The following is a 45,182-nucleotide window of genomic DNA, read 5'->3' on the forward strand; positions in this document are numbered from 1 at the left end:
CCTGAATCGGTTGATTCGCGACGGTTACGTCCACGCCCTATTAGGTGGTAATGCGATCGCCGTCCACGATATCGAGCAGTCTTTAATGGGCACCTCTTTGGGCGTAGATATGCAGCGCGGTACCTCGGTACATGGCGGACACCGCCACCACCTGAAAGCAATTAATACAATTCGTCGCTGCGGGAGCATTGCCAACGCCGTCGAACAAGGCATTTTGACAAGTGGCGTAATGTATGAGTGCGTCAAGCATCAGATTCCCTTTTCCCTCGCCGGATCGATTCGCGACGATGGCCCCTTGCCCGATACTAAAATGGATCTGCTCGAAGCCCAGGCAGATTACGCGCGCTTAATTGAAGGTGCCGACCTAATTTTGATGTTATCGAGTATGCTCCATTCGATCGGGGTCGGTAATATGACCCCCGCTGGTGTAAAAATGGTCTGTGTGGACATTAATCCTGCCGTAGTGACTAAACTCAGCGATCGCGGCTCGATCGAATCGATCGGCGTTGTCACCGATGTCGGATTATTCTTGAGCCTACTAATCCAACAACTCAACAAGCTGACAGGACAGTATGACAAGTTTTAGGTTTTAGGCTTTAGGCTTTAGGCTTTAGGCTTTAGGCTTTAGGCTTTAGGCTTTAGGCTTTAGGAGGTAGAGGGTAAAGGGTAACGGAAAACTTACTCCTTACTCCTTACTTCTTACTCCCACCTCCCACCTCCCCCCTCCCATCTCCCATCTCCCATCACAATTATGCTTGAAGTAAAGCCCATTCTAGTCCAACAATCTATGGTCATTTCTACCCGCTATCCAGTCATGGTAATTGGGGGTGCAGAAGATAAGGTCAATGGCTGTGAGATCTTGAGAGCCTTCTTTGAAAGTGCTGGTGGACAGCAAGCTAGCATTGGGATCGTACCGTGTGCGTCCCAAGAACCCAGCGTTGTTGGCGATCGTTACTACAAAATATTTCAGGGAATGGGCGCGCAACAAGTCCAAGTACTTGACATTCGACAGCCGAGAGAATGTGATGAAGAGAGATGGTTGGATATTTTGGAGCGATGTACGGGTATCTTTATTACAGGGGGAGATCAACAGCGATTGTGCGATCTCATTGGTGGGAGCAAGTTTATTGCATCCATCAAGCAGCGAATCGAACGGGGGGATCTCGTCATGGCGGGAACTAGTGCTGGCGCAGCCATCGTCGGTGAAAAGATGATTGCTGGCGGGAGCAGTGGTGAATCGCCAAATCAATTATTAGTCGATCTGACTGATGGTTTGGGAATTTTCCCCGATTTGTTAGTGGATCAACATTTCCACAACCGCAATCGGATGGCAAGATTAATGAGTGCGATCGCGGCCCATCCTGATAAATTAGGCATTGGCATCGATGAAGATACCTGTGCTGCTTTTGATGGTGAGGGCACCTTTGAAGTTATCGGCAAAGGTACCATTACCATTATCGATCCGCGAGAATTGACTCATACCAATTATCTGGATGTGGTGAAAACCTCGCCATTAAGTCTGCACAATCTGACAGTACATGTCTTGAGTAAAGGCAATCGGTATAACTATCAACATCGGACTGTCTTACCTTCTTAAATCGTAGTTAAGCCAAATTCGGTCGATCGGTAAGTACGATTGCTGCTGAAATTATTTCGCTCTTCAAGTTAAACCCGACTCGTACTTTAAGCCTTTTTGGCGATTACCTTCGGTAGGTGATGCCAACGTTATAGTGTGCAGGGATACTTTTAAATAGCGATAATTAGCAAATGTTTGCGCTAGAATATTTCCAAGTATCAATAGTTAGCAAATTTGTGCGCTGTGATACTTTTAAATATCGATAGTTAGCAAATTTGTGTGCTGTGATACAGAAGTAGATACCCAACTTGAAATTAAGTTAAGAGTAAGATTTTTATATATGTTAAGTGAGATTTGAGTAGCCAAGATGCTTAACCTCAAACTTTAATAACTCTATCTAAAGAGTGATATATTACATTTAATTACACAGTACTAAATAAAGCGCACTACATTTATGAAAATTCTCCAAACCCAAACGCTTCGAGGCCCGAACTACTGGAGCATCCGCCGCTCAAAGCTGATTCTCGTGCGCCTGGATTTGGAGGATCTGGCCGATCGACCTTCTAATACCATTCCGGGGTTTTATGAAGGTTTAGTCGCAACTTTGCCCAGCCTAGAAGAGCATCACTGCTCGCCGGGATGTCGCGGGGGTTTTTTGAGTCGGGTCAAAACATCGACAATGATGGGGCATATTCTAGAGCATGTGGCTCTGGAGCTGCAAACCCTAGCGGGGATGGAAGTTGGCTTTGGGCGCACCCGCGAGACAGCTACAGATGGCATCTATCAAGTCGCGATTGAGTACCAAATTGAAACCGCTGGACGTTATGCCGTCAGAGCCGCACTCCGGCTGTGTGAGAGTATCGTCGATACTGGTAGCTACCCCACCGCCGAACTAGAGCGAGACTTGAACGATTTAATCGAGCTGCGGGATGAAGCCGCATTGGGAGCCAGCACCGAGGCACTAGTCCGCGAAGCTCACCGGATGGGCATCCCCTCGATGACGCTAGATACTTGCGATCTGATTCAATTTGGCTACGGTAAATATCAAAAACGCATTCAGGCGGCTCTAACTTCCCACAGCAACGTGCTGGGGGTAGAGTTAGCTTGCGATAAGGAACGTACCAAAAAAATTCTGGCGAGTATGGGCGTACCCGTGCCCGTGGGGATGACGATTGATTCCTTTGGCGAGTTGGCAGGCGCGGTCGAACGATTGGGCTACCCGATCGTGATTAAGCCTTTAAATGGCAACCACGGGCGCGGTGTGAGTATCGATATCAAAACGTGGGAACAGGCAGAAGTCGCCTACGATCGCGCGCGGGATATCTCTAAAGGCACGATCGTCGAACACTTCTATCAAGGTCGGGATCACCGGATTTTGGTAGTAAATCACAAAGTCGTAGCAGTCGCCGAGCGCGTCCCCGCACACGTTGTCGGTAGCGGCTTGTGGACGATCGCCGCCCTAGTCGAGCAAGAGAATCAAAATCCGCAGCGCGGCAAGGGTCACGATAATATGCTCACCCAGATTGAAATCGACGACTCGACCAAGGAACTACTCGATCGACAAGGCTATACCCTCGATACCATTTTACCAGAGGGCGAAATTTGTTACCTGCGGGCGACAGCAAATCTCAGCACGGGCGGGATCGCGATCGATCGTACCGATGAAATCCATCCCCATACCGTCTGGATCGCCGAGCGCGTCTCACACATTATCGGTTTAGATGTGATCGGGATCGATGTAATTACCACCGATATTACTAAAACCCTCGCCGAGGCAGATGGTACGATCGTCGAAGTCAATGCCGCACCGGGCTTGCGGATGCACATCGCCCCCAGTCAAGGTGTCGGTCGGAATGTGGCTGCGCCGATCCTGCAAATGTTATTTCCCCCCGGAACGCCAACGCGAATTCCGGTCGTGGCAATTACGGGTACTAATGGTAAAACTACAACCACCCGCGCGATCGCCCATATCTTCAGTCAAGTATATGATTCGGTTGGTTTTACCACTACCGACGGCATCTATATCGGCGATCGTCTAGTCGAAAAAGGCGATACTACAGGCCCTCAAAGTGCCCAGATTATTCTCCAAGATCCGACAGTGGATATTGCCGTACTCGAAACCGCACGCGGCGGCATTCTTCGCTCTGGGCTTGCTTTCCAATCCTGCGATGTTGGGGTGGTACTAAATGTCGCAGCCGATCATTTGGGCTTAGGCGATATCGACAATATCGACCAAATGGCCAAAGTCAAAGCCGTCATCGCCGAAGCAGTTCACGCCGATGGTTATGCGGTACTGAATGCCGACGACGATCGCGTCGCGGCAATGGCAAAGCATGTCGTCGGGAAGGTGGCTTATTTCTCGATGGACTCTGATAACCCCCTCGTTCGCGCCCACGTTCAGCGCGGGGGCATTGCTGCCGTGTTAGAAGAGGGCTACATTTCGATCTTGCAGCAAGATTGGGTACACCGGATCGAGAAAGTCGAGCGCGTACCGATTACCCTGGGCGGACGGGCACCATTTATGATCGCCAATGCCCTCGCCGCGAGTCTAGCCACCTTCGTTCAGGGGATGAAAATCGAGCAAATTCGGGCGGGTTTACGCACCTTCCGGGCTTCAGCAGAGCAGACCCCCGGACGGATGAATTTATTCAACCTGGGCAATTATCACGCGCTAGTAGATTATGCCCACAATCCAGCGGGGTATGCAGCAGTTGGCAGTTTTGTCAAGAACTGGCCGGGTAAATCGATCGGAGTCATTGGCGGCCCAGGCGATCGCCGCGATGAAGATTTAATCGAATTGGGTCGGCTCTCTGCTACATTCTTCGATCGGATCGTCATTAAAGAAGATGAGGATCTGCGCGGTCGCGATCGGGGTGAAGTAGCCGCATTAATCGTCCAAGGGATCGCTCAAGCCAAAACCGAGACTCCCGTCCCCCACACGATTCAGCTCAACGAAGGCGAAGCACTCGAATGGGCATTAGATCGGGCGGCTGATAATGCATTGGTGGCGATTTTTGCTGATAATGTCACTCAATCGATCGCGCTGATTATGTCCCGCAATCCGATTGTTGATGATGTACCAGTAACATCGCCACCAGATCTCAAACTAGTCGGTTTGCCAATCGCTGCACCAATCGCGATCGGGAATAGCAACAACGGCGATAGTGCCCATGTATTGTCGGCAAAACCCAAGAGCTAGTCACAGTATCGATCGTCAATTAACATTTCTAATCGGGTAGGGGCAATGTCTTGTCGGTTTTTTTATTCGGAGGGAACCTCCGAATAAAACCGCCGCTTGATGAATTGCCCCTATTTGTTGTGGTAAATAAAGCAAGTATACATATTACTTGACTTAATTGTATTTCTCGCCGTATTATCGATCGAGTTTTAACTAAGGATTTAGCATGACCCAGCGAAATAATACCATTGATATCACCAAAGGGCTGGGAATAGCTTTAGTTGTGCTCGGTCATAACTGGATTGCTCTACATGAAGATAAAGGTATCCTGTTTAGATTAATTTTCTCATTTCACATGCCTTTATTTTTCTTTGTTTCAGGAATATTCCTCAAAGAATCTGAGCCGATAAAGCCATTCATTTTTTCAAAGGTAGATTCTTTATTGAAGCCATATCTAGTTGTCTTAATATGCGTAGGTATTGGCGAAATGTTGTCTCATCACCCACTTTGGATAAAGCACATTTTTGGGATAGTCTATGGAACAGGTAGTACGATCGCGTGGGAAGCACTTTGGTTTTTACCACATCTATTTATTGCTCTATTATTTTCAAGATTATTTTTGAACATAACAGATAAATTCAAGTATAAGTTGGTTTTAAGAATCTCGGCTAATACATTTTTTTTGATAATCGGTGCAACATTTATCGATGTTTTTTGGCGAATCGACGTATCAAATTTAAGTTATGCTAATACGATGTTTGGTCAAATGAAATATTTACCAGGACTCCCATTTAGCATTGACATTATCTGGATTAGCTCTGCTTTTATTATGTTTGGATTTTTGATGAGACAAAATATTCAATCGTTGCGCTTTAATTATTTAGGTTTCTTTGGTGCAATACTCATATTTTCTCTATTGCACTATTGGTTCGATCGAACTCTCGATCTAAATAAGAGAGTATATGGAGATGCGATTATCTCATCATTAAAAGCAATGCTAGGTATATACATTACTATCTCTTTTGCCACATTAATGGATAATTTTGTTGTCATCAAGAAAATCCTGGCATATTTAGGGTCGAGCAGCCTATTTATCTTGATATTTCATGGTATTCTACAGGAAAAATCGTTCGAGTTTCTTTCTCTTCTAAGCAAAGCGGACTACTTCAATTCGCTATTGGCATTTCTTGTGGGTATCATCGCACCAATTATACTTTTAGAAACCATCAAGCGGCAACCGCTGATGTCAGCAATGCTTCTACCCAGAAAATTAAAACCTTTATATAAAAATTGCTAGGATCGAACAGCGACTATTCCCCATCTGTTGCTCTACACAAAACAGATCGTTAACCCTCGCAACCCGGACGAGCTAACAGCCCTGGATATGGGTTATCGGCAAATACCCGATCGGGATGAGTTAATAACTCGCGATCGCACACCCCAAATAATTCCGCTTCAGTCTGCGCCTTCCGCATCTCTTTCAAAAATACACCCGCCGGATCTACCCCCTGTCCGATATAGTTGAGATACATCTTCAGACGGCTGATGCGCGATCTTTCCTGGATTGCTTGTACCGTAGGCATCCGAAACAATCGATCGATATAATCGCGTACCTGAGCTAGCGTCACCACTTCAACTGGTTGTCGCGCCAACGCTTGACGAATTTGCTTAAAAATCCAAGGATTGCGAATCGCAGATCTGCCGATCGAAACTCCCGCCGCTTGGGTAAAGCCAAGAATTTCGAGTGCGGTAGGTGCCGAAGTCACGTTCCCATTTGCCAATACCGGACACCGCAATCGAGATACCGCATGGGCGATCGAGTCATAATGGACGGTACCGTGATACATTTCCTTCACCGTCCGACCGTGTAAACTCAATAAATCGATCTGATGTCGATCGATCGATGCCAAGACGCGATCGAAATTGGCAGTATCTTCAAATCCAATCCGCATCTTCACCGTAAACCGTCCAGCTATAGCCGAGCGTAACTCGCCTAGAATCCGATCGATTTTATCGGGATCGCGCAACAGTCCCCCACCGACATTCTTCCGATAAATTTTGGGTGCGGGACAACCCATATTTAAATCTATTCCCGCGATCGGATAATGACTGAGTAAGTGCGCCGTCCGCACCAGATCGGGGATGCTCTCACCCAGCATCTGAGCGAAAATCGGGCGACCTGTAGTATTTTCGACGATCGCTTTAACGATATGTTTTTCCGGGCGCGAAGTCTCATGCACCCGTAAATATTCAGTAAAAAAGTAGTCCGGACAGCCATAACTAGCGATCGTCGTCATAAAGCAAACATCCGTCACATCCTGCATGGGTGCTAAGGCTGTCACCGTCGCTAAATTAGCAGTCGGAGCATCGAGAGTAGTCACATTGAGCAGCGTCATGTAAATAGCATACCAACTCTGGTTACTATTTTGGAGAGGGGGAGAGGGGGAGTAAGGAGTAAGAAGTAAGGAGTATGGAAAATCCCCTCCTTGGAGGGGTGCCCGTAGGGCGGGGTGGGTAGATCTTCGCTAAAACCTAAAACCTAAAACCTAAAACCTAAAACCTAAAACCTAAAACCTAAATCACATCATGCCCCAGTATTCTGGTTTGACCGAATCTTCGATCGCTAGTAGCCACGCCGCCAGATCGAAACCTACTGCTACTCGCCAGACTTGCACCTGTGCGAACTGTCGATCTGTACCGCGACAGACGAGCCAGCGATAGCTCCAATAGCTCAATGCCACCCATCGGAGATAACGACGTTTCAACCAGCGCAAGGGATTGCGTCGAAAAGAATTGAATTGTCCGCGCATTGGTAAATTTTTAACAGATTTTAATATATCTAAACAATTATGCCAAAGATTTTCCCACTTAGCTCGATCTCTAGTGAAGTTAACAACGACTCGCGATCGCCTGATGTAGTTTAAAATAGGATTAAATCGTCTCAATCCTAGTGTCTGACAGTTAGCGTTTACGGTAAATATGTATCAATCTTCCACCCGCAAAAACTTTTTAGACACTTTAGTCGATCCGACGACGATCGCAATTCTAGCTTCGATCGGTCTACATGCCAGCATTGGAGCTATATTACCCTTTTTCACCCAGCCAGACAAAGAAGCTCAAAAAGCTGGCCCCACTACAGTCAAGGTCGTTCAACTTACTCCCAGCGAGCTACAGCGCATCCCTCAAGCTCCGCAAGTCCCCAAGCCGCAAGTTTTACCCTCAGCTAGACCGATCGTCCCCAGTCGCCCAGCAGCGGCTCCTCCAAGCACCAAATTTTCTACCGCGCCTCAAACTATTCCCTTTTCGCCACAGCGTCCGTCTGACGGCACGATTTTTAAAGCACCCACCCCCAAGCAGAAAAAAGTAGTCCCCCAAAAACAACCCATCGCCCCAGACTTCGACCCCGAAAACGTTTTTAAGCCTACTACCAAACCAACGCCAAAAGTATCCCCACCTGTCAAACCCAAACCAATCGCCAAAAAACCTCAACCCGTCACTCCTACCCCACAGCCAAACACCGAGACAGACGACGATGGCGGCGACAAACCGCTAACAACCGAACCATCGCCCAATCCTAATAATCAGGCACAACAACCAGCCGCAACGCCGAAACCCACACCCACATCTACGCCTACGCCTACCACTACTCCAACACCGCAGCCATCGGGCACTCCCACGGGTAATAATGGTGGCAATGGCTTTTATGGTAAATATACCGATGCAGCTCTCCAGCAACTGAGCTTATTTATGAAAGAGTATGATGTTAAAGAACCTTATCCATCGAAGACCATCACGATTAAATATCCACAAGGAATGCTCTGTGGTAAAGAAAAACAAACTCCCTTTATCGTGTTGATGGCTGTTCTCGGTTCAGTTCCTGAAAATCCAGATGAAGCTATTTTAGGATCTATTAGTGCAGACAGTCTCAAAATCAAAACATTTACAGACCGAGACACGCTAGAGCAACGAAAGTTAGGAGAAATTGCCAGTAGAGCAGCAACAGAAGAATTAAGTGCAGCCGATAAAAATCGCCCACTAAAAGACAAAGGTAAGCGAGTTATTTATCAATATCGCGTCCAATTCGATCCGACGACTTGTAAAAAGTAAGCTAGATTTCGATCGAACATTTAATCGATACTTAATAATAAAGATCGAAATAACTCGTCATCAGGAGCGACCCGAATACACCGACACCAATGGACTAAATCGAGGTTAAATTTACGAGCGAGTTCTTGCAGCCGATCGATCGATGCTTCAGTTGGTGATATATTAGCATCTTGACCGATCGCAATTACTTGAACTTTGCTATTGGGCACAATACCATAGATCCAAAAGTCGTCATTTAATGCAAATGAATAACCATCAGCAATCGGTGACTGCGATCCGTCGTAAGTTATCCCGGCGGATTTAGTAGTAACCTTTAATATATTTGCCAGATGGGTTAAGGCAAGATTACTGACGATCGGAATTTCGGGTTTCGATCGGATATGAATGGCACTCCAGCAAACTCCAACGGCTGCGGTTTCATTAATTATGCTAATTTTAGAAATTTCTTTATCGACTTTATCAGCAAGTTGATGAGAAATAAATTCAAATTGCCGCCAGTCATCTTCAGCAAATGTTAATTCACTACCAGAAAGCGGGCGATTATTTACTGCTGGAATTACGCTACAGATCGATGGTAAACTATACAGAATATCATTAGGATTAACCAGTTCGATCCGCCGAATCCACAAAATGAGGGTCTTAGATTTTGTATATTGAGCGCGAGTTTTTGGTCGAGCATTCAACACACTCCACTCTGCGCCGCTAAGTTCGATCTTGGTATCGCGCTCGAATGAATCTGGTAAATTATTAGCAGGAATATGGGTAAGACCGAGCGATTCACCTGTAAGGTCGTCTATAAATGTGACTTCGATATTTAAGCTGAATGATGCCATAACTTTCTAAATACATCGAAATAAATACCAATTCTCGCTCGATCGCTCGGTTAGTTTCCAGATTGCCTATCGACCTTTCCACTATAGCAATTTAGATGTGAACTTGCTAGTCGATTCCTTGCTTTTTATCGCTATCACAATCGATTGACGATCGATGTATAACTAGTAAGTTATGGTCGGTCTTTACTAGATCGATCGCTAATATCGTATGCTGATGTCTGCTTTTTAATTGCCTTATTATAGTTATCTAAATCTCCTTGCTGATGAAATAAATTAGCGGCTCGATCGAAGTCAGAGATCGCACTTACTCGATCTTTTAACACGATTTTGTTGAGAGCGCGATTGTAGTAAGCTCTAGCATAATTGGGATCGATCGCGATCGCTAAATCATAGTCTGAAATTGCACCTAAATTATCGCCCGTTTCACATTTAATATTACCTCGATTATAAAGAGCTTTGATATATTCTGGGGCGATTGAAATCGCTCGATCGTAGTCAGCAATCGCCGCAACATTATCGCCTAAATCGTGTTGAATATTTCCTCTTTGATAGTATGCTTTGGCATAGTTTGAATCTACAGATATCGCCCGATCGAAGTCTACAATTGCCTCTTTTTTATCATTTAACTCTAGCTTGGCTAAACCCCGATTGTAGTAAGCCTTAGCATAATGGGCATCGTGTTTAATCGCCCAACTATAATCGGCAATTGCTTGTGAAATATTACCAGCTTTGATTCGAGCACGACCGCGATTATAATAAGCCTTAGCATAGTTATTGTCGAGATTAATCGCCCGATTGTAATCGGCAATCGCTCCTGCCAAATCGCCGATTTGTCCTTTTGCTAAACCGCGATTATTATAAGCTTGAAAATAGTTGTTATTTAGCGATATCGCTCGATCGTATTCAGCAATCGCCCCAACTAGATCGCCTAATGCATGTTTGTTTATTCCTTGACGGTTGTATTTTGTAGATCGATCTAAATCGCTCTCTAACGGCTTACTATCTGCATCAGCAGTCGGAACATGATAGTCGGTCATAACGATCTATGTCTCCCCTGAAATTGACTTGTTGTTACGTACTCAATTATTATAAGCATAGGGGCAACCAAGAGCGATCGATAACAAATATTATCATTTGACTGGCGATCGAAAATTTTCATTATTTGTCAATTCGATCGATCCGAGTGGGTACTCTACGATTATGTAGTCACCGAATTGAGTTTTATCGGAATTTTCATCTTCATCATCGCATGAGGCGCGACACTTGGATCGATTGGCGAGCCAGTAGTAGAGCGGCTAGAGATCCGGGCGCGCCCGCGCAAATGCAAAGCCTAAGCGAGGCGGAAGGTGCCCTGACGGGGGCTTTAGGTAGATTATTTGCTGTCAGTGAATCTTATCCAGATCTCCAAGCCGATGGGACGATGATGCAGTTCATAGAGCCTTTCCTGACAAAAGAAATCTTTAGCATCCTATTTTGCACCAATTCTGCGTTTCCCCCTATAAACTCTAGTATAAAAGTTTAGAGGACTACGATAGCGAGAATGTTTGTTTTTTTACTCTCTACTCCCCTTTTTAAACACCCTATAAAGAATAGGAAAATTTGATAAAATAACTATTGCCCTAGTTTATACTTCAAGTTTACTATTGGATGGCTGAGGGTGATTGTTATTTTGCAATCGTGCAGCCAATAATACTCCTAGTAGGATAATTCCTCCAAAGAAATAATGAGAAATTAATACTTTAAAAAAGAGAAATTGAACAACTGCATCTTGAGATTCAAAAATCACAGGAAGTGATATTAGAAAGGCACTTAGCCAGATCGAGGTAGCCCACCTCCATCCTTGGGGAACAGCTAATTTATCAGCTATGTATAATGAATAAGGAAGCAGTAAGAGTAGATAATAGTGAGTCCAAGCAATTGGACTGATGACTAATGCTAAACATAGGACAATTGAGAATTCCAGGTTTTTTTCTTTGACATTATTAGGAGATTTTGAACGCCAAAAAACGAATATAACCACACCTACTAGTAGAAAAAGTAGAAAGGCTCGTGCTACTTTGAAGTCCCAACTTATCTCCAACAATTGCCAACTATTCAGTTGAGCATTAAGCAACAGGCGAGCTAGAAAGCTATTTACTGACTGAACGTTGAAAGCTCCTATTGGTTTGTCAGCAAAGGGAGCAATGCATTCTTGATACCAAGCTAAGTGTAGCTTAGTACCAAATAGTAGTAGAGATGCTCCAACAATGGCTATTAGTGCTGCACCATATCCTGCTACTACCCACCATTTTTTCCGTGCGAGATAGTAAAAGCCTAGAAGCCACAACGGAACTTTTATGAATGCTGTTATCGCCACTAATACTCCATTCCAAATCGCCATTTTCCTGCTATTAAAATAATAAGCTACTACCAATAAAAGCAAGACAAAGTGAGTGCTGTTACCTATTTTAACACTGTAATAAAGAGGGCCGTTTATTATAAACAGCCCAGTTAAGACCACAGCTCTCCAATCAAATGTTTGAGTTATTTTAATAAGCAAATACCAAGTTATAAAAATAGCTAAAATCCCGATAATACGAAATAGTCGCGCAGCATCAGTCTCACTCAGTACATTTAGAGGTGTAAATACATAAGCTAGTAGCGGGATATTGACAAAACCAGAAACACACACGTCGGCACCTTCTCGGTGGTACATGCTAAATGGATTTTGTAAAACTTGCTTACCAGCAGGATAATAAGCTTTTATAAAATCATCACCGTTGCCTACTGTCACCTTCCACATAAATCTTGTCATAATTATAAAAGGAGCTGTGGAGCATAGCCACAAAACCCATTCCCGTTTCAAGATTTTTTTTGCTAAAGCATTTATACTCAGAGTAGAAATAATTATAAAGGTAAAAAATATATAGTTATTCACCATAATTTAACGTGAGTTTAGGATAAGGAAAGAAGAAAAAAAGTAGAATTTCACCAGAACGAGCAGTTGAGATAGACTCAACCAGAAAACCAAGCATATTCCGCTTTTGCAAATGGAGGAAAGATACAACAATGGTAGCTGTTCACAGGGGTATGAAGTCAATGGGTTTGAGACTGCAATAGGCTGAGAAAATGGCTAATCAGTACTCGAACGTGTCAGAAAATAGCCGGAAACCCGCATTCTCTCATCACCCCCTGAACAGTTACCGATAAATTACCCACTCGTCAACGCACAATTCGGTAAAATTCGATCCGATGATGTAATTCTCGATCGAGATTATCGATCGACCGATCGATCGTGGTAATTTGGGATCGGCTACTTACCCGAATAAATCTCCCATCTGGGTGAAATCTATTTGATGAGATCGATCCGAGCTAATTTCACAAAGCACAATCTTTTCATGCCAACGCTTTTACCCAATCTCCAGATCGATCGGAGAAATTGAGCATAAAGATCTGTCTTGTGATTGATTTGTTTGCTTGGCGATCGCCATTAAGCTAGGATAGATAATACTACAGACAACTTCCGATCGTCATGAATGGTTACAGCACCACTGGAGTTGCAACCCTATTTGCATAGTGGAGGTTAACACATCGATCGGCGCGAATACTTACTATTTGTCATTAATATATGAGCCAGAATCTGCTCGGTAGTCTAACAGATGATGAAGAACTTAATGTTTCTGAAGCAGCAGAGGTGTTCGTTTTTCATACTTCCTTTGCCCAACAGCGATTGTGGTTTCTCGACAGGTTAGCACCAGGCAATCCCTTTTACAATGTCTCAACCGCACTGCGCCTCACAGGTGCGCTAAACTTTACCGCTTTAAAGCAGACATTTAACGAACTCGTCCGTCGCCACGAAACCTTACGCACTAGGTTTTTGGTGGTGAATGGGCAACCCCTACAGGCAATCTCGCCGAGCCTGAGCATCCCGCTACCCCTTGTCGATTTACGCAATCTAGATAGCCCAGAGCAGGAAACACAACTGCGGCAAATCGCCACCGCAGCCGCTCAACAGCCATTCGACCTCGCCACTGGGCCGTTGCTGCGAGTAAAGCTGCTACAACTAGATGATGCCGAATATGTGCTACTGCTAAATCTACATCACATTGTCGCCGATGGTTGGTCGATTGGGGTGCTAGTTCGAGAACTGGGGATATTATACAAAGCCTTTGCATCTGGTAAGGAGCCTACCCTACCGGAACTACCAATTCAATATGCGGATTTTGCCCAATGGCAACGGGAGTGGCTGCAAGGAGTAGGGACAGGCGATTCGCCATTACAAACCCAGTTGGCTTACTGGCAACAGCAGTTAGCTGGAATTTCGGTGCTAAATCTCCCCGCAGACCGTCCCAGACCTGCTGTGCCGAGCTATAAAGGTGCAAAACAGGTTTTAGAGTTATCGCCCTCTCTGAGTCAAGCATTAGAGGCACTGAGCTACCACGAAGGCGTGACTTTATTTATGACGATGCTGGCAGCGTTTGAGACATTGCTCTATCGCTATACGCAACAAGAAGATATTGCGATCGGTTCGCCCATTGCCAATCGCAACCGGAGTCAATTAGAAGGATTAGTTGGTTTTTTTGTCAATAGTTTGGTGCTACGGACAGATTGTTCGGGGCAACCGACGTTTCGAGAATTATTGCGTCGAGTGCGAGAGGTAACTTTAGGTGCCTATGCTCATCAGGATTTGCCATTTGAAAAGTTAGTAGAGGAGCTGCACCCAGAGCGAGATTTGAGCTATCATCCGTTGTTTCAGGTGGCATTTAGCTTTCAAAATACACCGATTTCAGCACTAGAGTTACCTGGAGTAACGCTGTCGCTATTGGAGTTCGATACCACCACTGCGAAGCTCGATTTAGAGTTCCATTTGTGGCAGGATGCGGGAAGTGTCAAAGGGCAAATGGTATATAGCACCGATATCTTTGAGAATGCTACTATTACGCGAATGCTCGGACATTTTCAAACTTTGCTAGCAAGTGTTGTTGCTAATCCAGAACAGCGCGTTTCTGATGTGGCGGTGCTGAGTGTGCGAGAACGACAACAGTTATTAATCGATTGGAACGACACGAACAAAGATTACCCTAAAGAGTGTTTTTATCAGTTATTTGAAGAACAGGTGCGAAAAACTCCAGACGCGATCGCGTTAGTATTTAATGAGCAGCAATTAACCTATCAAGAACTAAATATCCGAGCGAATCAACTCGCCCATTATTTGCAAGAAATGGGGACAATTCCCGAAGGAGTAGTCGGCATTTATATCGATCGATCTCCAGAAGCTATCGTCGCCATATTAGCTATTTTCAAAGCTGGTGGAGCATATCTCCCTTTGGATCCTAGTCTACCGCAAGAGCGTCTGAACTTTATGTTAGCAGATGCCCAAGTTTCATTATTAATAATCCGATCGAATTCAAGCGATATATTTAAAAATTTCTTACAGCCAATTATTGACATCGATCGAGAGTGGAAAACCATTAAACAATACAGCCCAGAAAACCCCACCAGTTGCGTCACATTAGATAACCTAGCTTATATTATCTATACATCTGGCTCAACTGGACAACCAAAAGGTGTTGCGATCGAACAGCGAGGATTGTCCAACTTAGCACAAGCTCAGATTGAGATATTTAATATTCAACCGAATTACCGGATTTTACAATTTGCATCGTTAAGTTTCGATGCTTCAATTTTTGAGATTGTGATGGCATTGCGATCGGGTGCAACTCTCTATTTAGCTGACAAAGAATCCTTATTGCCCGGACAAACTTTGCTCGAATTGTTGCACGAAGAAGCGATTACTCACGTCACCTTACCACCCGCAGTATTAAACGTTCTACCTTTAGCATCGCTACCAGCATTGCAAACTATTATTTGTGCGGGTGAATCCTGCCCCGAAGATATTATTAACAGGTGGTGGAAACCTCATCGGCGGTTTTTTAATGCTTATGGATTGACAGAAGCAACGGTGTGGTCTACCGTTGCCGAAATTAAGTCTCCGAGCGAACAAATATCGATCGGGCGACCGATCGTGAATACACAAATTTATATATTAGATAAACATTTAGAGCCAGTACCAATTGGAATTAATGGCGAACTATATATCGGTGGTGATGGATTGGGACGAGGATATCTCAATCGTCCCGAATTAACTGCCAAACATTTTATTGCTCATCCTTTTGAAGATCGACAGGAATCGCGACTTTACAAAACAGGCGATTTAGCTCGATATCGATCGGATGGTAATATTGAATTTTTAGGTCGGAGCGACAATCGCGTCAAAATTCGTGGCTTTCGGATCGAATTATCAGAAATTAAAACTGCGATCGGTCGGCATCCAGATGTGCGAACAGTAGTGGTAATCGATCGAGAGAATAACTATGGAGATAAGTATTTAATTGCTTATATTGTCTCTCGTACAGATACGCCAAATTTCACATCTTCATTATTACGCAAATTTTTAACAGAAAAATTACCAGAATACATGATGCCAAAAGCTTTGGTATTTCTAGATGCGCTCCCACTCACTGCTAGTGGCAAAGTCGATCGAGATGCGCTTATAAAACTCGATCCTGCGCCCAAGATCGATAAGGAATTTATTGCACCGCTTACTCCTACCGAGTCCACCCTGGCTGAAATTTGGGCTGAAGTCCTGAATATCGATCGAGTGGGTATTTACGACAACTTCTTCGATTTGGGTGGAGATTCGCTCTTAACTGTCCGGTTGTTACAACAAATATCCGATCGACTTAATTATGAATTACCACTAGCTAGCTTATTTTTAAATCCGACACTTGAAAGTTTAGCAGCTTGGATATCTTCACCACCCGATACGCTCCCGCGATCGCCTTTAGTTGCAATTCAACCTAATGGCTCAAACTCAGCTTTCTTTTGCATCCATCCCGTGTTTGGTGTTGTTTTTCCTTATTATGAATTAGCCGCACAATTAGGGAAGAACCAGCCATTCTATGGACTTCAACCGATCGGACTCGATGGCAAAACTCCGCCCCTAAAGCGGATTGAAGATATGGCTGCTCATTATATCGAAGCATTGAGATCGGTACAGCCCCACGGCCCTTATTATTTGGGAGGTTGGTCGTTTGGCGGTTGGGTGGCATTTGAAATGGCTCAACAACTCCATCAGGCAGGGGAAGAAGTAGCATTACTAGCGGTGCTGGATACTTTGGCACCAATACCAGGACATGTATCTTTAGGTCATGGTTTAAAGTTTATGCTAACGACAGCGGCGCGATATATTTGGCCGTTCTTTCTCGATTATGTTTATCTAATTATCGCGATTGTCAAGCAGCAAATTATTAGTTTAATCGATCGATTTCCTAATTTTAAAAAAATCGTGCGTTACTCTGGCTGGGAGTGGCTGATGCGATCTCGATCGCATCAGAATGATACCCTCAACCCGTCGAAAGAATCCCAGCTCAGAATTTTAAGCGAGTTAGCTATCGTGCCGATGCTGCGGGTGTTCTATGCCAATAGTCAAGCAGTGCTTGACTACGTGCCGCAAGCCTACTCCAGCCGTATCGATTTGTTTAGAACCACGGCTCAGACAAGTATTGGCGAGGACGAGCCGAGTTTGAGCTGGGATCGGCTAGCTGAAGGTGGAACGGAAATTCATCATCTTCCTGGCAATCATCTGACGATGCTCAGGAAGCCGCATATCCAGGTGCTTGCGGCACAGCTAAAAGCTTGTATCGATCGAGCTACGTAAATGGGCTGAGGATATTGGCTCCGTTCTCACACCGCCCTGAACTATAAGTTCGGGCTAACAACGAAAGTCCACTGAAGTGGACTGGCAGAAATCTTTCAGTCCACTTCAGTGGACTTTCGCCATTAGCCCCAAATTCATTTGAGGGCGGTGCAGAAGCGGAGCCAATACGGTTCGATTAGTCAGCGATTTCAATCGCACGCAACTCTTAATCCAACAAGAAGCGATATGTTTTCCTCAGAAGTCTTCGTCTTTCCCACATCATTTGCCCAACAGCGGCTATGGTTCCTCGATCGATCGATTCCTGGCAATACTATCTACAATGTACCCACAGCAATTCACCTTACAGGTGCGCTAAATTTAACCGCACTAGAACAGACTTTTAATGAAATCGTCCGTCGTCATGAAACCTTACGCACTACTTTTATAGTGGAGGATGGACAACCCCTACAGGCGATCGCACCCAGCGCAACTATCCCTTTGCATGTATTAGATCTCCAGCAATTAGGCGCGGAAGAGCGAGATGTGAGAACAAAGAGAATTATTAACAACGAGCTACAACATGTCTTCAATCTAGCCTCTGGAACATTATTGCGAGTTACCATCCTCGCCCTGTCCGAAACAGAACATATTTTGTTAATCAATATGCACCACATTATCTGTGATGATTGGTCGCTGGGGATACTGATTCGGGAATTGGGCACGCTGTATACGGCTTTTACCCAAGATCGGTCTTCCCCCCTGTTGGAACTGCCTCTCCAGTACGCCGATTTTGCTCAGTGGCAGCGTGAGTGGCTGCAAGGAGAAGTACTCAATACCCAGTTAGCTTACTGGCGGGAGCAATTAAACGGTATTTCGACGCTGCATTTGCCTACCGACAAACCCAGATTGCCGCTCCAAAACTACCGAGGGGCAACCCAATTTTTAGAGTTACCAAAACTGCTAACCGATCGCTTAAAACAGTTGTCGCAGCAAGCAGGAGTTACCCTATTTATGACGCTGCTGGCTGCATTTAAAACGTTAATTTACCGTTATACACACCAATCGGATATCGCGATCGGTTCGCCAATTGCCAATCGTAATCGTAGCGAAATAGAAGGAATAATTGGCTTTTTTGTCAACACTTTAGTCCTGCGTAGCGATCTAGCTGGAAATCCTACTTTTCGTGAATTATTAGACAGAGTACGAGAGGTAACAGTCGGCGCATATACTCATCAAGATTTACCGTTTGAGAAATTAGTTGAAGAATTACATCCAGAGCGAAGCTTGAGCCATCATCCGCTATTTCAAGTGGTATTTGGTTTCCAGAATGCACCTATGTCCCCACTAGAATTGCCTGGATTAGTACCAAGCTTAATTAATATTGACTATAAAACAACTCGCTTCGATCTGGAACTGCATCTCTGGAAGTGTGGCGAAGATTTTCGTAGCTCAGATGGCGGTAACTGGCAAGATACTGAAGGTCTGCGAGGGATAGTCGTATACAACACAGATTTATTCGAGCCAGCCACGATCGATCGAATGCTAAACCATTTCAAAAATTTATTATTAGGCATTGTCGCAAATCCCGATCGACAAATTGCTAACTTACCATTATTAAGTGAAGTAGAGCTAAGTCGGGTAATGGTGGAATGGAATCATACCCAAGTAGATAAATCTCAATATAAGTGTATCCATCAAATCTTTGAAGCAAGAGTAAGACAATATCCCGATGCGATCGCGCTGAATTTTGCGAGCGATCGCATCACTTATCAAGAATTAAATAGTCGTAGTAATCAACTCGCCCGACATTTACAAAAATTAGGAGTAGGTGCGGAAGTTTTAGTCGGTATTTGTATTCCTCAATCGATCGACACGATCGTGGGATTATTAGCTATTCTCAAAGCGGGCGGAGCTTACGTGCCATTAGACCCCAGCTATCCTCAAGAGCGTCTCAATTTTATGCTTGAAGATGCGCGAGTTGCCGTATTACTGACACAATCGAACTCAATCGATCGGTTTCAAGATTTTGCAAATCCGATTGTTTCGATCGATAATGATTGGGAAATTATCGATCGAGAACAAGCCGATAATCTCCACTGCGATCCAAATAGCGATAATTTAGCCTATGTTATTTATACATCTGGCTCGACAGGTCAGCCTAAGGGAGTAGCCGTAACTCACAAAGCAATAAATCGGCTGGTATGCAATCCAAATTATATCAAATTGGAGCCATGCGATAAAGTCGCCCAAGCTGCAAACATCTCCTTCGATGCAGCGACATTCGAGATATGGGGCGCGTTACTAAATGGTGCCGAACTAGTGGCGATCGATCGAGAGGTAACGCTTTCGCCTAGAGAATTGGCACTACAAATCCGCGATCGACAGATCGATGTTCTATTTTTAACTACCGCCTTATTTCAACAGATTGCTAGAGATGTGCCTCAAGCTTTTGCGACAGTCAAGTATTTACTATTTGGTGGCGAGACTGTCGATGTACGCTGGGTTAATAAGATTATCGAACATGGTGCGTCACAGCATTTAATTCATGTATATGGGCCGACTGAAAATACAACATTTTCTACTTATTACGATCTAAATCTGTCACGATCGATCGCATCTTTACCGATCGGTCGTCCGATTACCAACACCCAAATTTATATATTAGATCCTCATCTACACCCGCTACCGATTGGCGTTACTGGCGAAATCTATCTTGGTGGAGACGGACTGGCACGAGAATACCTCAATCGCCTTGAGTTAACTGCTCAATATTTTATCACCGATCCTTTCAATTGCGATGCAAATACACGTCTTTATAAAACGGGAGATTTCGCTCGTTATTTACCAGATGGTAATATCGAATTTTTAGGTCGCACTGATAATTTAGTAAAAATTCGTGGTTTTCGGATTGAGTTATCAGAAATTGAAGCGGTATTAAATAGACATCCAGCAGTCAGTGAAAATATTGTCATTGTTGCAGAGAATGTGCCCGACGATAAACACTTAGTCGCTTATATCGTACTCGATCGACAACAAATGCCAACGCCAGAAATACACAGCTTTCGGCAATTTCTCAAATCGAAGTTACCAGCATATATGGTGCCAACAGTTTATATGTTTCCAGAATCTTTACCACTCACACCGAATGGAAAAGTCGATCGAGCGGTATTACCAACTCCCGATTTAATGAATTATCACGATCGAGATTATGTGGCACCGCGATCGCAAATTGAAGAGTTACTTACCGAGATTTGGGCGAAAGTATTGGGCAAAGAGCGAATAGGTATCCACGACAATTTTTTTGAATCTGGCGGTCATTCGCTGCTAGCGACTCAATTAATGTCCCGAATTCGCGACACTTTCCAAATAGATTTACCCGTTCGCAATTTGTTTGAATCACCCACGATCGCCCAACTTGCCAGACATATCGATACAATGTGTTGGGCAGCAAGTGTGGATGAAACTGAAACTATAGGACTCGATCGAGAAGAAGTAGAATTTTAATCGATTACTAATTATTGCAGTTGTTATAATCGATCGTATTAGCCATTCGATCTCAATTGCTGAAGTTGCTCTAACGTCAGTCCAGTTGCTTCGGCGATTGTTTCTAGGGGAATATTCTTACGCAGCAAGTTGAGTGCGATCGACTGTTTTTGACGCTCCTCACCTTTGGCTTCACCCTGAAGCTCGCCTTCAAGTTTAGCCTTATTAATTTTAGCTTCGTACAAAGCATCGATTTGTGCCATCGTGTTCATAAAATCTTGCTCCTCTAGAGTTAAAAGTTGTGTAGGGATATCTTTGATGTAAACACAATATTTAATACATGCCAAAATTATGACCGCCTGAGTGTTATCAAACCTTCAGCCCAAGGAATGATTTTTGCACTCTTATAAATATGTTACACTTTCAATCTAGTTGCTAAATTTAGGTAGGATTCACCCGATCGGGCAATCTTGCGAAATCATACCCATCGATAGATTAATAACTGTTGCGAAGGAGTGTAGTGATGCAGACGATCGAATTCTTAGCTTATCTTCGTAGTTTAGATATTCAAGTTTTTATCGAAGGTGAAAAGTTTCGCTGTAACGCTCCTGAAGGGATTCTGACAGCAGAACTCAGAGCAGAAATCCAAGCGCGTAAATCAGAAATTATTGGATGTTTAGCAGCAACTAATCATCCTCATCATCACAACTTTAAACCGTTGGTACCGATTTCGCGATCGAGAAATATGCCGCTATCTTTTGCACAACAACGGTTATGGTTTCTCGATCGATTAATGCCGAATCATCCTTTTTATAATATTCCCCTCGCCCTAAATTTGACAGGCTCGATCGATCTTCGCGCGCTAGAGCAAACTTTCAACGAAATAGTGCGCCGACATGAGGCTTTACGCACCAAGATTGTCATGGAGTCAGGGCAACCAGTTCAGCTAATCCATCCGACTCTAACCATCCCCTTGCCTGTCATCGATTTACAGCAATTACCACCAGCCGAACGCGAAAGCCGAGCCAAACAGCTCACTCTTGAAGCAACTCAACATCCATTCAATCTATCAGCCGAGCCGTTGCTCCGAGTCAAACTGCTGCGATTGGAACAGACGCAATCCATCCTACTGCTGACATTGCACCACATTGTTGCCGATGGGTGGTCGATAGGGGTGCTGATGAACGAAATCGCCTCACTTTACCCAGCATTTGCCAACAATCACCCTTCACCATTGCCGGAATTGCCAATCCAATATGCTGACTTTGCAGACTGGCAACGCCGATCGTTGCAAGGTGATGTTTTAGCAACACAACTCGGCTACTGGCAACAACAATTAGACGGGATTTCGATCCTAAATTTGCCCACTGACAGACCGCGATTAGCTGCTCAAACCTATCAAGGTGCAAGACAACCGTTGCAATTATCCAAAAGTTTGAGCTTGGCACTTTTAGCCCTGGGACAGCAAGAAGGGGTAACTTTATTTATTACTCTGTTAGCAGCATTTCAAGTTTTACTTTACCGATATACACAGCAATCAGATATCGCGATCGGTTCGCCAATTGCTAATCGCAACCGGAGTGAAATTGAAGGGTTAATTGGCTTTTTTGTCAATAGCTTAGTGTTACGTACCGACCTGTCTGGAAACCCAACTTTTCGAGCAGTATTAAGTCGAGTTAAAGATGTAGCTTTAGGAGCCTATGCCCATCAAGATTTACCTTTTGAAAAACTAGTCGAGGAACTACATCCAGAGCGTAATTTGAATCAAAATCCGCTATTTCAAGTGATGTTTGCGCTGCAAAATGCACCGATGATGGCGTTAGAGTTACCCGATCTAACTTTAAATCCGCTACCATTTGAAACGGAAACAACCCGCTTCGATTTGGAGTTGCACTTATGGGAACCAAATACTCGAAATGGATTGTGGGCAGATAGTTCGGAAGGAATTAGTGGTTTTGTAATTTACAGTACCGATTTATTTGATGATGCCACGATCGCCAGGATGCTAGGACACTTTCAAATATTACTAGAAGGGATAGTTACTAATCCAGAACAACAAATCGCCCACTTACCACTTTTGAGCAAATCTGAACTCGATTGTTTATTAGTTAAATGGAATGAAACGCGCTTAGATTATCCTCAAGATAAGTTAGTACATCAGTTATTTGAAAACATCGCCAAGCAGTATCCAGATGCGATTGCACTGGTATCTGAAGACGATCGACTCACTTATCAAGAGTTAAATATTCGCAGCAACAAACTCGCACACTTTCTCACCAAATCTGGAGTAAGAGCCGAAGTTTTAGTTGGACTTTGTGTAGAGCGTTCTTTCGATCTAGTTATCGGCATGTTGGCCATTCTCAAAGCAGGTGGAGCTTATGTCCCGATCGATCCAACCTATCCATCCGAACGTTTGAACCTGATGATTCGAGATGCGAATATCTCAGTGCTATTAACTCATGAATGCTGGCTCAAACGACTGGACAATCGCGATCTACGAGTCATCTGTGTAGATAAAGATCGGGCAAGTATCGATCGAGAACCTGAAGCTAATCTCGATTGTCAAGTTGGATTGAATAATCTTGCTTATGCGATCTATACTTCTGGCTCGACTGGCACTCCTAAAGGCGTAGAAATCGAACATCGAGGATTATTAAATCTCGTATTTTGGCATCAACACGCGTTTGCAGTTTCATCGAGCGATAAAGCAACGCAGATTACTGGGATTAGCTTTGATGCTTGCGGTTGGGAAATTTGGCCGTATCTTATTGCGGGAGCGAGTATTTATTTTGTAAATGATGAAGTTCGGCAAATGCCAGAGCGGTTGAAAGATTGGCTGATTGCAAAGGCGATAACTATTTGCTTTTTGCCAACTCCTTTAGCTGAGAAAATTCTGTTATTAGATTTCCCTGAAAATACCGCTTTACGAATATTGCTTACAGGTGGAGACAAACTAAATAACTATCCTCAAGCCGATCTTCCCTTCCAATTATTTAATAATTATGGGCCGACTGAGAACACAGTCGTGACAACTTCGGGGCGAATTACTGTTGAAGATCGAGATAATTTAGCACCTGCAATCGGTCGAGCGATTGCCAATACACAGGTTTATATTCTAGACAAATATTTACAACCCGTACCTGTCGGTATTTCAGGAGAAATATATATCAGTGGTGATGGATTGGCGCGAGGTTATTTAAACCGTCCTGAATTAACTGCCGAATGCTTTATCGAGCATACTTTTAATAATAACTTAACAGCGCGACTTTATAAAACTGGCGATCTCGCTCGTTATCGAGAAGATGGTAATATTGAATTTTTAGGTCGCACTGACGATCGCGTAAAAATTCGAGGCTATCGGATCGAGTTGGGTGAAATTGAAGCAGTACTAAATCATCATCCCGCAGTACAGCAAGCTGTCGTGCTAATGCGTGAAGAGCTAGGAGAAAAAACTCTGTTAGCTTATGTATCTCCTCGAATAACTTTCAGTACAGAATTAGAAAATAGTCAATCGATTCAGTTGCAAGATGAACAAGTTTTACAATGGCAGATGCTCTATAATGAAACTTACGATCGACCTGTTAATTTCGATCCTAAATTGAATATTGTCGGTTGGAATAGTAGCTATACCGATCGACCTCTACCAGCAAAGCAAGTGTATGAGTGGGTCGATAATCAAGTCGAGCAGATTTTGGCTTTGCAACCCGAACGAGTGTTAGAAATAGGGTGCGGAACGGGTTTAATATTATTTAGAATTGCTCCTCACTGCGATCGATATTGGGGTACTGATTTTTCGCCAGTTTCGATTAACTATATTCAGCAGCAGTTAGCACACCAAGAACTGCCGCAGGTAGAACTATCCGCTCGAATGGCTACCGATTTCGATCGCGTAGCCCCAGCAACTTTTGATACAGTAATTCTCAACTCGGTCGTCCAATATTTTCCAACGATCGATTATCTAATTGATGTCATTGCAGGAGCGATCGAGGTAACTACTCCCGGCGGTCAAATTTTCATCGGCGATGTGCGGAACTTGCCCCTCTTACAAGCTTTTCATACATCAGTGCAACTCGATCGAGCCGAGCCATCCCTTACTTGTTTAGAGTTACAGCAACGGGTACAGATGGAAATATTTCAAGAAACAGAATTAGTCATCGATCCAGCTTTTTTTACGGCTTTACAGCAACGCTTACCACAAATCGATCTCGTCCAAATTCAACTAATGCGGGGTAAATATCATAATGAGTTAACTGCATTTCGTTATAATGTTACCCTTCATATTAGCGACGAAACTATTAGCCGCGAACCTATTAGCGATCGAGAAAATTATCCAGCAATAAACTGGTCGAAAGCTAATCTTAGCATCTCAGCAATACGTCAGTTATTAATTGACGATCGACCGGAAAGATTAAACATTCTCAATGTACCGAATGCGCGGGTAATGTCAGCAGTTAAAACAGTCGCATGGCTAGTAGACGGAGCGGGTTATAAAACCGTCGGTCAAATTCGGAAAGCCTTGCAAGAAATCGAAAACTTGGGAATAGATCCAGCAGATTGGTATGCGATCGATCTACCTTATCGTGTCGATATTACCTGGTCGAATTCTAGTAACGAAGGAGATTATGATGTGATGTTTATCCGCCAAGATCTAGTCACCCAAAAAAATACTTTCTCCCAGCGCACGACTGACGATCGCCCTTGGCAATCTTACGCCAATAACCCTCTCCAAGCCAAAGCCACACAGAAGTTAGTGCCGCAATTGCAAAGTTATCTCGCTCAAAAACTGCCTGAATACATGCTGCCATCAGCTTTTGTAATATTGGAGTCTCTACCGCTCACAGCCAATGGTAAGATCGATCGTCGCGCCCTCAAAGCATTGCACGATCCGATCGAGATGCGATCGGATCGTTACATCGCACCTCGGACTTCGATCGAACGCGCACTTGCGAACATTTTTAGCGAAGTTTTGGGACTCAAACGCGTTGGAATTTACGATAATTTCTTTGAATTAGGCGGTCATTCATTACTTGCTACTCAGCTTGTCTCTAGAGTCCGCGATGCTTTGCAGGTAGAGTTGCCTTTGCGAAGCGTATTTGAAGCATCCACGATCGATCGACTAGCTACAGTGGTGGAAAGCTTGAAGCACAAACCTCATAGTCAAGCTCCAGCATTAGTACCACTATCGCGAGAAAGTCGGCGGATGAAGTTATCTGCCTCGAACGAAGAAAGTAAGGGCTTATCTCTTTAATTGGCACTGGCGACTACATTCGATCGTCCCCCAATTCAATCCACGCCTCATTTACTTTCACCAATTGTATGTTCTTAGTTCGGGCTTGTATCGACGATAATTACGGTAAAGATTTGGTAGCTAGCTCTAAGTAAATGTTGGCTGGAAAAAGATCTGAACAAAATGTGGCCGAATGCGAACTCTGCTAAATCGGCTGGGTACTCTAGTAAACAGAGTAGTACCCCATTTTTCCAAATCTGCACTATGTCAGGAACCATCATTGATGCGCTCGATCGGTTGATGCCGTTGATTATCCATTCGACTTGTCTCAATTCCAAACTCTGGAACTCGCCTCACGAAGAATTACCGTTGCGGGACTATGCACTCAGTTGGGTAATTGTCGATCGCGATGCCAAAGGTTTAGTTGCTTACCAGAATGTCACATCTGAAATGGTCGAAGTTTGGGAAGATGAAGGGATCGATTGGCGACAACGGGCGGTAATCAACCTCAAAGTCGCATCTCAAGAATTGTGGACGCACCAGAAATTACGTGCCGATGGTAGTGTTGTCTGGGCGATTATGATGCATAATGATGGGTTTGGCTCATCGAGAATTTTACTCTCGCCTTATTTAGATAAATACTTTCCTGAAGGCTATTACGTCGCCATTCCCGATCGCAGTATTGGGATTGTGATCCCCCGCGATCTATCGATCGGCGAAATGCAAGAAACTCAAGATTTGCTCGAATCCTGGTACGATACGGCATCCGCACCAATGAGTCCGCATCTATTCGCCCCTGACGATTTAATTCCCGAACATTATCTGTGGAATTAATCGAACTGCGATTGAATTAGCACGACCAGATCGGCAACTGTAATACAGGTACTGTCGGTAAAATCTGCCATGAAATGCATCTCGAAAGTTTCGGATAAGTCGATGTAAATATTGGCGGCTTCGAGATAATATAATAAACTTTTAGCACCAGATTGCTGCTGTCGTCGCTCGGCTAATCGATCGATAAAATTATGAAATTTAAAGTCTAGATCGATCGCCTCTGGATCGATTTCTAAATTTCTGGCGAGGATCGTTCTGACAGTTTCAAATATATCGAGGGTGCCACGTTGCATTAGCTAATTTAGATTGGGTTAACTTGACTCGCACCCATGCGAATAATTTTTCAGGCTTACTACAGTTATAAAAGATGACTGTCACCATTGACATTGGTATAATATCTCAACCTGTTATACTTACTACTAAGTTTACAGCGTAGCAATTAGCTATTCTACTGATGCCTTGGACACCTTTACATAGTCAGCTTCACCAGTGCGCGATCGATCGTCAGTTATTGCCGATTGGTGCCAAAATCTTAATCGCAGTGTCTGGCGGGCAAGATTCGTTATGTCTGGGACAATTACTGCGCGATTTACAATCGCGCTGGCAATGGCAATTAGCAGTAGCTCATTGCGATCATGGCTGGAAACAAGATATCGGTATTGCCGATCGAGTGGCGCAAGTTGCCGCACAATGGCAGTTACCCTTTCATTGTGAAACCACTGCAAATTTACCCGAAACCGAAGCAGCGGCTAGGGAGTGGCGATACCAATCGCTAACTAGAATCGCCCAAACTACCGAGAGTACTCATTTAGTCACCGCTCATACCCAAACCGACAGAGCCGAAACCTTACTCTACAATTTGGTGCGCGGTGCTGGTGCCGATGGCTTGTGTGCCATGTCTTGGCACCGCCAATTGACTCCAGAAATTAGTTTAGTCCGTCCCTTACTCGAAGTAAACCGCACCCAAACAGGTGACTTTTGTCAAGAGTACGAATTACCCGTGTGGTCAGATGCATACAATCAGGATCTCAAATACGCACGCAATCGCTTGCGGCTGGAGATTATGCCGCAACTAGCCGCCGATTTTAATCCTCAAGTCGAGAGTCACTTAGCGCGTACCGCCGAACTCTTGCGCGCCGATGTCGAATATTTAGAATCGTTAGCACGCGACTGGTATCAACAAGCAGTAGACGATCGCAATGTTAGGATCGATCGCACCATCCTGCAATCGCTCGCGCTCTCGCTTCAGCGACGAATCATTCGCCAATTTCTCACCCAAGCTTTAGCTAAAATGCCCACATTCAGCCAGATCGAAGAAACAATCGGTCTAATTTCGGCACCCAATCGCACTCGGACTTCTACATTCAGTCATGGATTAGCAGCCGAAGTTCATGGCAAGTGGATTTTAATCCGAGCTTAATTGTAATTTGCTGACAAAGATCTTGCCACGCCCGATCGACTATTCAATCGGCGAACTTAGCATTAGTTTATGGCAAACTCATGCTGCTTTTTGAACAGCTTTAACGATCGGAGCCGCGATGAAATTCAGATTGAATTTCAGTTTAGGTTACAATACTAATGCCGATCGATTCTCCAATGGAGAGGCTCCGCCAACGATTATATGTCGCAGTTTCCCCACGACCAATTTGCCAAAGATTTACTCGAAAGTTTACTTTCACCATTCGGGACAGTTGAAACCGATTCTCCGTAAGAGACGCTACGCGAACGTAAAATTAGCGGGGAAGTTCGAGAAATCGATGTTTGTTTCTTCCCGCATTCTCAAGTTGCAAATCTCCCCAGCTTAGGTAAACTTGAGCAAATTAGCAGCAACAGGCGTAGCTTTCGATCCGTTTAGGAATCCTGTTAGCGCAGATGAGATTCGCAGTTGTAAGGGCAAATTATTCGATCTCCATGCAGAACTCAACCGCCAATCCAAACGCCAACAACAGCGCAAACAAGATGACTCCTCATTACCCATGCTGTGGATTCTCACACCCACATTAGCAGCCGCTACTTTAGAGAGCTTTGGTGCTAGACAGATGTAGAAGCCTGGGGTGAGGGTGTTTATTTCTTCCCACCAGGGCAAAAAACCGGGATTGTGGTAATCCACCAATTACCACAGACACCCGATACCCTCTGGTTGAGAATCCTCGGCAAACACAAGGTACAACAACGAGCAATCGACGAGATTAATCGACTCGATCCCAATAGCAAAAGTGAGTGAATTGAGTCTCGATCGATTAGAATCTCTCGGTGAAGATCTATTAGATTTTCAGGGGGTTGGAGATCTAGAAAATTGGTTGGGATAATCGACAAAGCCAACGATTTGGAGATCGAATATGAGATAATCTGAGTCCAGCACAAGATCGTCGCATAATATTTCCGCAATAGATAATCGAAGAACTTCTCAGCGTTGCTCACGTTCAAGCCGTCGCTGCTAGAGCTGGAATGAGTATTTCCAACTTCGATAAGGATTTTGGCATTGATGGCACCTTTCGTCAAATTACAGCTATTGGTAATCGGAGATTTACTAGTGGGTATGCGCTAGATTTTCAGCTTAAAGCCTCAATTAATTACTTGATTGAATCAGAATATATCGTTTACGATCTAGAAGCGAAAACTTATAATGATTTAGTCGATCGCGTCTGCGCCTTAGCCAAAAAGTATAAAAACAGACATCGCATCGGCAATTGTAATTAATTAGCTTACAAGCAGGTAGAACCTCAAAACCATTGATATCATGAAGTTGTAGAAGATAGGTTTATAAATGCTAGTTAAGAAATTAGCCGCAATAATCTCGAAAACTCAACAGATTTGTTAAGATCTGACAGATAACATCAATAATTATTTCGCGGTGAGATCCCTAAGCAAAGATAGTGCAGTGGGTAGCTTAGGGAATAAACAATGGCGATCGGATGTTAGTCAATACCGATCCAGCACTACTTACGGCGATCGACGTAACGTTAATTTAAGCTGATTTTAATCATGAAAATTCAACATTCTCGACAAGTCACTTCTAGATGGTGGATCCACCAGATCCCGATTCCACTCACTACCTTGGCGTTATTGGTAGCATCGACATTATTGCCATCAGTACAGGTTGTCGCTAGCGTAAAACCACCAACCGCAGCCACCGAGCGACAAAACGTCAAAAAAGCTCCCAATTCTCAAGCACCCACCACTGCTAGAGAATATTACGATCGAGCGATGCGTCGCTATCAAAGTCAAGATCGCAGTGGTGCAATTGCCGATTTCGATCGCGCGATTCAGTTGCAGCCTAATTTTGTCGATGCGTATAATAATCGGGGCATTATTAAAGGCTTGAATGGCGATAATCCCGGCGCAATTGCCGATTATACTAAAGCGATTAACATCAATCCCAGATTTTTTGAATCTTATGCCAATCGCGGGTTTGCGCGGTTGGGTACTGGAGATAAATCGGGCGCACTTGCCGATCTCCAAGCAGCTAGCGAGATTAAACCCCAAGATCCGCAGTTATTAATCGGGAAAGGCATCTTGTTGGCGCAAAATGGCGATAAGCAAGGTGCGATTGCTAGCTATAACCAGGCGATGCAACTCAAGTCCAACAATGTCGATGCTTATTACAATCGCGGCTTGGCAAAACTCGATCTGGGCGATAAGCAAGGGGCGATCGACGATTATAATACCGCAATTAAGCTACGCCCTAACTATGCAAATGCTTACTTCGGGCGAGCCAAAGCTAAAAATGCGCTCGGCGATTACCAAGGTGCGATTGCCGATTACGATCGGGTAATTCAACTCAAACCCAGTCAATCGAGTGCTTATCTTAACCGGGCGATCGCGAAAAATAACCTGGGTAATACCGCAGGTGCGCTCGGCGATTACGATCGACTCGTCAGTCTCCAGCCAAATGATGCGATCGGCTATTTCAATCGCGCGAACGGACACTCTCAAAGTGGCGACAGAACTAAAGCGATCGCCGATTATACTACAGCGATTAAACTCGATCCACAGCTATCTCAAGCGTACAACAATCGCGGGATTATTTATTTTACCGCTGGCAATACTCAGGCGGCGATCGTCGATTATAGCGCAGCCATTCGACTCAAGCCCAATGATGCTACCGCTTATCTCAATCGGGGGATTGCGTTTTACGTCACTGGCGAATATCCCAAAGCACTGCTAGACTACGATCGCGGCATCGCTCTAGCACCGAATAATGCTGAAATGTACTTCAATCGCGGGATTAGCCAAGCACGACTAAAAAATTATCAGCAAGCATTGACTGACTACAACGCCGCAATTCGCTTGCAACCAAACTACGCCCTCGCATACAGCAATCGCGGGTTGCTTTACGCCCAACTCAAGTCCAATCCGGCTGCGACTGCGGATTTAAACACAGCCGCCAAGTTATTCCAACAGCAAAATAACCCGGCTGGCTATGATTCTGTGATGCGTAAATTGGAGGCAATTAAGTAGTTGACACTTGATATTCGCTCGGTGCGATCGGTGGTTGTGCCTACGGCAGGCTACGCCAACGGCTCCGCTCAACCACCAATCGGACAGAGCGAAGCATCTGCGGGCATAAAGGGCACTGAAAAGAGCCTAAGTGTTGAGATCGAGTGAGACTACAGGGGTGGTTAAAATCGTACTATTAGCTCTATCTTATCGATCTCTTCTTCAGTCATGTGTGATTTGAATCTCTAAATTTGACGATTTCGATCGCAATTTGGGGTAGCTGCTACCTATCAAATTGCCTACGCGGACTAGTTTATTAGTCCGCGTAGGCGGACTAATAAACTACGAGCAGCGGTTAGAAACCGCTGGGGTTTTAGGTGGCAACTTGGGTTGATTAGTGCCTAGTGGCTAAATGTGCGAGTAGAGCCTGATGCATAATTGCCACGGGAGCTGGTTGTTGCAACCATAATTCAAACGCGATCGCTCCCTGATGGACGAGCATTTCCGTACCATCGATCGCGGTAAGTCCTCGCGCTGCGGCTAATTGTAAAAACTTAGTTGGGCGGGGTGTGTAAATCAGATCGTAAGCAATTGCATTAGTTCCCACTTTATCGAAAATTTCGGGAGCGATCGGACTGACATCGAGCTGGGGGTGCATCCCGATCGGCGTACAATTGATAATTAATAAATCCTCGCGATCGATAAAAGTCGGTAATTCATCCCAGAGATGAGTGCTAACAATCACAGATGTGGGCGTATCGCAATTAGTAACTCGCAATTGAATATCCTGCCAACTCGATCGAAACTCCGTTAATTTCGCCAGATCCCTGCCAAATACCTGAATTTTGCCACATCCCAATTGGTGACACCCCGCAACTATCGCCCGCGCCGCACCACCATTTCCCAACACGATCGCCGTCGTTTGACTCCAATCGCGGTTCATTTCCATCAGGGGACTCACAAATCCTGCCACGTCGGTGTTGGTACCTTGCCAGCCTGCGGGGGTATGCCAGATGGCATTTACGGCACCTACAGCCCGCGCCAGGGGGGTAATGTGGGCAAGCAGGGGGATAATTGCCTGCTTGTGGGGAATCGTCACGCTACAGCCGACTACGCCAATGCTGGCAAAGCCATCAATAGCGGTTGCCAAATGTGCTGGCTTGACGAGAAATGGTACATAACAGTAGTCTAAATCCAAACGATCGATCGCCGCGTTATGAATGACTGGCGAAAGTGAATGCGCGATCGGATTGCCGATGACACCTAATAATTTTGTGGTACCAGTAATTTGGGGCATGAGCGTGGGGAATAAAAGTTATTAATTACAGTATTTCTCGACACAACGCACGAACATTTCTACACCTGTAGATAGAGCTGTTTCATCGAAATCAAAACGGGGATGATGATGGGGATAAGCCAACGATCGATCGGGATTTGCCGCACCTAGAAAGAAATAACAACCGGGAACTTTTTGGAGGAAAAAAGCCATATCTTCTCCACCCATCGTTTGACATTCCGGGACGACACCCAACGGCGTTTCGACTAAATCTGTGGCGATCGATCGGACTAAATCGGTAATTTTCGGGTCGTTAATTACAGGTGGATAAAACTTGATATAATCTAGTTGGTAAGTTGCTCCATGACTGGCACAAATTCCGGCGACGATCGCTTCAATGCGTTGATGGAAAAAGTCAGCCAGATCGGGACTAAAATAGCGAACCGTCCCTGATAAACTAGCCGTGTCAGCAATTACATTGCGAGCCTTACCTGCGGTGAATTTACCCACCGTTACCACCGCCGAATCGATCGGATTGACATTGCGCGAAACGATCGTTTGCAACGCACTGACAATTTGACTGGCGACGACGATCGAATCTACAGTTTGGTGCGGCATCGCCCCATGCCCGCCCTTCCCCTGAATCGTCAGATCGAATTGCTCTACTGCCGCCATTAATGCCCCACTCCGCACCCCAATCGTGCCTAATGGTAAGTTATTCCACAAATGCAGCCCGATGATGGCATTAACATCGGGATTAGTAAGGACTCCCGCCTCGATCGTCGGTTTGGCTCCTCCTGGCCCCTCCTCGGCGGGCTGGAAGATGATTTTGACCATCCCCGCAAAGTCGTTTTGATGTCTGGATAAATAGTAGGCAGTCATCAACGCGATCGCGGTATGTCCGTCGTGTCCGCAAGCGTGCATCACGCCGTCGTGCTGCGACTTATACGGCACATCATTAGCCTCCTGAATCGGTAAGGCATCCATGTCCGCCCGAATTGCCAGCGTCTTGAGTCGAAAGCTCGTTTTGCGCCCCTGAATCATCGCCACGATTCCGGTTTGGGCGATGCCAGTTTGATGGGGAATTTGCCATTCTGTCAGTTTACTAGCGATCGCCGCAGCAGTCAGTCGTTCTTTAAATCCGAGTTCGGGCTGCTGGTGAATCTGCCGCCGGAAGGCGACTAGCTGGGGCTGCAAGGCTTGAATTTCCGGTCGAATCTTGTCGGGATCGATCGGCTGAACGGGCGCGTTGGTGGCAAACATGTGGTTGTGGGGAGTGAAATTGCCCTGAGGATTTAAGATTTATTTTAACCCTGCATTTGGTTAGATAACCGTCAGCCATCATCTAAAAGTGATGTATGCTGCTGGGTTGCTCTAAAAAGAGCGGCGGGGGACTTGGATATATTATCGAATTATATCCGCACAGTTAACTGCTCTGCGATCGGTGCTATCTTAAAATCGGCACGATCTTTCTTTCAGCGATGCTGATTTTCGATCCCAACTTCCGTCTCTCTTGAAAAGGTGCTATGGTAGCGGCGTTTTTATGTTTAGGGTTCCACCAAAACGTCGCGCCCCAAGAACGCACTCCCATCTCCCATCTCCAAACTCCCATCTCCAAACTCCCATCTCCAAACTCCCATCTCCGAACTCCCATCTTTATTACTCAAATCGGACAAATTTTAGATATAATGGATGAAAGTAGGTCGTCTGTAATCAAAATGTATTGCTAGCTGTCGGACACAACAGAGTTTATCGCCTTTACTGGCTCAACTAACCAAAATATTCAAGACCTCATGCACTTATATAGTTGGCATCGATTTAGAATCTAGCAGTAATAATGCCCGATGGAGGGCAATAGATCGGTCGATGCTTACTCACTTTCTACTATTTAGATTACTAAAATTCGATCGGGCAAACTCCTCGCGACATCGTGAATCGAGCTTGTCAGGCTCTTAGTAATAAAAGAGGGTAAGCGGCGACCTTTAAGCAGCCCGTTCGATTGTGCGACGTAGGTAATCGCTTCATTAAACATGCACTCAAACTATCTTTACACCTCCAACTCATGCAAAATCCCACATCCGACCGAGATATCCAAACCCTCGAAAATAGCATGGATGCCAACGTTCTCGGCGATACGAATATCAACTACTCAAAAATCTTGATTACCCCCAAAGAACTCAAGGAAAAACTACCCCTATCGCTCGAATTAGAACAACGCATTGTTAACTACCGCAAACAGATTCAAAAAATCTTAGATTTCCAGGACAACCGCAAATTCATCGTCGTCGGCCCATGTTCGATTCACGATGTCGCCGCCGCCGAAGAATACGCTTACAAATTAAAAGCTTTAGCCGATCGAGTTCGTGATAAATTTCTACTGATCATGCGCGTTTATTTCGAGAAACCCCGCACCACCGTCGGCTGGAAAGGATTGATCAACGACCCAGATATGAACGAGTCTTTCGATGTCGAAAAAGGCTTATATACTGGCAGGAACTTATTAATTAAACTAGCCGAAATCGGCTTGCCTACTGCGACAGAAGCTCTCGATCCGATCGTGCCCCAATACCTAGACGAATTAATTGCTTGGGCGGCAATTGGCGCGCGCACCACCGAATCTCAAACTCACCGCGAAATGGCGAGTGGACTATCGATGCCCGTCGGTTTTAAGAATGGTACCGATGGCAGCGTTAAGGTAGCCTTAAACGCGCTCCAGTCTGCCATGCAACCACACAATTTCCTGGGCATCGACAAGCACGGGCGAGTCAGCGTTTTTCAAACCAGCGGTAATGCTTACGGACACATTATCTTACGCGGTGGCGAAGGTAAACCCAACTACGATCCCGTCAGCGTTCACGCCGCCGAAACCGAACTCAAAAAAGCCAATTTACCCCCCCGGATTGTCATCGATTGCAGTCACGGTAATTCTAATAAAGATTATCGCCTCCAACCGATTGTCTTTGAAAGCACGATCCAACAAATCATCAATGGTAATATCTCAATGGTGGGGATGATGCTAGAATCCAATCTCAATGAGGGCGGACAATCGATTCCTGAAGATCTATCACAGCTTAAATACGGTATTTCGGTTACTGATAAATGTATCAATTGGGCAGATACCGAGCGGATTATTCTCGCTGCTTACGATCGATTGTAGACTTTAGGGACTTGCGTGGACATAACATCCCAGATATTTGTCGGTTTAGGTTGTGCCGTAGGCACAACCTAAACCCACTGGTAGTTTATTAAATTGCAAGCCCCTTAGTCTACAGGAGTACGAGTAAGTCGTCCTCTCAGGGTGCCCGTTGCTCGTCCTAACGAGTAGATGGGGCACCATAATTTGTAGTAGTGGATACAAAAATGCAGACGATCGTTAAGTTAGAATCACCTGCATAATTCGTAATCTTCCATTAGTTCGTGTTGTGTATGCGGATGAAGACAGATTCCCGACTTCTTAGAGAAGTCGGGAATCTAGGGTATTGGGTACTAGCGATGGGATAAAACCTAACATCCATCTCACTAAAAACCCATAACTAGCAACTTGGATTAGGTCGCATCGATCCAGTCATAGATTCGATCGAGTTGTTCGATCGTCACCAATCCGTATTGCCATAACAACATCGGTACTGGGCCTGGGTTTCGCTCTATTTGCTTGAGAACGATCGCCATCGAGGAAGCCGAAATAGCGAGATCGTCTTGTAAAAATCGAATTAATTTTGTTAAAGGAGTAGATGAGATCATTGCCGTACCTCCGGCTAAATTTGAAAAAAGTATGTTAAAAAAAATCAGAAAATAAATGCCTAGCCAATTTGCCAGCGGGGCTAATTGGTGGTAGTGAAGGTTAATTTAGATCTTCACCAATTGCGGTCTAAATTACAGAAAGATTCAAATTGAGATTAAATGGATCGTGCCGTCGATCGCTGCAAATTCTAACAAAATCTGGGCTAGAAGTAGCAATGATGAAAGCGGTAGTCGGTTGGTTAATCCGATCGGGTGGTAATTTGCTTAAAAATTGCTAATTGTTTTGCTAGCATGGGTGGAGCCGTACTAATTACCAACCGATTAAATTGTCAACTGGCAATAACAAATATTTAATCTTGTTAACGTCCGATCGGAATCCGTATAATCTCTAGAGTTTTTTTGAACTACGAATCGGAGTGTCAGTAAATTTGCTGATTTTTTTATTATTAAGAATGGATCGTAACACGAGTCTTGACGTTTATTGCTAGTCAATAGCTATTTCAGCATTTTGGCTGAGTAGTTGTCAATTTTCACGCGATCGCCAACTTTAAGCCGCAGCTCGGCAGCTCTGCCACCACGTAATTCAATTACGCTATCGATCGGGATTTTTGGCTCTGGGCCGTAGCCGGGGCAATCGCTAACCTTACACGGCGGGATATTTACCCCAATATGCTTGACTACGCCATTAGACACAAAGATCATATCCAGCGGAATTAATGTATTCTTCATCCAAAAGCTCACCGCACGCGGTGGCGAAAAGACAAATAACATCCCCCGATTGGCAGCTAGCTCGATGCGATACATTAGCCCCATAGATTGCTCTTCAGGCGTGCGTGCAACCTCTAGCAGGATATTTTGCCCGTTAATCGTCATTTGGGCACTTAGAGGCAGTTTTTGACCCGGTGTAGGCGGATTACTCGTCGGCTTGGGAGTAGATACTGATGGTGTTGAGGAATTTTTGGGCGGGAGTGGCGGTGCAGAGCGCACGGGGATCGAACAGCCAAATAACAACATCCCGACTATCCCACAAGCTATAAATTTGAGTTGTTGAATCACGATACTGTTAGGGGGTAGGGGATAGCGAAAAGTGCGCCGCAAGTAGAGCACCTTTTCAAGATAGGGAATAGCTTCATAGACAATTTTCTCCAGAGGGATAGGCGATGCCTAAGACATCACAGATCGCGATTGTCTATTGCTTGAGTATTTGCCTTAGCTAGATTAGTTTATTTGTTCTACCATGTCAACATAAGTCTGACAAATTAGTCTCGCAGTACGTAGCCAACACCGCGCACGGTTTGAATCAGCCGCTTACCGCCGTCTTTTTCTAATTTGAGCCGGAGATAGCGCACGTAAACTTCGATGACATTAGATTCGCCCAAAAAGTCATATCCCCAAACATTTTCTAAGATTTGTTCTCTAGTCAGTTCGGTTTCGGGATGGGACATTAGATACCGCAGGAGTTCAAACTCTTTGACGGTGAGTTCGATGGTACGATCGTGTCGCGATACCCGATGCGTGACAAAATCTAACACCAGATCGCTAAACCGCAGTTGTTCGCCGACGCTGACATTAGAGTGCAGATACAACCCGATCTCGTGTAAAAATTTGGGGGCGTGATAGGGTTTGAGTACGTAGTCATCGGCTCCAGATTCTAAGCAAACGATTCGATCGGCGATCGCATCGTTGGACATGAGCATGAGAATGGGCACCATCAAACCCAATTCTCGCAGTTGGGGAATGAGTGTGAGTGCCGATTCTCCAGGTAGAGATCGATCGATCGCAATCAAGGCTGGATGCAGTTTTTTAGCCTGCTCTAAGCCCATTCTAGCAGTTTCGGCGATCGCGACTTGATAGCCTGCTTTAGTCAGATCGAGGCTAATTTTCTCAGCCAAGATTAGATCGTTTTCGATTAAGACAATTGGGGTATTTTCTGCCATACATTAGGGGATAGTGAATAGGGAATAGATCTGTTTCTGGATGATTCGACATTTTGACACAATCGCCACAACAATCGGTGTCGAGCTTCGGTCGAGGAAATCTGTGGATTGTCGCTTAGAGCTAAGGTTCGGAGTCAATCCACTATCCACTATCCACTATCCACTAATTACTAAGGCAACTCCACCGATGTCGGCTTGGCAATATGCGGCAACCCCCAACCGAGTTTTTCGCGCAAGATTTTGAAGTATTCGGGGGGTTGGAGTCGGATAAATTTGGCTGGATAAGGAGAGCGGGCGACCCTAATGCTAAATTCGGGGAGGATATAACAGCCACCATTGCCATCTACGACCATTACGAGCCGATTGGGGTTGGCAGAATCGATCTTAACGGGTTCGGAGTCGGAAAACACTAGCGCGCGCGAGGCGAGGGAATGGGGGCAGATGGGGACTAGTTGGAGGGCATCGACACCGGGGGCGACGACGGGGCCGCCAGCACTGAGGGAATAGGCAGTAGAACCCGTGGGGGTGGAGAGGATGATACCATCGGCGGCGATGTCTACCGGAGCGTGTCTGCCGACGGTCACTTCAAAGTGACACATGCTGGTCAGGGGTTCGCGATGGATCACCATTTCATTCAGGCATAAGGCTTCCCATAATAACCGATCGCCTTCCCAGACTTGAACCGTCAGCATCGCCCGATTTTCGACTTGGTAATCGCCGGAGATCGCCAGTTCGATCGCCTCTGGGAGTTGATTGATGTATGTTTCGGTCAAAAAGCCCATGTGTCCGGTATTAACCGTCAGCAAGGGGATGCCACTTGGTGCAACTTGACGAAAAGCAGCCAAAACTGTGCCATCGCCACCCAAGACGATCGCGAAACTCATCTGTGAATCAAAGCCGGGGGGACACAGAGAATCGATCGGCGTATACGAAATCGGTCGATCGGATTGACAATACCCAAGGATCCCACCTTTGGCGGCGGCGGTACAAACTTCCCAGCCTAGTGCTGTTAACTTATCGTCGATTTCTTGGGCAATCCGACAAGCAACAGGTTTACCCTCGTTATAAATTATGCCTACTTTTGGCACGGATGTAGTCCTACTTAAAATTCGATCGGGATACACACTGCTATCTTGTGGAGGTCGATCGGGCAAAGCCCACGCTTCGCGAACGGGTTGGCGATGCCAGCGATTTTCTCCCACATCGATCCTGTATTATGCCATCGCGATGTTGGCAATCTACCAGGAAGATGGCAAGCGGTTCGGTTTTTTCTAATTATTGCATATTCGGCACACAGAATCTTACGAGGATGGGATGGTGTCGTCAACTACGATTCATCTCGATCTCGATTTAGTTCATCACTTTTTTCTTTTTCTGTTTGGCGGCTTGGACTTCTTTTTGCTTGTTTTTCTCGTAATCTAGTTCTTTGAGTTTACGCAGAATTCGGCTGAAGTACTCTTGTAAATAAGCTTCTAGCGTGCCGATTTCTTTGGCTTCGATTCCAAAAATTTTATATACTTCGTCCATCTCGGCAACTAGGGGTTTCCCAGTGGCCAATACTTCGGTAAAAGCTAGTCTATCTGCGGAGTTCCAGCTCCACTCAAAGAAGCGTAACGTTTGTCTCATGACCCGAATTAGAGCCAGCGGCACGTTGGTAATTTTGGCTTCTTTACCAGACTGACGTTCGCAGAAACTAATAATTTCTTTGCCGCTCCAGGCGCGATTGCCGACGATGGGGAAACTGCGCTTGCTAGTTTCGGGTACCGATAAAGCTTTGATGGCAAACTTGGCAACATCTTGAGTATCCATGTACGCGATCGGCGAAGATTCGCCAGTCATCCACACGGGTTGCCCTTCCAGGGTGGGAATTGCAAATTGTCCGATCAGTCCCTGCATGAATCCCGCCGGACGCAAGATCGTATAGTTCAAACCCGATTCTTTTAAAAATAGCTCCGTACATCGCTTGATTTCCATCAAGGGTACGTTAGGATAATTCTCGGCACCCAGAATCGAGAAGAAAATAAACCGTTCTACTTTAGCTTCCGCCGCCGCTTGAATCAGCGCAACTTGCCCATCCCAATCGACTTTTTTAATGCTTAATGAATCTGTCGCTCTGGCAGTGGCGGCATCAATCACAGCGGTGACACCTTTTAGTGCAGGTGCCAAGCTACTAGGATTACAGATATTCCCAACGACTAATTCTGCCCCCCACTCTTTGAGAAAAGCAGCTTTGCGCGTACTTCTGACCAGACAGCGAACTTGGTAGCCTTCATCCAAGGCGCGGCGTGCGATCTGTCTGCCCAAGGTACCCGTGGCACCAACAATCAATAATGTCATTTATAAAGAATAATTAAAAATTATTAAAGCTATTTTGTTAAATATTAGCAGAAAAGTCTCATGTTTGTTAACAAAAATTCATACAACGAGTTTGGGGCGAGGATCGAATGTGTACCCCATACCCCACGGCTCATCCACAGATTATTCTTCTTCTGGGCCTTGAATCTTGAGCAAGAGAAAGCCCAGGCTCAAACCTACTAAAATCAGGCTCGACGACAAGATTGCAGCATTGAAAATTTCACCAGCCATGACTGAAGTACTCCTTGCGAATTATTAAACGACAGATTTATAGTTCCCCCAAGCGATGGGGATCGTATCATGTATCGTAGCAGGATCTTGGGGGTAAGGAGTAAGGAGTAAGAAGTAAGAAGTAAGAAGTAAGAAGTAAAATTCCCTATCCACTATCCACTAAAAACTATTCACTAAAAACTACATTCTGATGCAAGATGTGAAATTATGAGTAAGCCGAGACTAGTTATGACATTAGGCGATCCGGCGGGAATTGGGACGGAGGTGATTCTCAAGGCTTTAGCTGCGCGATCTGGGGCTGAGTGCGATCTGACGGTGCTGGGCGATTTGGACTTATTAATCGATCGTTATCAGCAATTGTGCGAGCAGATGCCAGCAAATATGTTAGCTAATCCCGCTGACTTAAATATTATCGATCTCCCACTACCTCCAGCGATTCGAGATGGGGTGAAATTGGGACAGGGTAATGCGGCGAGTGGTGCGGCGAGTTTTGCTTATTTAGATGCGGCGATCGATCGGACGTTGGCGGGTGAATTTGAGGCGATCGTGACGGCTCCGATCGCCAAATCGGCGTGGTTGGCGGCTGGACATCATTTTCCAGGTCAAACCGAATTACTCGCGCTCCGCGCGAATCTAGACCGCTTTGGGATGATGTTTGTGGGTGTCTCTCCCCATACTGGCTGGACGTTGAGAGCATTGTTAGCGACGACACATATTCCGGTGGCGCAGGTGTCTGCGGCTTTGACACCAGCATTGCTGAGTCTCAAGTTGGGGTTATTGGTAGAGTGTTTACAGGCGGATTTTGGGCTAGAATCTGGGACGATCGCGATCGCGGGCTTAAATCCGCACAGTGGCGAGGGGGGACAGTTGGGGCGGGAAGAGGTGGAATGGATGGATCGATGGTTGGAGGAACAGCGACAGGTGTATCCACAGTACAAATTGCTGGGCTTGTTACCGCCAGATACCATGTGGGTGAAACCGGGACAAGCTTGGTTTGGGACTCATTCTCAGCCGCAAGCTGCGGATGCTTATCTGGCTCTCTATCACGATCAAGGCTTGATTCCGGTGAAGTTAATGGCATTCGATCGGGCGATTAATACCACGATCGGGTTACCATTTGTGAGAACTTCGCCAGATCATGGGACGGCTTTTGATATTGCCGGGTTGGGAATTGCGGATGCGCGGAGCATGGGGGCGGCGATCGATCTGGCAGTACAATTAGTCGAGCGACGATCTGCACGATCTAGCTAGATTTTTATTACTAATTTGGCTCTCGATCGTTTAACTTAATTTAGCAATCGAACCCTCCTTCACCAAAACTCTATTCGTCAATAAATCCGTCACCGTTACCACTAATATTCGATGTTCCGTTACTGCAAATTCTACAGCAATCCGATCGATTCCTAATTCCCCTGGTGGCTCTAATCTCGCCAAACAAACAGAATTGCGTTCGCGTTCTAACGATCGATATTGAGATTGTTTATTCACCGGACTACTATTCATCCTCCCCTGCAGGTCATAAGTGACTTCGGCGGTGCTAATTTCGGCAATTTCACCAATATCTAAGCGCAGTTCGGTTTGCCCCTCGATGGCGACTTGGAGAGTCAGCGGTTCCTCGCGTTCACAGGGGTATTTAATGCCAGCTTCAAACAGGGGAAAATAATTATATGTCCGAGTGTAGGGTTCCCACAGCCGGATGCAATATCCATGTCGGAGATAATCTTCTAATCCCGCAATTTGGGTGAGAGCCAAGGCTCCATGAGCGACGGCTTCAAAGGGTTTGTGGATCTGCACCCGTTGTCTGCCAAAATAAGAGGTAAATAGTTGTTGAATCGCCTGAATCTGACAGCTCCCACCGACTAGTAAAATCTGTTCGATATCGGATTTTTGCACGCCTTTTCGCAAACCGAGAGTGAGAATTTCATCGATCGCATCCCGAAACTGTTCGAGTAATTGTCGCTGTTCTAACAACTCCTCTAACTGCGATCGATCTAAACTCAGATCGTAGGACATAAATGTATTCTCATCTAACCAACTTTCTCGCGCGTCGGTATCGTTAGTCAACCGAATTTTTAATCGTTCGGCAATTGCGAGTAAATTCTGCCAGCCGACTTCGCCGATGGTTTCTCTATCGCTATTTAATTTTACTAAATAATCTTCAATAATCCACCGATCGATATCTTCCCCACCCACATATACATCTGTCTTGGCTAATACCTCCGCCTGCAATTTGACATCATCCGCAACCAACGGCGAAGTTCTCACTAAACTTAAATCCAGCGTCCCCCCACCAAAATCAGCCACTAACACGATCGAACCCGGACGTTGTACCGCATAACCCAAAGCCGCAGCAGTGGATTCATCGACAAATTTAACCGTCGGTAATTTTAACTCGATGGCGACATCTTTAAACCAATCTAAATACCGCTCGAACGTACCGACGGGAACTGTAAAAATAACTAAAGATGGTTCGATATTTGCTGCTAAAACTTCCTGCCAAATCTGAGTCAGAAATTCGATCGCCACAGCATGAGAATCATATATATTATCCTCGATCGTCCGTGGTGGGATCTGAAAATCTGCTGCCAAATCGCGTTTGAACGCCCGAAAAAACCGCTGTGGTTGCGATAGTCCCAATCGCTGCGACCGCACCTTCTCCCCAATGATAATTTCTCGCCCATTACCCACATATACCAAGCTCGGAATAACCGCGATCTCTGCACTTTTGCCGATCGGATCGCCCAAACTAAATACCCGCGACAAACTAGGAAACCGCAATGTTTTCGGCGTTTGGGTATCAGGTTCTATCATACTGACTACAGTGTTGCTGGTGCCAAAATCGATCGCGATTGCCGTCATGATTTTGCTCTCGTTGGTAATGTCCGGCTAACCTTGGCAGGAATTAAGATCCGATCGCCCTTACAATAGCCGACAAACCGCACGTAAACCGATTCACCTGTTTGGATATCCCCAATATCGCTTTGATGAATCTGGGGGTCGTATGGCACCATTTCCCACGGTTTGCCGATCGATTGACACTCCCAAAATTTAATGAGGTTTTCAAGAGATGTTAATAAAGCGACGATATTTCGAGCGGGTAAATCTGGTTGACTTTCTACCATCTTTCGCACGCTGGGGTATTGAGTTAATAGAGTTTGAATCTGCTCGAATCCACCATCGATCGCATCTGCTTGTACTTGCGCTGCTTGTGTCTTCAATTCTTCTCGCAATCGCTGACATTGTTGTGTCAGCGCGATGATTTCTGCTGCTAACTTTGCGCTTGTAACTTCACTAGCTTGAAGTCGAGATGTTACCTCAGTTAGTTTAGATTGTAAGGCTGATTCAGTTGCTTGCGATCGCTCTTTTAAAGCAGTAATTTCCTGATTAAAGCGCGATTCTAATGCTACTCGACTAGCTTTCGCAATTTTAAGCGATCTCCAGTAAAAGAATCCTAATGTCGCGATACTCGTGAAAGTCCCCACCAACCCACTGATTAATTCTGGCTCCATCTCGACTATCCTCGATTTTCGTTAGATTGAGACTGTTCGTCAACGAGGAAATTATCCGCACCATCGTGATATTCGGGTAATAGTTCCCGCGATTCGACTTTTCCCAAGGATGCTTCGATATCCTGGGTGGCGAGGGTGCAGGTTTCGCCGTTGCCATTGATGACGGTTTCGGTGACTTTGCCGTCTTTACCAATGCGGTACTCTATTTTTTGATATTCAGCCATCTTATTTTGGATTTTGGATTATTTCAATTATGCCCAGAATCGACCGATAAGAGGATAAAATTAGAACATATTGTTAGTAAATCGACAAATCGTTATGACCTCAAATCATCTCGAATCCATCGAGCCAGAGCGGATCGAATACCTACTACATCAACAACACCTATATCAAGCAGCCAAACCAGAATTGCTGTCTCAGTATCAAGGACAATATATCGCTTTTGAGAATGGAGTAGTATTAGATAGCGATCGATCCGATCGGGAATTGATGCAACATTGTATGCTAAGTACGGACATCGAGATATTTTAGTTGAATATGTCTGCGATCCCGAACCGCAATTATCTGTCTCGGCTGTTGGTCATTTATTCCCAACTAGATAATGTTTCAATTTAATAGCGGTCGCTGCTATTTAGAAAATGCTTGAACGCGATCGATACAGCCCATTTCCACTGCTTTAGCTAAAAGACTTATTTCACCCAGTCGTTTAAAATAAAGAGCTGCATAATTTCGTTGAATTTGCGTCCCATTAAATAAGTAATATTCGATTCTCTTTTT

At 45.1% G+C, this 45,182-nt stretch carries 36 protein-coding genes and 2 pseudogenes; 20 read left to right on the forward strand and 18 right to left on the reverse strand.

Translation table 11 applies throughout. From position 1 onward, the window contains the following. The 4 genes and pseudogenes from Q0R35_RS07165 to Q0R35_RS07180 form a co-directional block, all read left to right on the forward strand. A pseudogene (locus Q0R35_RS07165) lies at window positions 1-586 on the forward strand (fused N-dimethylarginine dimethylaminohydrolase/saccharopine dehydrogenase domain-containing protein); the annotation flags it as partial. A 165-nt stretch (window positions 587-751) separates the two neighbouring features. Further along, on the forward strand, window positions 752-1,597 hold the full coding sequence (locus Q0R35_RS07170; protein ID WP_295615421.1) for a cyanophycinase: 846 nt from the start codon (window positions 752-754) through the stop codon (window positions 1,595-1,597). 433 nt (window positions 1,598-2,030) lie between these two features. Beyond that, the gene (gene cphA / locus Q0R35_RS07175; RefSeq protein ID WP_295615423.1) at window positions 2,031-4,775 is read left to right on the forward strand and encodes a cyanophycin synthetase; all 2,745 of its coding nucleotides are present in this window, start codon (window positions 2,031-2,033) and stop codon (window positions 4,773-4,775) included. Window positions 4,776-4,980: 205 nt separating this feature from the next. After that, window positions 4,981-6,051 (forward strand): acyltransferase family protein, encoded by a 1,071-nt coding sequence (locus Q0R35_RS07180; protein ID WP_295615425.1) that lies wholly within the window; start codon window positions 4,981-4,983, stop codon window positions 6,049-6,051. Between the two features lie 49 nt (window positions 6,052-6,100). Here the strand turns inward: Q0R35_RS07180 and Q0R35_RS07185 are convergent, their stop codons facing one another. Together Q0R35_RS07185 and Q0R35_RS07190 are read right to left on the reverse strand one after the other, a co-directional pair. Then, window positions 6,101-7,150 (reverse strand): tRNA-dihydrouridine synthase family protein, encoded by a 1,050-nt coding sequence (locus Q0R35_RS07185; RefSeq protein WP_295615427.1) that lies wholly within the window; start codon window positions 7,148-7,150, stop codon window positions 6,101-6,103. Window positions 7,151-7,333: 183 nt separating this feature from the next. Further along, entirely contained in the window at window positions 7,334-7,564 is a 231-nt protein-coding gene (locus Q0R35_RS07190; protein WP_295615429.1) for a hypothetical protein, read from the reverse strand. Window positions 7,565-7,733: 169 nt separating this feature from the next. On the opposite strand from Q0R35_RS07190, the gene Q0R35_RS07195 reads away from it, so the two are divergent. Continuing rightward, window positions 7,734-8,861: a hypothetical protein gene (locus tag Q0R35_RS07195; protein WP_295615431.1), complete on the forward strand. Its 1,128-nt coding sequence runs from the start codon at window positions 7,734-7,736 to the stop codon at window positions 8,859-8,861. A gap of 20 nt (window positions 8,862-8,881) precedes the next feature. Here the strand turns inward: Q0R35_RS07195 and Q0R35_RS07200 are convergent, their stop codons facing one another. Next, a complete protein-coding gene (locus Q0R35_RS07200) occupies window positions 8,882-9,694 on the reverse strand; it encodes a hypothetical protein (protein ID WP_295615433.1) in 813 nt (270 codons plus the stop codon). 170 nt (window positions 9,695-9,864) lie between these two features. Continuing rightward, window positions 9,865-10,731, reverse strand: a complete 867-nt coding sequence (locus tag Q0R35_RS07205; RefSeq protein ID WP_295615435.1) for a tetratricopeptide repeat protein — start codon at window positions 10,729-10,731, stop codon at window positions 9,865-9,867. Window positions 10,732-10,943: 212 nt separating this feature from the next. Between Q0R35_RS07205 and Q0R35_RS07210 the strand changes: the two genes are divergently transcribed. Continuing rightward, window positions 10,944-11,216, forward strand: coding sequence for a LemA family protein (locus Q0R35_RS07210; protein WP_295615437.1), 273 nt, complete (start codon window positions 10,944-10,946; stop codon window positions 11,214-11,216). Between the two features lie 102 nt (window positions 11,217-11,318). Here Q0R35_RS07210 and Q0R35_RS07215 read toward each other — a convergent pair whose 3' ends face one another. Continuing rightward, on the reverse strand, window positions 11,319-12,614 hold the full coding sequence (locus tag Q0R35_RS07215) for a glycosyltransferase family 87 protein (protein WP_295615440.1): 1,296 nt from the start codon (window positions 12,612-12,614) through the stop codon (window positions 11,319-11,321). Window positions 12,615-13,301: 687 nt separating this feature from the next. Here Q0R35_RS07215 and Q0R35_RS07220 point away from each other — a divergent pair. Both Q0R35_RS07220 and Q0R35_RS07225 read left to right on the forward strand, forming a co-directional pair. Continuing rightward, entirely contained in the window at window positions 13,302-17,393 is a 4,092-nt protein-coding gene (locus Q0R35_RS07220) for an amino acid adenylation domain-containing protein (protein ID WP_295615442.1), read from the forward strand. Window positions 17,394-17,618: 225 nt separating this feature from the next. Beyond that, a complete protein-coding gene (locus tag Q0R35_RS07225) occupies window positions 17,619-20,876 on the forward strand; it encodes an amino acid adenylation domain-containing protein (RefSeq protein WP_295615444.1) in 3,258 nt (1,085 codons plus the stop codon). A 38-nt stretch (window positions 20,877-20,914) separates the two neighbouring features. On the opposite strand, the gene Q0R35_RS07230 is transcribed toward Q0R35_RS07225, so the two are convergent. Then, a complete protein-coding gene (locus Q0R35_RS07230; RefSeq protein ID WP_295615446.1) occupies window positions 20,915-21,127 on the reverse strand; it encodes a hypothetical protein in 213 nt (70 codons plus the stop codon). Between the two features lie 251 nt (window positions 21,128-21,378). Here Q0R35_RS07230 and Q0R35_RS07235 point away from each other — a divergent pair, with 251 nt between their 5' ends. Next, a complete protein-coding gene (locus Q0R35_RS07235) occupies window positions 21,379-26,103 on the forward strand; it encodes a non-ribosomal peptide synthetase (protein ID WP_295615448.1) in 4,725 nt (1,574 codons plus the stop codon). 243 nt (window positions 26,104-26,346) lie between these two features. After that, a complete protein-coding gene (locus Q0R35_RS07240) occupies window positions 26,347-26,916 on the forward strand; it encodes a hypothetical protein (protein WP_295615450.1) in 570 nt (189 codons plus the stop codon). Here the strand turns inward: Q0R35_RS07240 and Q0R35_RS07245 are convergent. Then, the gene (locus Q0R35_RS07245; protein WP_295615452.1) at window positions 26,913-27,209 is read right to left on the reverse strand and encodes a hypothetical protein; all 297 of its coding nucleotides are present in this window, start codon (window positions 27,207-27,209) and stop codon (window positions 26,913-26,915) included. The genes Q0R35_RS07240 and Q0R35_RS07245 overlap by 4 nt on opposite strands. Window positions 27,210-27,370: 161 nt before the next feature. Here Q0R35_RS07245 and tilS point away from each other — a divergent pair, with 161 nt between their 5' ends. The 6 genes from tilS (at window position 27,371) to Q0R35_RS07275 (ending at window position 31,524) form a co-directional block, all read left to right on the forward strand. Then, window positions 27,371-28,336: a tRNA lysidine(34) synthetase TilS gene (tilS, locus tag Q0R35_RS07250; protein ID WP_295615454.1), complete on the forward strand. Its 966-nt coding sequence runs from the start codon at window positions 27,371-27,373 to the stop codon at window positions 28,334-28,336. Window positions 28,337-28,727: 391 nt separating this feature from the next. Next, window positions 28,728-28,961 carry a hypothetical protein gene (locus tag Q0R35_RS07255; RefSeq protein WP_295615456.1) on the forward strand — a complete coding sequence of 78 codons (234 nt, stop codon included), beginning with the start codon at window positions 28,728-28,730 and terminating at the stop codon, window positions 28,959-28,961. 171 nt (window positions 28,962-29,132) lie between these two features. Next, a complete protein-coding gene (locus Q0R35_RS07260) occupies window positions 29,133-29,225 on the forward strand; it encodes a DUF4351 domain-containing protein (protein WP_295615458.1) in 93 nt (30 codons plus the stop codon). Between the two features lie 85 nt (window positions 29,226-29,310). Beyond that, window positions 29,311-29,616 carry a DUF4365 domain-containing protein gene (locus tag Q0R35_RS07265; protein ID WP_295615491.1) on the forward strand — a complete coding sequence of 102 codons (306 nt, stop codon included), beginning with the start codon at window positions 29,311-29,313 and terminating at the stop codon, window positions 29,614-29,616. Window positions 29,617-29,901: 285 nt separating this feature from the next. Continuing rightward, on the forward strand, window positions 29,902-31,377 hold the full coding sequence (locus tag Q0R35_RS07270; RefSeq protein WP_295615460.1) for a tetratricopeptide repeat protein: 1,476 nt from the start codon (window positions 29,902-29,904) through the stop codon (window positions 31,375-31,377). Then, complete coding sequence (locus Q0R35_RS07275; protein WP_295615462.1) at window positions 31,378-31,524, forward strand: hypothetical protein; 147 nt, start codon at window positions 31,378-31,380, stop codon at window positions 31,522-31,524. A gap of 226 nt (window positions 31,525-31,750) precedes the next feature. On the opposite strand, the gene Q0R35_RS07280 is transcribed toward Q0R35_RS07275, so the two are convergent. Together Q0R35_RS07280 and Q0R35_RS07285 are read right to left on the reverse strand one after the other, a co-directional pair. Further along, entirely contained in the window at window positions 31,751-32,653 is a 903-nt protein-coding gene (locus Q0R35_RS07280) for a shikimate dehydrogenase (RefSeq protein ID WP_295615464.1), read from the reverse strand. Between the two features lie 21 nt (window positions 32,654-32,674). Continuing rightward, entirely contained in the window at window positions 32,675-33,895 is a 1,221-nt protein-coding gene (locus Q0R35_RS07285; protein ID WP_295615466.1) for a M20 family metallopeptidase, read from the reverse strand. Window positions 33,896-33,962: 67 nt separating this feature from the next. Between Q0R35_RS07285 and Q0R35_RS19490 the strand changes: the two are divergent. Together Q0R35_RS19490 and Q0R35_RS07295 are read left to right on the forward strand one after the other, a co-directional pair. After that, window positions 33,963-34,088: pseudogene (locus tag Q0R35_RS19490) on the forward strand (transcriptional regulator); the annotation flags it as partial. A 606-nt stretch (window positions 34,089-34,694) separates the two neighbouring features. Then, window positions 34,695-35,789 (forward strand): 3-deoxy-7-phosphoheptulonate synthase, encoded by a 1,095-nt coding sequence (locus tag Q0R35_RS07295; protein WP_295615468.1) that lies wholly within the window; start codon window positions 34,695-34,697, stop codon window positions 35,787-35,789. Window positions 35,790-36,178: 389 nt separating this feature from the next. On the opposite strand, the gene Q0R35_RS07300 is transcribed toward Q0R35_RS07295, so the two are convergent. From Q0R35_RS07300 to Q0R35_RS07325, 6 genes are all read right to left on the reverse strand, one after another. After that, window positions 36,179-36,373, reverse strand: coding sequence for a DUF2949 domain-containing protein (locus Q0R35_RS07300; protein ID WP_295615470.1), 195 nt, complete (start codon window positions 36,371-36,373; stop codon window positions 36,179-36,181). 495 nt (window positions 36,374-36,868) lie between these two features. Beyond that, complete coding sequence (locus Q0R35_RS07305) at window positions 36,869-37,429, reverse strand: DUF192 domain-containing protein (RefSeq protein ID WP_295615472.1); 561 nt, start codon at window positions 37,427-37,429, stop codon at window positions 36,869-36,871. Window positions 37,430-37,632: 203 nt separating this feature from the next. Beyond that, window positions 37,633-38,310 carry a response regulator transcription factor NblR gene (gene nblR, locus Q0R35_RS07310; protein ID WP_295615474.1) on the reverse strand — a complete coding sequence of 226 codons (678 nt, stop codon included), beginning with the start codon at window positions 38,308-38,310 and terminating at the stop codon, window positions 37,633-37,635. A gap of 170 nt (window positions 38,311-38,480) precedes the next feature. Beyond that, the gene (locus Q0R35_RS07315; RefSeq protein ID WP_295615494.1) at window positions 38,481-39,398 is read right to left on the reverse strand and encodes an NAD(+) kinase; all 918 of its coding nucleotides are present in this window, start codon (window positions 39,396-39,398) and stop codon (window positions 38,481-38,483) included. Between the two features lie 262 nt (window positions 39,399-39,660). Further along, entirely contained in the window at window positions 39,661-40,647 is a 987-nt protein-coding gene (locus tag Q0R35_RS07320; RefSeq protein ID WP_295615476.1) for an SDR family oxidoreductase, read from the reverse strand. Window positions 40,648-40,788: 141 nt separating this feature from the next. Further along, complete coding sequence (locus tag Q0R35_RS07325) at window positions 40,789-40,896, reverse strand: PetM family cytochrome b6-f complex subunit 7 (RefSeq protein WP_295615478.1); 108 nt, start codon at window positions 40,894-40,896, stop codon at window positions 40,789-40,791. Between the two features lie 207 nt (window positions 40,897-41,103). Between Q0R35_RS07325 and pdxA the strand changes: the two genes are divergently transcribed. Beyond that, a complete protein-coding gene (gene pdxA / locus Q0R35_RS07330; protein WP_295615480.1) occupies window positions 41,104-42,147 on the forward strand; it encodes a 4-hydroxythreonine-4-phosphate dehydrogenase PdxA in 1,044 nt (347 codons plus the stop codon). A 30-nt stretch (window positions 42,148-42,177) separates the two neighbouring features. Here pdxA and Q0R35_RS07335 read toward each other — a convergent pair whose 3' ends face one another. The 3 genes from Q0R35_RS07335 to Q0R35_RS07345 are packed head-to-tail and all read right to left on the reverse strand — an operon-like array spanning window position 42,178 to window position 44,629. Beyond that, entirely contained in the window at window positions 42,178-43,755 is a 1,578-nt protein-coding gene (locus tag Q0R35_RS07335) for an Hsp70 family protein (RefSeq protein WP_295615483.1), read from the reverse strand. Continuing rightward, window positions 43,752-44,405 (reverse strand): molecular chaperone GrpE, encoded by a 654-nt coding sequence (locus tag Q0R35_RS07340; RefSeq protein WP_295615485.1) that lies wholly within the window; start codon window positions 44,403-44,405, stop codon window positions 43,752-43,754. Before Q0R35_RS07340 ends, Q0R35_RS07335 begins: the two co-directional genes overlap by 4 nt. Window positions 44,406-44,410: 5 nt before the next feature. Continuing rightward, a complete protein-coding gene (locus Q0R35_RS07345) occupies window positions 44,411-44,629 on the reverse strand; it encodes a DUF2997 domain-containing protein (RefSeq protein WP_295615487.1) in 219 nt (72 codons plus the stop codon). Window positions 44,630-44,723: 94 nt separating this feature from the next. Between Q0R35_RS07345 and Q0R35_RS07350 the strand changes: the two genes are divergently transcribed. Then, window positions 44,724-44,936: a hypothetical protein gene (locus Q0R35_RS07350; protein ID WP_295615489.1), complete on the forward strand. Its 213-nt coding sequence runs from the start codon at window positions 44,724-44,726 to the stop codon at window positions 44,934-44,936. The last annotated feature ends 246 nt before the right edge of the window (window positions 44,937-45,182 follow it).

This window comes from Chamaesiphon sp. GL140_3_metabinner_50, from assembly GCF_025361915.1.
Taxonomy (GTDB): domain Bacteria; phylum Cyanobacteriota; class Cyanobacteriia; order Cyanobacteriales; family Chamaesiphonaceae; genus Chamaesiphon.

What these genes read in the sequence shown, in the direction of transcription:
- Q0R35_RS07340 (WP_295615485.1), bottom strand. Translation starts at nt 44,405, where the DNA reads ATGGAGCCAGAATTAATCAGTGGGTTGGTGGGGACTTTCACGAGTATC.
- Q0R35_RS07325 (WP_295615478.1), bottom strand. Translation starts at nt 40,896, where the DNA reads ATGGCTGGTGAAATTTTCAATGCTGCAATCTTGTCGTCGAGCCTGATT.
- Q0R35_RS07220 (WP_295615442.1), top strand. Translation starts at nt 13,302, where the DNA reads ATGAGCCAGAATCTGCTCGGTAGTCTAACAGATGATGAAGAACTTAAT.
- Q0R35_RS07210 (WP_295615437.1), top strand. Translation starts at nt 10,944, where the DNA reads ATGAGGCGCGACACTTGGATCGATTGGCGAGCCAGTAGTAGAGCGGCT.
- Q0R35_RS07270 (WP_295615460.1), top strand. Translation starts at nt 29,902, where the DNA reads ATGAAAATTCAACATTCTCGACAAGTCACTTCTAGATGGTGGATCCAC.
- cphA (WP_295615423.1), top strand. Translation starts at nt 2,031, where the DNA reads ATGAAAATTCTCCAAACCCAAACGCTTCGAGGCCCGAACTACTGGAGC.
- Q0R35_RS07235 (WP_295615448.1), top strand. Translation starts at nt 21,379, where the DNA reads ATGCAGACGATCGAATTCTTAGCTTATCTTCGTAGTTTAGATATTCAA.
- Q0R35_RS07225 (WP_295615444.1), top strand. Translation starts at nt 17,619, where the DNA reads ATGTTTTCCTCAGAAGTCTTCGTCTTTCCCACATCATTTGCCCAACAG.
- Q0R35_RS07345 (WP_295615487.1), bottom strand. Translation starts at nt 44,629, where the DNA reads ATGGCTGAATATCAAAAAATAGAGTACCGCATTGGTAAAGACGGCAAA.
- tilS (WP_295615454.1), top strand. Translation starts at nt 27,371, where the DNA reads ATGCCTTGGACACCTTTACATAGTCAGCTTCACCAGTGCGCGATCGAT.
- Q0R35_RS07320 (WP_295615476.1), bottom strand. Translation starts at nt 40,647, where the DNA reads ATGACATTATTGATTGTTGGTGCCACGGGTACCTTGGGCAGACAGATC.
- Q0R35_RS07170 (WP_295615421.1), top strand. Translation starts at nt 752, where the DNA reads ATGCTTGAAGTAAAGCCCATTCTAGTCCAACAATCTATGGTCATTTCT.
- Q0R35_RS07300 (WP_295615470.1), bottom strand. Translation starts at nt 36,373, where the DNA reads ATGATCTCATCTACTCCTTTAACAAAATTAATTCGATTTTTACAAGAC.
- Q0R35_RS07230 (WP_295615446.1), bottom strand. Translation starts at nt 21,127, where the DNA reads ATGAACACGATGGCACAAATCGATGCTTTGTACGAAGCTAAAATTAAT.
- Q0R35_RS07280 (WP_295615464.1), bottom strand. Translation starts at nt 32,653, where the DNA reads ATGCCCCAAATTACTGGTACCACAAAATTATTAGGTGTCATCGGCAAT.
- Q0R35_RS07205 (WP_295615435.1), bottom strand. Translation starts at nt 10,731, where the DNA reads ATGACCGACTATCATGTTCCGACTGCTGATGCAGATAGTAAGCCGTTA.
- Q0R35_RS07245 (WP_295615452.1), bottom strand. Translation starts at nt 27,209, where the DNA reads ATGCAACGTGGCACCCTCGATATATTTGAAACTGTCAGAACGATCCTC.
- Q0R35_RS07295 (WP_295615468.1), top strand. Translation starts at nt 34,695, where the DNA reads ATGCAAAATCCCACATCCGACCGAGATATCCAAACCCTCGAAAATAGC.
- Q0R35_RS07180 (WP_295615425.1), top strand. Translation starts at nt 4,981, where the DNA reads ATGACCCAGCGAAATAATACCATTGATATCACCAAAGGGCTGGGAATA.
- nblR (WP_295615474.1), bottom strand. Translation starts at nt 38,310, where the DNA reads ATGGCAGAAAATACCCCAATTGTCTTAATCGAAAACGATCTAATCTTG.
- Q0R35_RS07195 (WP_295615431.1), top strand. Translation starts at nt 7,734, where the DNA reads ATGTATCAATCTTCCACCCGCAAAAACTTTTTAGACACTTTAGTCGAT.
- Q0R35_RS07350 (WP_295615489.1), top strand. Translation starts at nt 44,724, where the DNA reads ATGACCTCAAATCATCTCGAATCCATCGAGCCAGAGCGGATCGAATAC.
- Q0R35_RS07335 (WP_295615483.1), bottom strand. Translation starts at nt 43,755, where the DNA reads ATGACGGCAATCGCGATCGATTTTGGCACCAGCAACACTGTAGTCAGT.
- Q0R35_RS07215 (WP_295615440.1), bottom strand. Translation starts at nt 12,614, where the DNA reads ATGGTGAATAACTATATATTTTTTACCTTTATAATTATTTCTACTCTG.
- Q0R35_RS07200 (WP_295615433.1), bottom strand. Translation starts at nt 9,694, where the DNA reads ATGGCATCATTCAGCTTAAATATCGAAGTCACATTTATAGACGACCTT.
- Q0R35_RS07190 (WP_295615429.1), bottom strand. Translation starts at nt 7,564, where the DNA reads ATGCGCGGACAATTCAATTCTTTTCGACGCAATCCCTTGCGCTGGTTG.
- pdxA (WP_295615480.1), top strand. Translation starts at nt 41,104, where the DNA reads ATGAGTAAGCCGAGACTAGTTATGACATTAGGCGATCCGGCGGGAATT.
- Q0R35_RS07185 (WP_295615427.1), bottom strand. Translation starts at nt 7,150, where the DNA reads ATGACGCTGCTCAATGTGACTACTCTCGATGCTCCGACTGCTAATTTA.
- Q0R35_RS07240 (WP_295615450.1), top strand. Translation starts at nt 26,347, where the DNA reads ATGTCAGGAACCATCATTGATGCGCTCGATCGGTTGATGCCGTTGATT.
- Q0R35_RS07285 (WP_295615466.1), bottom strand. Translation starts at nt 33,895, where the DNA reads ATGTTTGCCACCAACGCGCCCGTTCAGCCGATCGATCCCGACAAGATT.